Genomic DNA, 52,391 nt, shown 5'->3' with positions numbered 1-52,391 from the left:
CAAGCCGCTTCAGCGTCTGCGCCGGAAGTGGGGCGCATTATAGGGGAGTTTCAGAGCAGGTCAACAGGTTATTTCAAAAAACTTCAATAAAGGGGGATGGGGGCCAGCCGATACCCCGCCTCGGTCGCGATGATCCGGTACTGCTTGATCTCCCCAGGAGTCAGCAGGATGGATTGGGCGACGCTGCTGGCCATGGGCGCCGCGCAACCCCCCGGGCCGGAAGAGGTAAGGCTGACGGCGATCTCGCCAGGCGGCAGATTGAAGGAAGCACTCTGACCGGCCATAAGGGTGCCGGCGAGGCGCCCCTGAATCACCAGACCTATGTCGCATCCCGAACCTGAGTAGGCATCGCCCCGGGTGATCATGAGGATGCCTGGCTGTCCCGTCCCACCCTGGGGGACCTGAGCCGAGGCGAAAGAGCAGCAGAGCAAGGCCGTCAGCATACCGATAAGCAACTTCATGACTATCTCCTGCGGGGTCGCCCAGCACCTTAGCACTGCGCGGCCCCCTGTGCGCTGTTTCGCAGCAGCGCCGCTGCGGGCGCCCCTTCAGGGCACGAAAACTGAGCAAGTGGTCAGGTTTGGTGCCCTGCCAAACAGCTGAAATTTCCCGGAATCCTTATACAAGGCGTTGAAAAATAACTATTTTCTCCCGCCCGCCGGAGCTTGGCGTCGATTTTGCTGAGCACGGCGAACGCTGCACATAACGAGAAAGCACTTCCAGGAGCCTACATGCGCAAGACCCTAACCACCGCGCTGCTGACCGCCAGCCTGTTCACAGCCGGTGCCGCCCAAGCCGCTGACAGCCCACTGCTGTGGCACGGTGAAAGCCTCACCTATCTATATGGCAAGGATTTCCGGGTCGATCCCCGCATCCAGCAGACCGTCACCTTCGAGCATGCCAGCAGCTGGACCTGGGGCGATCTCTTCCTCTTCGTCGACAGCATCTGGTTCAACGGTGCGACGAACGCCAGCGACGGTCATCAGGGCTTCTATGGCGAGATCAGTCCGCGACTGTCCTTCGGCAAGCTGTCCGGGCGGGACCTTTCTTTTGGTCCGGTCACCGATGTCCTGCTCGCCACCACCCTGGAATACGACCAGAACGATGGCGAGGGCGCCGGCCGTGACCAGCGCAACTATCTGGTCGGTCCAGGTTTCGACCTCAAGGTGCCGGGCTTCGACTACTTCCAGCTGAATCTCTATTACCGCAAGCCGGATGGCGGCAGTGCCCCCTCGGGTGCCTGGCAGCTCACGCCGGTCTGGGCCTACACCCTGCCCCTGGGCAATTCGGATCTGCTCATCGATGGCTACATGGACTGGGTGATGAACAACAAGGGCAGCTATCACGCCAATCTGCACTTCAATCCCCAAGTCAAGTACGACCTGGGCAAGGCCATGGGCTACGAGGCCAAGCACCTCTATGTAGGGACCGAGTACGACTATTGGTCGGACAAGTACGGCATCAAGGACAGCGAGGGCTTCCGTACCGACCAGAGCGTTTTCAGCTTCCTGGTGAAGTATCAGTTCTAGCCTGGCCAGACCCACTTCTGGCGCTGCAGCCGCCTTACCGGCCCGCAGCGCCACTGCGAGGTAATCACCATGCCCACTCCCGTCCACGATGATCTGCTCTATGGCCTGGACGATCGCCCGGCCCCGCTCGCGGCCTTTTGCGCCGCCCTGCAGCACGTCCTGGCGAGCTTCGTAGGGATCGTCACCCCACCGCTGATCATTGCCGGCGCCCTGGGGCTGCACGAGCACCTGCCCTATCTGATCAGCATGGGGCTGATGGTGTCGGGCGTCGGTACCTTTCTGCAGGCGCGGGGTGCCGGTGGACTGGGCGCGGGCATGATCTGCCTGCAGGGCACCAGCTTCTCCTTTCTATCCGCGGTCTTGGCAGCCGGGATGCTGGTCAAGCAGCGCGGCGGGACGCCGGAGGACATCCTGGCGATGATCTTTGGCGTCTGCTTCTTTGGCGCCTTCGTCCAGATCGGCCTGAGTCGCTGCCTGGGTCTGTTGCGCCGGGTGATCACGCCACTGGTGACCGGCATCGTCATCACCCTGATCGGCATCAGCCTGATCAGGGTGGGCGTCACCGATCTCGGCGGGGGCGCCAAGGCCGCCAATTTCGGCGCACCGATCAACCTGGCTCTCGGTGGTCTGGTGCTGGTGGTCATCATCGGCCTGAATCTGTCGCGGCGTCCGTGGTTGCGGCTGTCGGCGGTGATGATCGGCCTGCTGGTGGGCTCCCTCGCCGCCTGGACCTGTGGCCTGCTGAAACCTCAGCCGCTGCCGGACCTGCCCCTGGTCAGCGTCCCCCTCCCCTTCCATTTCGGCTTCGCCTTCGACTGGTCGGCTTTCCTACCGGTCGCGCTCATCTATCTGATCAGCACCCTGGAGACCACCGGCGACCTGACCGCCAACTGCCTGATTTCGCGGCAACCCGTCGAAGGACCCGGCTATCTGCGGCGGTTGCGGGGCGGGGTCCTGGGTGATGGGGTCGCCTGCCTGCTCGCCGCCACCTTCAATACCTTTCCCAGCACCACCTTTGCGCAGAACAACGGGGTGATCCAGCTGACCGGCGTGGCCAGCCGCCATGTCGGCTACTGGATAGGCGCCATCCTCCTGGTGCTGGGTCTGTTCCCCGTGCTGGGCGCCGTCCTGCAGCAGATTCCCAAGCCGGTGCTGGGCGGTGCGACCCTGGTGCTGTTCGGCAGTGTCGCCGCGGCCGGGATACGGCTGCTGGCGCACTGCACCCTGGATCGCCGCAGCCTGCTGATCATCGCCACCTCCCTTGGCGTGGGTCTCGGTATCGCCAGCCAGCCGACGCTGCTGGATCAGCTGCCGCCACTGGTGAAGAATCTCTTCGACACCGCGATCACCAGCGGCGGCATCACCGCCATCCTGCTCAACCTGTTGCTGCCCGAGGAGCGCCGCGCAGCGGTGACGGAATGCAGCTCGCCAGCGCCACACCGGTAAAACAGCCCTTGTGTCCAGGGCCGGGGGTACGCTATTGATGCCTGCCGCGCCTCAGGATCCTCCAGTTGTCATGACCCTTCTCGTACCCGCCCATCACGCCGGCCAGGACAAGCCGGCCGGACGCATCCGGCAGAAGAATGAGGAGTTGATCCTGAGCGCGGCGGAGGAAGAATTCGCCCGCCATGGCTTCAAGGGCACCAGCATGAACACCATCGCGCAACGCGTTGGCTTGCCCAAGGCCAATCTTCATTACTACTTCAACAACAAGCTCGGCCTCTATATGGCCGTGCTGGGCAACATCCTCGAACTCTGGGACAGCACCTTCAATCACCTGACCGTCGAAGACGATCCGGCGGCAGCCTTGAGCCGCTACATCCGCGCCAAGCTGGAATTCTCGCGTCGGCAACCGCTGGCCTCCCGGATCTTCGCCATGGAGATCATCGGCGGCGGTCATTGCCTGTACGAGTATTTCGATCAGGACTACCAGACCTGGTTTCGCAGCCGGGCAGCGGTGTTCGATGCCTGGATCGCGGCTGGCAAGATGGATCCGGTGGATCCGGTCCACCTGATCTTCCTGTTGTGGAGCAGTACCCAGCACTATGCCGACTTCGCCAGCCAGATCTGCCAGGTAACCGGGCGCACCCGCCTGACCCGGCAGGATTTCGACGAGGCGGCGCGGACCCTGACCCATGTCATCCTCAAGGGACTGGGTCTCCAGGCACCATGACCTTTACCCTGATCCAGGATGCCGCCTGCGAGGAAGAGGTGCGCAAGAGTCGTTTCCTCGCCCTCGCCGCGCCCGTCACCACGGTGGAAGCGGCCATGGCCTTCATCGACCGTGTGAGCGTGCCGACCGCGACCCACAACTGCTGGGCCTGGAAGCTGGGCAATCAATACCGCTTCAATGACGACGGAGAACCCGGTGGGACGGCGGGCCGGCCCATCCTCGCCGCCATCGAGGGGCAGGATTGCGATCAGGTGGTGGTGGTGGTCATCCGCTGGTACGGCGGCATCAAGCTGGGTACCGGCGGCCTGGTGCGCGCCTATGGCGGTTGCGCCGCCCGTTGCCTGCAACAGGCGGACAAGCAGCCGCTGGTGGTGCGGCAGGACTATGGCTTCGCCTGTACCTATGCGGAGTGGCCGCTGATCAAGGCGCGCCTGGCAGCCCTGGCGGTGCTCGTGCTCGCCGAGGACTATCAGGCGCTGAAGATCGCCTTGCGGATTGCGGTCGAGCCCCAGCGACGCGACGAGGTAGCGACGCTGCTGAGCAACCTGAGCAGTGGTCGTATCGTGATGCGTGCGCTCTAGCGGCACGACCTTTGCTATCTCCTGGTGCACGCCCTTCCGATTCGCACCGCTCTGGCGCATCCCCGCGCTAATTCCCCGTTGCGCTCTGCTTGGCGGCAAGACTGAACCTGCCGAGAGCTGCAGCACGCCCTAAAAGCGCGCATCAAGCAGCCGCCAGGCATGTTTTTGGTGCAACCCTTAGCGACGACTGCCCTGATGAACGAATTGCCTTCCGCTGTGGCGACCCTGGTCCACAGTGCCAATACCCTGTTCCTGCTGCTGGGTGCCGTGATGGTGCTGGCCATGCACGCCGGTTTCGCCTTTCTCGAAGCCGGTACCGTGCGGCACAAGAATCAGGTGAACGCGCTGTCCAAGATCCTCGCCGACTTCGCCATTTCCACCCTGGTGTATTTCTTCGTCGGCTACTGGATCGCCTATGGCGTGACGTTCTTCGCGCCTGCCCAGGTGCTGACCGCCGACAGCGGCTATGGGCTGGTGAAGTTCTTTTTCCTCGCCACCTTCGCCGCAGCCATCCCGGCGATCATCTCCGGCGGCATCGCCGAACGGGCGCGTTTCGTCCCGCAACTATGCGCCACCGCGCTGATCGTGGCCTTCGTCTACCCGTTCTTCGAAGGCCTGATGTGGAACAACAACCTGGGGCTGCAGGACAGGTTCGAAGCGCTGTTCGGCGCGCGCTTCCATGATTTCGCCGGCTCCGTGGTGGTGCACGCCGTGGGTGGCTGGCTGGCGCTGGCGGCCGTGCTGCTGTTGGGGCCGCGTCAGGGCCGCTATCGCGAAGGCCGGCTGGTGGCCTTTCCGCCGTCGAACATCCCCTTTCTGGCGCTGGGCTCCTGGATCCTGATCGTCGGCTGGTTCGGTTTCAACGTGATGAGCGCCCAGAGCCTGGCAGGCGTCAGTGGCCTGGTCGCGCTGAATTCGCTGATGGCCATGGTCGGCGGGACGGCGGCTGCCCTGCTGCTCGGGCGCAACGACCCCGGCTTCCTGCACAACGGGCCCCTGGCCGGCCTGGTCGCCGTCTGTGCCGGCTCCGACCTGATGCATCCCATCGCCGCCCTGGCCACCGGGCTGGTGGCGGGCGCCCTGTTCGTCTGGACCTTCACCGCGGTGCAGACGCGCTGGAAGCTGGACGATGTGCTGGGCGTCTGGCCGTTGCACGGCCTCTGCGGCGCCTGGGGCGGCATCGCCTGTGGCCTGTTCGGCCAGACCGCACTTGGCGGCCTGGGTGGGGTGAGCGTGCTGGCGCAACTGGCGGGCACGGGACTGGGTATCGCCGTCGCCCTGCTCGGCGGCCTGGCGGTGTACGGGCTGCTCAAGGCCGTGCTGGGGCTGCGTCTGAGTCAGGAAGAGGAATACCAGGGCGCCGACCTGTCGATCCATCGCATCGCCGCCAACAGCCACGACGGCTAGCGGCCGAGGTTACCCACAGGGACCGTGTACAGTGATGTGGATAACCCGTGCATGAAGTCACGAGAACGCCACAGAGACCGGGCTGGCGGCGACTGGTGAAGAAATGAACACGGCCTCGATGTCGTGGCGGCGAACGGCGACGGCGGGACTCGGGTAGCCCACCGGCGACCGGAATCGGTAGAGTGGGCGACCCTTGTTCCAGGAGCGCCCCATGCCCGCCCTTTCGACCCTGCTGCCCTGGCTCCGCGAGGTGGACCGCACCACCCTGAAGGCGGATCTTGGCGCGGGTCTGCTGGGCGCGGTCCTGGCGCTGCCCCAGGGCGTGGCCTTCGCCACCTTGGCCGGACTGCCTCCGCAATACGGCGTCTATGGCGCCGTGGTGCCCTGCATCGTCGCCGCCCTGGCGGGCTCCAGTCGCCATGTGGTGACCGGGCCGACCAACGCCAACTCCCTGGCCCTGCTGGCGGCGCTGTCTCCGCTGGCGCTGGCGGGCTCCGGCCCCTATATCGATCTGGCGCTGGCGGTGACCCTACTGGTCGGCCTGCTGCAACTGACGGTGGGCGCCCTGCGCCTGGGCGCGGTGGCCAACTTCATCTCGCCCTCGGTGCTGCTCGGCTTCATGAGTGGCGCCGCGGTGCTGATCGGTCTCTATTCGCTCAAGGATTTGCTCGGCTTGTCGCCGCCATTGGGCACCTCGGCCTTTGGCGTGCTCGGCTATGTCGTCGCCCATCCCCTGGCGATCCACTGGCCCTCGCTGGTGATCGGCGTGGTGACCCTGGTCGCCACCCTGCTGCTGAGGCGGCTGCGCCCGCGCTGGCCAACCATGCTGCTGGGTCTGCTGGCCGGTTGCCTGAGCGCCTGGATCCTGGAGCGCAGCGTGGCGGGCGCGGCCCAGGGGATCGCCACGGTCGGACGGATCCCCTCGGCGCTGCCGCCCTTCCATCTGCCCAACGTCACCCTGCAGGACCTGGGCAATCTCTCCGGCATCGCCGTGGCCCTGACCCTGGTGGCCCTGGGGCAGTCGCTGTCGATCGCCAAGGCGGTGGCCCAGCGCTCCGGACAGCGGCTGGACGTCAATCGCGAATTCCGTGGCCAGGGCCTGGCCAATCTGGTCGGCGGCTGCTTTTCGGCCTATGTCTCCTGCGGCTCGCTGAATCGCTCCATGCCCAATTTCGAAGCCGGGGCCCGCACCCCGCTGGCGGCGGTGTTCGCCGCCCTGCTGGTGGTGGCCCTGGTGGCCTTTGGCGGTGCCCTGATCGCGGCCATTCCGCTGGCCGCCATCGCCGCTACCCTGCTGCTGGTGGCACGCGGGCTGCTGGACCTGGGGCGCTGGCGCGAGGTGCTGAGGGTCAGCCGCACCGAGGCCCTGGTGGCCGGGGTGACCTTGCTGGCGACCCTGACCATTCCCCTGGACCGCGCCGTGCTGCTGGGCACTCTGGTCTCCCTGGTGGCCTACCTCTATCGCACCTCGCACCCGGCCATCCGCCCGCTGGTGCCGGATCCCCGTACCCCCGAGCGCCGTTTCACCCCGCTGGACGAACTGGGCCAGCCGGCGCAGGAGTGTCCGCAACTCAAGCTGGTGCGGGTGGAAGGCTCGGTGTTCTTTGGCGCCGTGCCCCATGTCGGCGATCAGTTGGACGGCTTTCGCAGCGCCCAGCCCGGTCAGAAGCACGCCCTGTTCATGACCAAGAGCATGAATTTCATCGACCTGGCGGGTAACGACCTCTGGCGGCGCGAATGGCGCGAGCGACGCGCCCAGGGTGGCGATCTCTATTTCCATCGCCCCCGCACGCCGGTGCTGCAGTTGTTCGCCAAGACCGGCTTTCTCAAGGAGCTGGGCGACGGCCATATCTTTTCGTCCAAGGATCAGGCCCTGCGCAGCATCTATCCGCGCCTGGATCCGGAGGTTTGCCGCAGCTGCACCGCCCGGACCTTCGTCGAGTGCGCGGCACGCGCGGCGGAACAGGCGCCGGGCGCGGACGCCACTCGGGCGGACTGCTAAGCTGGCGGTTTCCTTCTGCCGCTGGAGTTCTCCATGACCGCTGCCCTGCGTCTCGCTCGCCGTCTCGCCCTGACCTCTCTGCTGTTGCCGGGGCTGGCCCTGGCCCATGGTCACCTGAAGAGCGCCGAGCCTGCCCCCGACAGCACCAGCCCGGCACCGAAGCAGCTGAGTCTGAGCTTTTCCGAAGGGGTCGAGGCGTCTCTGAGCCAGGTGCAGCTGCAGCGGCTGGAGGGTCAGGCCAGTACGGCGATCACCACCGGCAAGGTGATTTCCGGTGGTGACGAACGCACCCTGGAGGTGCCGCTGGAGGCACCGCTGGAAGCGGGTCGCTACCAGGTCAAATGGCGGGTGCTGGCCAAGGACGGACACAAGACCCAGGGCGATTATCGCTTCACCGTCCAGTAAGGATGGACGGCGGACTGGCGACGCCCGATGCCTGGCGCCCCCTCGCCCGCGCCCTCTTTCTGCTGCCGCTGCTGCTGACCTGGGGCTATCTGGCGCTGGCGCTCTGGCTGGGTCGCCCAGCCTTGAGCGGCTGGCTGCTGGAACGGGCGCGCCCTGCGGCCCGCCTGCTGGGGGCCCTGCTGCTGCTCGGGGTGCTGAGTCTGTTGCCGCTGCAGGCCGCGCTGGTCGGCGATGGCTGGACGGATGCCTTCAACCTGCCGCTGTGGCAGCTCTATCTGGCCACCGAGGCTGGCCAGGGCTGGCGCTGGCAGTTGCCGCTGGGCCTGCTGCTGGCCCTGTGGCTGCTGGCGGGACCCGGGATGCGTGGCGTTCGCTGGCTGTGGGGCTTGAGTGGCCTGCTGCTGGCCAGTCTGGCCCTGGGTGGCCATGCCGCCGCGACCGCGGGCGCGCTCGGCGGGGTGCACCGGTTGAACCAGGCCCTGCATCTGCTCACCACGGGACTCTGGCTGGGCAGTCTGCCCGGGGTGTTGCTGTGCCTGGGGCGGCCTCCAGCCCGGCTCAGGGGGGAGGTCCAGCGGCTGCTGCGCGGTTACTCGCTACCCGGGCAGATCTGCGTGGCGCTGGCCCTGCTCAGCGGCGCGTTCAACAGCCTGTTGATCCTCGGTCCGGCCGGCCTGTTGCGGTTGACGCCCTACTCCGGCCTGCTGCTGGCCAAGGTGCTGGTGGTGGCGACCATGGTCGTCCTGGCCCTGGCCAATCGTTATCTGCTGGTGCCGCGATTGGGACAGGGACCCCAGGCCTGGCAGCTGCTGCGCCGGGCCACGGCCGTGGAGATCGCCCTCGGGGTGGTCGCCGTCACGCTGGTGGCGGCCTTCTCGGGTCTGGATCCCTTCAGCTGACAGCCGGGGCGAACGCTGTCGCCCCGGCCACGCCTCAGAAATAGACGTTCATGCCCAGGTAGATTTCCTTGCTGCTGTCGAGCTGGCTCGAACCCAGCTTGCTGCCGTCCTGATCGATGTCCGGCTTGGCATTGCTGCGCAGGTAGCGATAGCCGGCTTCCAGGGAGGTGCGGTCGTTGACCTGCTGCAGGATGCCGGCCTGGACCCCGGCCACATAACCGAGGTCGCTGTCATGGCCGAAGCTGGAACCATCCTGGGTGACCCGGGCGACGCCCAGGGTGCCGCCGCCAAACAATTTGGTGCTGTCGCCCAGGGGATAGAAGGCATCGTAGCTGCCGGTCAGGTCCTGCTGCTTGAGTCTCAGGCCATCACTGCTGCCGCTGGCCTGGTCGAGGGTGGCGTAGTAGCGACCGGCGTCGTTCTGCTGACCGAGGCGCAGCCCCCAGGTGTTGCTGCCATCGATGGCACCATCGGTATCGGGGCTGTTCAGGTTGCGGTCGAGGGCGTGGCTGTTGCTGAAGTTGTCGTAGCTCTTGCCATAGGTGAGGCCGGCGAAATTCTGGGGATCGGCGGCAAAGACCTGATGACTGGCCAGGGCCAGCAGGCCGAAGAGGACGACACGGGATTTCAGGGCGTTCATGGTGAAAGGCTCCTCACGCGATGCGAATACAGCCCGACCGGCTGCGCGGCCATCTTCGGCGGCGGCGGATTAGCGCAGGATTAAGGGGACTGAATCGGAGCTGAACGCTGAGGCAGGACACGAGCGGAGCAGCGGACCGCCCGTTGCAGGCGGCCCGGCTGGGAGGGATCAACGCTGACGGTGGTACTCGGTCACGCGCTGCACTTCTTCCTTGGAGCCCAGGAACACCGCCACCCGCTGGTGCAGGCCGTCCGGCTGGACGTCGAGGATGCGCTGGTGACCGTTGGTGGCGGCGCCACCGGCCTGCTCGACCAGCATGGACATGGGATTGGCCTCGTACATCAGGCGCAGCTTGCCGGGCTTTTCCGGCTCGCGGGCGTCGCGCGGGTACATGAAGATACCGCCGCGGGTAAGGATGCGATGGACGTCGGCCACCATGGAGGCGATCCAGCGCATGTTGTAGTTCTTGCCCAGGGGACCTTCTTTGCCAGCCAGCAGCTCGTCCACGTAACGCTTGACCGGGGCTTCCCAGTGGCGCTGGTTGGACATGTTGATGGCGAATTCGGCAGTGGTCTCGGGGATGGTGATGTCTTCGTGGGTCAGCACGAAGCTGCCCAGTTCGCGATCCAGGGTGAAGCCCTTGACGCCGTCGCCCAGGGTCAGCACCAGCATGGTCTGGGGACCGTAGATGGCGTAGCCAGCGGCCACCTGCTCGGTACCCTTCTGCATGAAGGCTTCTTCGGTCACGTCACCGGTGGTGCTGCTGACGAAGTCCTTGCGCAGGATGGAGAAAATGGTGCCGACGGAGACGTTGACGTCGATGTTGGACGAGCCGTCCAGGGGGTCGAACATCAGCAGGTAGGCGCCCTTGGGATAGTGACCCGGGATCTGGTGTACCTGGTCCATTTCCTCGGAGGCCATGCCGGCCAGGGTGCCGCCCCATTCGTTGGCTTCCAGCAGGATCTCGTTGGACAGGACGTCCAGCTTCTTCTGCACCTCACCCTGGACGTTCTCGGTGCCCATGCTGCCAAGCACGCCACCCAGCGCCCCCTTGGACACCTCGTAGCTGATGCGCTTGCACGCCCGTGCCACGACTTCGATGAGGAAGCGCAGGTCGGCCGGGGTCTTGTGGCTGCGGGTCTGCTCGATGAGGTAACGACTGAGGGATATCCGGGACATCGCGGTGCTCCTTGTAATGATGGGCGCGAGTGTAGCGCCAAAGCTCAAGCTCCGTCTCAAGCAGAGCGGACCGTCAGGCCAGGTCTGCCAGCCAGTGCCGATTACGGACGCTGTCGCCGGGGCGACGAGGCGCCGGGCACCGGCGGCCGGCAGGGAACGCGCGTCTAGGGCGCGTTCGGGGTCTCCACGGCCAGCAGTACGCCTCGGCCAACACGGAGATTTTCGGCGCTGGGATAGACTGCCGAGTCGGGTTCCAGTTCAGGCTGACGGCTGTCCAGCTGTATCACCCAGTGATGTCCGTCACGTGACGGCGGCAGGCGCAGGTCGATTTCCTCCCGCCGCGGCTGGAAGGCCAGCCAGATCCGTGCGGCCTGGGGCTGATCCGCTCCGTCGAGGGGCTCCAGGGTGAGGGCGAGCGGCAGGCTGCCCCCGGCCTGCCAGCGGCCGTCGTCCATCGGCGCACCGTCGGCATCGAGCCATTCGATCCTGACCCAGCCACGGGGATCGGGGCGCCCGAGCAGCCGTTGCGCCTGCAGGGCCGGTAACTCCTGGCGCAGCGCCATGAGCCGACCGACGAAGGCGCTCTGCCGTTGCCCGGCCGGGCTGGCGGCCTGCTGCCAGTCCAGCCAGGACAGTTCATTGTCCTGCACATAGGCATTGTTGTTGCCCTGCTGGGTGCGACCGAATTCGTCACCGGCGGTGAGCATGGGTTCGCCCCCGGCCAGGATCAGGGTCGCCAGCAGGGCGCGCTGGTCGGCGGCGCGGGCTTCCAGGACGGCGGGGTCGTCGCTCGGTCCTTCGACGCCATTGTTCCAGCTCTTGTTGTCGGTGGTGCCGTCGCGATTGCCTTCGCCATTGGCCTCGTTGTGCTTTTCGGCGTAGCTGACCAGGTCGGCCAGGGTGAAGCCGTCGTGGGCGGTGACGAAGTTGACGCTGGTGCGCAAGGAGCGATCACCCGCCCCGAAGAGATCGGCGCTGCCGGCCAGACGGGTCGCCAGGGCGCCTCTCAGGCCGTCGTCGCCGAGCCAGAAGCGACGCACGTCGTCGCGGAAGGTGTCGTTCCATTCCTGCCAGGGCGCGCGGAAGGCGCCGACCTGATGGCCGCCGGGGCCGATGTCCCAGGGTTCCGCCACCAGTCGCACCTGACGCAGTAGCGGATCCTGGGCCAGGGCCTGCAGCAGCGGCGCGTCGCGATCGAAGCCGCTTTCCAGGCGACCCAGCGCAGGCGCCAGGTCAAAGCGAAAGCCGTCGACACCGGCGGCGGTGACCCAGTGGCGCAGGCTGTCCAGGGTCAGGCGCAACGCCGGCGGGCTGTAGAGCGCCAGGCAGTTGCCGCAGCCCATGTCGTTGATATAGCGCGCCGGATCGTCCGGCTGCAGACGGTAGTAGCCGGCGTTGTCCAGGCCACGCAGATTGAAGGTGGGGCCGAGTTCGTCGCCTTCGCCGGTGTGGTTGAAGACCACGTCGAGCAGCACCTCGAAGCCGGCCGCCTGCAGGGTGGCCACCGTCTCGCGCAATTCGGCGAGGGCCTCGCGCCCGGCCAGGCGCGGATCGACCGCCGCCATGACCACCGGGTTGTAGCCCCAGTAGTTGGCCAGCCCCAGGGCGGGCAGATGGCGATCGTCGGCCCAGGCGGCGATGGGCAGCAGCTCCAGGGTAGTGACGCCGAGGCGCTGCCAGTGCTCGATCAGCGCCGGATGGCGCAGCGCCGCCAGGGTGCCGCGCTGGCGGGCGGGCACCTGCGGATGCAGCTGGGTCTGGCCGCGTACGTGCAATTCGTAGATCAGTCCCGCGTCGCGGCGCTTGGGCGCTGGCGTCAGGCTATCGACCGGCGGCAGGACGATGGCCTTGGGGACATGGGCACCGCTGTCGCGCGCGTCCGGACGATTGGGATCTTCGGGATGGAAACCATAGGTGCTGGGATGCAGCTGGAAGGGCCGGTCCACCGCCAGGGCCCAGGGGTCCACCAGCAGTTTGTTGGCGTTGAATCTGAGGCCGTCCTGGGGACGGTAGGCACCCTGGGCGCGCAAACCGTATCTCAGACCCGCTTTGGCACCGGCCAGGAAACCATGCCAGACGCCGCCTTCGTGTTCGCGAAAGGCCAGACGCTGGGTCTCGGCTTCCCCCTTGGCATCGTAGAGGCAGAGTTCGACGGCTTCAGCCGCCGGCGACCAGACGGCGAAGTTGATGCCGCCCTCGACGAGAGTGGCACCGTAATGGGCAGGATTGCCCGCTTCGAGGCGGGTAGAGGTGCGGGGCATGGGGACTCCGGTGACGGGCTTGCGGGGCGGATGCTGCAAGGATGTAGACGGTGTGGAAGCCGCGGGTTCTCAATCGGGGGATAGCTGATCGTGGCCAGGGCCGGCCGCCGTAGGCTGGGCTGGGTTGAGCGTAGCGAAGCCCAGCAAATCCTGCCTGGGCACCTGCTCTATGGTGGTCCTTATCGCGGCCATGGGCCGCTCCTACAGGAGGGTGCCTTGCCCGTAGGAGCGGCCGCAGCGGCGGACCGCCATGGCCGCGAAGCGTGCTCGACTACAGCGCCTTCCAGATTTCCGTGGCGTATTCGCGGATGGTGCGGTCGGAGGAGAACCAGCCCATGCTGGAGGTGTTGATCACCGCCGATTGCCACCACTTGTCCGGCTGCTGCCAGCGGGTCTCGACCTGGCGCTGGGCCTCCCAGTAGGCGTCGAAGTCGGCGCAGACGAGGAAGCGGTCGTGCCAGGTCAGGACGTCGAGCAGGCTGTTGTAGCGGGCCGGATCCTCGGGCGAGAACTGACCGGCGCGCAGACCCGCCAGCACCTGGGCCAGGCGTGGCGAATTCTCGATGATGTCCGAGGAGATGCCGCCGCTGCGCTGGCGCTCTTCCACCTCGGCCGCCTTGAGGCCAAAGATGAACATGTGCTCTTCCCCGATCAGTTCGCACATCTCCACGTTGGCGCCGTCCAGAGTGCCGATGGTGAGGGCGCCGTTGAGGCCGAACTTCATGTTGCTGGTGCCCGAGGCTTCCATGCCGGCGGTGGAGATCTGCTCGGAAAGATCCGCCGCAGGGATGATCACCTCGGCCAGGCTGACGTTGTAGTTGGGCAGGAAGACCACCTTGAGCAGATCACGGGTAAGGGGGTCGTTGTTGACCACCTTGGCCACGTCGTTGGCCAGCTTGATGATCAGCTTGGCCTGGTGATAGCTGGCGGCGGCCTTGCCGGCGAAGATCTTGACCCGCGGCGTCCAGTCGCCGTTGGGGTTGTCGCGGATGGCCTGGTAGAGGGCGATGGTCTGCAACAGATTCATCAGCTGCCGCTTGTACTCGTGGATGCGCTTGATCTGGACATCGAACAGCGCATTGGGATCGAGGTCGATCTCCATCCGCTGCTTCACCAGGCTGGTGAAGGTGTCCTTGTTGCGCTGGCGCTGCAGAGCGAAGCGCTCGCGGAAGTTGCTGTCGTTGGCATAGGGCTTGAGCTGCGGCAGGGTCTTTTCCGGATCGTGCAGCACGCCCTGGCCGAGGGTATCCACCAGCAGGTCGGTGAGCGCCGGGTTGGCCTGGTGCAACCAGCGGCGGAAGGTGATGCCGTTGGTCTTGTTGTTGATGCGATCCGGATAGAGGCGGTGCAGGGAGCGGAAGACCGTCTTGCGCATCAGGTCGGTGTGCAACCCCGAGACGCCATTGATGCTGTGCGAGCCGAGGAAGGCCAGGTTGCCCATGCGCACGCGGCGCCCCTGGCTTTCGTCGATCAGGGACACATAGGAAATCATGCCGCCATCGGTCTCGCCGCGGGCGCGCAGGGAGTCGAGGAACTGGGCGTTGATCAGGTAGATGATCTGCATGTGCCGCGGCAGCAGGCGTTCCATCAGCTGTACCGGCCAGGTCTCCAGGGCCTCGGGCAAGAGGGTGTGGTTGGTGTAGCTGAGGGTGCCGACGGTGGTGCTCCAGGCGGCGTCCCAGGGAATGCCGTGGACGTCCACCAGCAGCCGCATCAGCTCGGCCACGGCGATGGCCGGGTGGGTGTCGTTGAGCTGGATGGACACGTGCTCGGGCAGGCTGAGCAGGTCGCTGTGCTGCTTGAGATGACGACGGGTCAGGTCGGCCAGGGAGGCGGCGACGAAGAAGTATTCCTGGCGCAGGCGCAATTCCTGGCCGGCTTCGCTGCTGTCGGCCGGATAGAGTACCCGCGAGATGCTCTCGGCGCGGGCCTCGTTGGCCACGGCGCCGACGTGATCGCCGGCGTTGAAGGTTTCCAGGTGGAGGATCTCCAGCGGTCGCGCACGCCAGAGTCTCAGGGTGTTGGCGCCCTCCCCGCCCCAGCCGATCACCGGGGTGTCATAGGCCACCGCGCGGATGCGCTCGCCGGGCGTCCACACCTGGCGCCGCGGATCGCCTTCGCCGTAGGGGGCGACATGCCCGCCGAAGCCGATCTCGTACACCACCTCGGCGCGTTCGAATTCCCAGGGATTGCCGAAATCCAGCCAGTTTTCCGGCTGCTCCAGCTGGAAGCCGTCGGCGATCACCTGGCGGAACAGCCCGTGCTCGTAACGGATGCCATAGCCGTGGCTGGCAATGCCCAGGGTGGCCATGCTTTCCATGAAGCAGGCGGCCAGCCGGCCGAGGCCGCCGTTGCCCAGGGCGGCGTCCGGCTCCAGCCCGCGGATGCGTTCCAGGTCGACGCCGAGGTCGGCCAGGGCGCGACGGGTCTCTTCGAGGATGCCGAGGTTGGACAGGCTGTCGATCAGCAGGCGACCGATGAGGAATTCCAGGGAAAGGTAATAGACCCGTTTCTGGCCGGTGCGATAGGCGTCGCGGGTGCGACTCATCCAGCGATCGACGATGTAGTCCCGGGCGGCCAGGGCGGTGGCCTGGAACCAGTCGTGGTCGAGGGCGTTGTCGGGGTCCTTGCCGACGGCGTAGGTGAGCTTGGAGAGGATGTTGGTACGGAGCGCGGAAACTTCGTTGGGCGAGATGAAGCGGGGTCTCGTCATCAGGATTGACCTCTGCAAGCGCTTAGGAATCAGATCGCGAAGTGGCCGCGGATAATGCGGCGCGTGCCGTTCGCCTTACTTTTAGGCGAAACGACGGGGACGTCCAAGCTTTTTTCGCCACATCAGACGGTTAGCCGTTACCCCTACCCTCTCTAGCCCGAGGTTTTCACCATGCGCAAGACCCTGCTCATCACCGGCGCGAGTCGTGGCATCGGCCGCGCCACGGCCCTTGGCGCCGCCCGCCGCGGCTGGAACGTCGCCTTCAACTATCGCCATGACGAGGCCGCGGCCCGGGCCACTCTGGCCGAGATCGAGGCGCTGGGCGTGGAAGGCCTGGCGCTGCGCGGCGACGTGGCCGACGAAGCCCAGGTGCTGGCGCTGTTCGAGCGCACGGTGGAGCGCTTCGGCGGCCTGGACGCCTTCGTCAACAATGCCGGGATCGTCGATCAGTCGCAGCCACTGGTGGACATGAGCGCCGAGCGATTGCGACGGATGTTCGAGGTCAACGTCTATGGCGCCTTTCTCTGTGCCCGCGAGGCGGCTCGCCACCTGTCGCGGGAGCGCGGCGGCCGCGGTGGCGCCATCGTCAATGTCTCTTCCATCGCGGCGCGTCTGGGCTCGCCCAACGAATACGTCGACTATGCCGCCAGCAAGGCGGCGCTGGACACCCTGACCTTGGGCCTCGCCAAGGAACTCGGCCCGCACGGGGTGCGGGTCAATGCGGTGAGACCCGGCGTGACCCTTACCGACATCCACGCCAGCGGCGGCCAGCCGGGCCGCGCCGAGCGCCTGGGCGTGACCACTCCGCTGGGGCGTGCAGGCGAGGCCGAGGAGATCGCCGCCGGCATCCTCTGGCTGCTGTCGGACGAAGCCTCCTACACCACCGGCGCCCTGCTGGATATCGGCGGCGGGCGCTAGGGCCTAGGCTCTGTACGAAAAGTCGCCGAGCGACGGTCAGGCGAGGCGAAAAACGCTGAGGAAGCGGAGTTTACGAGTGGTAAATGAGCATTCCGAAGCGTTTTTCAACGAAGCATCACCGAGCGCAGGCATTTTTCGTACAGGGCCTAGTCGCGGCGGGGCGTCAGGGCGTTGAGCACCTGCTGCGACAGCGCATGGTAGAGCGGCACCGGCATCAGCCAGCCGGAGACGGCGGCGGCCAGCAGACAGGCCGCCAGCACCGGCAGCGCCATGTCCGGGCTGTGGGCCAGCTCCAGGGTGATGACGGTGGCGGTCAGCGGGGTGCGGGTGACCCCGGCGAGGTAGGCAGCCAGCCCCAGCAAGGCGCATTGCGGCAGACTGATACCCGGCAGCCAGTCGACCAGCCAGGGGCCCAGGGCCGCCCCCACCGCCAGCGAGGGCGAGAACAGGCCGCCCGGCACCCCGGCCAGGTAGGAGACGACGTTGGCGAGGAATTTCCACAGCAGGAAGTCGCCGCCGGTCACGGGTTCGCCAGCCAGGATGGCATGGGTCTCGGCGTAACCGGTACCGAACACGTGCTGGCCGGAGAACAGCCCCAACGCCGCCAGCACCAGGCCACAGCCGGCGGCGAAAGCCACCGGGCGGCGCCCGCGCAGGGCATTCAGGCGCCCCAGCCAGCCCCGCTCGGTGGGCAGCACCAGGCGGCCGTAGCACCCGCCGAGCAGTCCGCCGATAACGCCGATGACAGCGACGCCGATCCAGCCCAGGCCCCAGGTCAGGTGCAGGTCCAGGGCGCCGAGATAGCTGTAGGGGCCGACGATGCCCAGGGTGACGATGCCGCCGAGCAGCACGGCGGTCAGCACCAGGCCGCTGAAGCGCTGCTCGAAGGTATGGGTGAGTTCCTCGATGGCGAAGACCACCCCGCCCAGGGGCGTGTTGAAGGCCGCGGCGATGCCGGCAGCGCCCCCGGCGAGGATGAGTCCGGACAGGGTGCGGCGACCATGCAGGCCGAGCCGCTTGCCGAAGCCGTAGAGCAAGGCGGCGCCGACATGCACGGTGGGTCCTTCCCGCCCTACCGAGCCACCCACCAGCAGGGCACCGGCCGTGAGCAGCAGCTTGGCCAGGGCGATGGGGGGCGCCAGCAGCCGGGCGCGCAGGTCCGCCTCGGGTCGTTCGAGGGTGACGATGACCTGGGGGATACCGCTGCCGCGGGCATCGCGCAGCGCGCCCTGGGTCAGCCAGACCAGTCCGGCGAAGCCCAGGGGCGTCACCAGCCAGGGCCAGAGGGCGCTGTGCTGCAGCAGCTGCTGAAAGAGGCCGAAGGAGGCGTCGGCCAGCCAGGCGAAGCCCAGACCCGCCAGGCCCACCAGCACCGCGCCGACCCAGAAGGCGATGCGCTGGCGCCACTCGCGCAGCCGACGGCGCCGGCGATGGCGCAGCAGATGCAGCCGACGCCGGGCGGCGACTTCGGGATCGGTATCGGGATAGACGGGATCGGACATGGAGAAGAGGCCACCAGGAGGCGAGAGCCTCCCAGTGTAACCTCTTGTTACAGCGGTATCGCCAGGGTCAGGATCAGGCCGCGGGGACCAGCTCGGTGGCGGCTTCGTTGCGCTTGAGCACCGCGTAGATGACCCCGGTCACCAGACTGCCGGCGGCGATGGCCGCCAGGTACAGCCAGGCGTGGCTGATGGCGTTGGGGATCAGCAGCACGAAGAGGCCGCCGTGGGGCGCCATCAGCTTGCAGTTGAACAGCATCACCAGGGCACCGGTGAGGGCACCGCCGATCACGCTGGCCGGGATCACCCGCAGCGGATCCTTGGCGGCGAAGGGAATCGCGCCTTCGGAGATGAAGCACAGCCCCAGCACCGACGCCGCCTTGCCCGCCTCGCGCTCGCTCTGGGCGAACTTGCGCCGAGCCAGCAGGGTGGCGATGCCCATGCCGATGGGCGGCACCATGCCGGCGGCCATGGTGGCGGCCATCGGCCCGTAGGTCTTGGACGCCAGCAGGCCGACGGTGAAGGCATAGGCGGCCTTGTTGATCGGGCCGCCGAAGTCGATGCACATCATGGCGCCGAGGATCAGGCCGAGCAGCACGGCGTTGCTGGTGCCCAGATTGTTGAGGAAGTCGGTGAGTCGACTCAGGGCGCCGGCCACCGGGGTGCCGACCAGGTAGATCATCACCAGGCCGACGATGAGGCTGGCGAACAGCGGGATGATCAGAATCGGCTTGAGCGCCTCGACGCTGGCCGGCAGCTTGACGTGCTGGGCGATGGCCTTGGCCACGTAACCGGCCAGGAAGCCGGCGATGATGCCGCCGATGAAGCCGCTGCCCAGACTGGCCGCCAGCCAGCCGCCGATCATGCCGGGGGCGAGACCCGGGCGGTCGGCGATGGAGTAGGCGATATAGCCGGCCAGCACCGGGACCATCAGCTTGAAGGCCGATTCACCACCGATCTGCATCAGCGCCGCGGCCAGGGTGCCCTGCTCCTTGAAGGCCTCGATGCCGAAGACGAAGGACAGGGCGATCAGCAGACCGCCCGCCACCACCATCGGCAGCATGTAGGACACCCCGGTGAGCAGGTGCTTGTAGACGCCCGCGCCTTCCTTCTTGGCTGGCTTGGCGCCCTCGCCCGCCGCTGGCGCGGCGCTGCCGGCCAGGGTCTCGCCCTCGGCCAGGGCCTTCTTGATCGTCGCCTCGGGTTGCTTGAGGGCGACCCCGGTGCCACAGCGATAGACGCGCTTGCCGGCAAAACGCTCAACATTGACCTCGATGTCGGTGGCCAGCAGCACCACGTCGGCGTCGCGGATGGCCTCGGCCGGCAGCGGATTGCGTGCCCCTACCGAGCCCTGGGTCTCCAGGTGCAGGCGATAGCCGAGCTTCTTGGCCGCATTCTGCAACGCCTCCGCCGCCATGAAGGTGTGGGCGACCCCGGTCGGGCAGGCGGTGATGGCCACCAGCCGAGGGGTTTCGCTGGCACTGGCAGGAGCGCTGGGGGCAGCGCCACCCGCCGCCGGGGCCTGTTCCAGCACCTTGGCTTCGCTGGCCGCGCGCTGCAGGAAGGCGTCGACATCGCGCAGGGCTTCGGCCGGGGCGGCGCGGTAGACGCGCTTGCCGACGAAGCGCGACAGGTCGACCGCGCCGGTGTGGACGACCACGACCAGTTCGGCGCGCGCCACCTGGTCGTCGGTCAGCAGGATGGCCTCGGGGCCGTCGTGGATCTCGACGCTGGTGGTCCAGCCGCGGCGCTGGGCGGCGGCGTCCAGCAGGCGCGCACTGAGCACGCTGGTGACCATGCCGGTCGGGCAGGTCGTGACGATGGCGATGTTCATGGGTTTACCCCTGATTCTTGTTCTAGCGGAAAGTCGGGAAGGACACGCACCTGCACCTGGTCTTCGAAGACGGCGAGTTGCGCGGGATCATTGATGCCGAAGCCGATCTGGGTCACGGCCAGGGCCGCGATGGCGGTGGCTGTGGTCAGGGTGCGCTCCGGCGCCTGGCCGGTGAGCAAGCCGTGCAGCATGCCGGCCAGCAGGGAATCCCCCGCGCCGACGGTGCTGGCCACGGTGACCTTGGGCGGCTGCGCCTCCAGGGTCTGGGCGCCATACCAGCGCACCCCATCGGCGCCCTGGGAGATCACCAGGTGCTCGATGCCCAGGGCCCGCAGCTGTTCGACCAGCAGCGCCTGCTCGGTCGCGCTCTCGGCCGGAGCGCCGCAGGCTTCGGCCAGTTCTTCGGTATTGGGCTTGATCAGCCAGGGACCGGCGGCCAGGGCGGCGCGCAGGGCGGCGCCACTGGTGTCCAGCGCCACCGGCAGGCCCAGCGACTTGAGGCGGCCGACCAGCGCGGCCAGCCACTCGGGGCTTACCCCTCGCGGCAGGCTGCCGGCCACCACCACGGCGTCATGGCCGGGCGCGAGGCGATCCAGGGTCTCGAGCAATTCCTGCTGGGCGGCGGCGGACACCTCCGGGCCAGGCCCGTTGATGTCGGTGATGCGACCCGCGGCCTCGGCCAGCTTGAGGTTGCTGCGGGTCTCGCCGGCGACCCGGACGAAGGCGTCGGTAAAGCCGCGGCGGGCGAACAGGGCTTCGAAGGCGGCCGCGTTGTCGGCCCCGAGAAAGCCGCTCACCGTCAGTTCATGGCCGAGATCGGCCAGCACCTGGGCGACGTTGATGCCCTTGCCGGCGGCATGGACGATCACCGCCTCGCTGCGATTCACCGCGCCGGGCTTGAGTTCCGGCAACTGGACGGTGAGGTCCAGCGCCGGGTTGAGGGTCAGGGTGAGGATGCGGCTCATCGCAGGGCCTCCACGCTCTGCCGCACCTCGGCAGCGGTACCCAGCTCCAGGGCGCGCGCGGCGCAGGATTGCACCTGGCGCAACTCCAGCTCGCGGACCCGGGCCTTGACCAGGGGCACGCTGCGCGCCGAAACCGACAGCTCGTCCACGCCCAGGCCGACCAGCACCGGCACCGCCAGGGGATCGGCGGCCAGCTCGCCGCAGACGCCGACCCACTTGCCGTGGGCATGGGCGGCGCGCACCGTCATGTCGATCAGGCGCAGCACGCTGGGGTGCAGGCCGTCGGCCTCGCCCGACAGCAGCGGATGCCCGCGGTCGATGGCCAGGGTGTATTGCGTCAGGTCATTGGTACCGACGCTGAAGAAGTCCACTTCCGACGCCAGCACCGGGGCCAGCAGCGCGGCCGAGGGGACCTCGATCATGATGCCGACCTGCAGATCGGTGGTGGGGATCTCCTGGCGCAGGCGCGCGAGGATGTCACGGGCCTGACGCCACTCCTCGACCCGGCCGATCATGGGGAACATGATCCGCAGCGGCCGCCCATCGGCGGCCTTGAGCAGGGCGCGCAGCTGGGTTTCCAGCAGCTCCGGACGGCGCAGGGTCAGGCGGATGCCACGGATGCCGAGGAAGGGATTCTCTTCCGGTGGCAGTGGCAGATAGGGCAGCGGCTTGTCGCCGCCGACGTCCAGGGTCCGCACCACCAGCGGCTTGCCGGCCAGGCCATCGAGGGCACGGCGGTATTCCTGCTCCTGGGCGGCTTCGTCGGGCGCGCTGTCATGGCTCATGAACACCAGTTCGGTGCGCAGCAGGCCGACGGCTTCGGCGCCCTGCTCCACCGCGGCGGCGGCCTGGGCGGTATCACCCAGGTTCACGGCGATCTCGACATGGTGGCCATCGCGGGTGGTGGCGCTTTCGAAACGCCGGGCCTCGGCGGCGCGGCGGCGCTCGGCCTGGACCTCGCGCTCGCGCTGCACGGCCTCGATGCGGCTGGCGTCCGGGGCGATTTCCAGGGTGCCCTTGTCGCCATCCAGCAGCAGCACGCTGCGCGCCGCCAGGTCCAGCACCCGGCGACCGGCGCCGACGATGGCCGGGATGCCCAGGGCGCGGGCGACGATGGCGCTGTGGGAGCTGGCGCCACCACGGGCGGTCAGGATGCCGCAGACGCGCTCGCGGTCCAGCCGCGCCACATCTCCCGGGCCGACCTCGTCCATCACCAGCACATAGGGTTCTTCGGGTTCGCGGGCGGATTCGACGCCGCACAGCTGGGCCAGTACCCGACGACCGACGTCGCGCAGGTCGGCGGCGCGCTCGGCGAGCAGCCGGTCGTGCAGGGCCTCCTGCTGGCTGGCCGCCTCCTCGATCTGGGCGGCCCAGGCCGCGGCGGCACTGGCGTTGGCCTTGAGCCGGGCGGCGATGCCCTGCTGCAGATCCGGGTCTTCCAGCATCTCCAGGTGGGTCAGGAAGATCTCGCGCAGGGCGCTGGCCTCGCTGCGCGCGATGAGCGCCTCGATATCGGCGCGTACCGCGGCCAGGGCCGCGTCCAGGCGCTGGCGCTCGGCGGCGGCGCCTTCACCGGTGGCGGGATAGTCGAAGTGCTGGGGCGCCACCACATGGGCCGGGCCCACGGCCAGGCCGGGGGCGGCGGCCACGGCCTGGGCGCGATCGCCCGGCGCCAGCGGCAGTTGCTCGGACGGGTCCACCAGGCTGATGGCGGTGACCCGCGCGGCACCGGCCGGAGCCGGGGCGCTGGCGGTGACCGGCTCCACCTCTTCGCCGAGACCGGCCTGTACGGCGCCGATCAGATCGTTCAAGGCCGCCTCGGCCGGGGTGCCGGGCTCGACCAGGAATTCCAGGGTCTGGCCGCGCCGGGCGCCCAGCGCCAGCAGCCGCGACAGACTCTTGGCCGAGACCGGGGCGCCGTGGTCGACGCGCACGCGGATCTCGCCGTCATAGGCCTTGGCCAGCCGCGCCAGCTCCTTGGCCGGACGCGCGTGCAAGCCATGGGCGTTGGCCAGCACCACCTGGGCACTGGGCCAGTCCGGGGCGACTTCGCCGCCCAGGGCCTCGAGCACGGCGCGGCGGGAGGTGGCCTGGGCCAGCTCCTGGCCACGGCCGGCGACGAGCAGATCGCAGAGGCGTTCGAGCAGGGCACGATGGCCCTCGCCCAGGCTGGCCAGGCAGAACAGGCCACGTACCGGCTGCTCCTGCACCTGCAGGGTCTGCAGTGGGGTGACGAAGGCCAGGCCGGGACGTTTCACCGCGGTCTCGCTGTTCAGCCACCAGAGGCCGTCGCCCAGGGGCAGCGGCTGGCTGGCCTGCAGGGCACCGGCGAAACCGGCCCCCACGCATTCCATGTGCTTGAGCATACGCGCACCCTGCCAGGCCAGGTCTTCCAGGTCCTCGGCATCGATGGCCAGCTGCACCAGTTCTTCGTCCAGCGCCAGGGCCTGGGGCGCCCCCTGCAGCAGGTCGAGGATCTGCTGGGGTTCGCGGGCGTCGCGCAGCGCCTGTTGCAGATCGCTCTCGCCCAGGGCGCGGGTCAGCAGCTGCAGGATGCGCAGGTGTTCGTCGGATTTGGCGGCGATGGCGATGGCCAGGTAGGTCAGCTGACCGTCGCCCCAGTCCACGCCATGCGGGAATTGCATCATCCGCACGCCGGTGACGAACACCTGGTCGCGGGTCTGGGGCGTACCATGGGGAATGGCGATACCCTGGCCGAGGTAGGTGGAGCCCTGGGCCTCGCGGGCCTTGAGCCCGTCGAGATAACCCGGGGCGACCAGGCCATCGGTCACCAGGGACTCGGCGAGCATGGCCAGGGCGGTCGCCTTGTCCGGCGCCTGCTGGGCCATGCGGATATGCTGGGCATTGAGTTCGAACATGGAAGGATACCTCCGGCGCCGCGCGCCTGATCCTGGCGCCGTGCCTTTCTTGTAATAGATGCTTGCCGGCTCGCTCAGCCCTGCAACCGCGTCGGGAGAGGCGTGACAGGGCCCTTGGCAGATTCGTGCCAGCCCTCGGACAACAGAAAGCTGAAACGTTTCACCCAATGGGACTGGAACGTTACTCGATAATCGCCGATCCTTGAAGCACAACACACAATAAAGACCGTCTCGCCAGCGCCGTACAGCGCCAGGCCATTCAGGTCCCACGAGGAACAGGCGTGAAACTCAGCGACATCGCCCAATTGGCCGGCGTATCCCTCACCACCGCCAGCTACGTCATCAACGGCAAGGCAGCGCAAAGGCGCATCAGCGCGGCCACCGTGGCGCGGGTCATGGCCGTGGTCGAAGCCCACGGCTACCAGCCCGACCAGCGCGCCGCCGGCCTGCGCCGCGGGGCCACCCACACCCTGGGCTTCCTGCTGCCGGATCTGGAAAACCCCAGCTACGCACGCCTGGCCAAGCAGCTGGAACGCCGGGCACGGGCGCGTGGCTATCAGTTGCTGATCGCCTGCACCGACGACAATCCCGACAGCGAACGCCAGCTCATCGCGCTGTTTCGCGCCCGCCGCTGCGACGGCCTGTTCACCGCCAGCAGCCTGGCCGAGGACGACGCCCCCTACCGCCAGCTGCAGGAACACAACATCCCGATCATCGCCATCGATCGCCAGCTCGATCCGGCCCAATTCTGCTCGGTGGTCAGCGACGACCACACCGCCGGCCGGCAACTGGCCGCCACGCTGCTGACGCCGGACACCCACAGCATCGCCCTGATCGGCGCCCGCCCCGACCTCGCCATCAGCCGCGCCCGCGCCGCCGGCTTCGCCGCCGCCCTCGCCGATCACCCGGCGCGCCACTGGGAGCGGCATGCGCCCCACTACAGCCGGGAAGGCGGTCGCGCCCAGGCACTGGCCATGATCGAGGAACTCGGCCACTGGCCCGAGGCGCTGCTGACCACCTCCTACGTCCTGTTGCAGGGCGTGCTGGACGTGCTGCGCGATCATCCGCTGGCCGAGGGCGATACCCTGCGCCTGGCCACCTTTGGCGATACCCAGTTGCTGGACTATCTGCCGTTCAAGGTCAACGCCATCTCCCAGCAGCACGAGGTCATCACCGAGCGCGCCCTGGAACTGATGCTGGACGCCCTGGAAAACGACCACTATCTGCCCGGTGTCCAAGCCATCCCGAGGGTCCTCAAACGCCGCCTGTCATGAGCCTGCTGATCGACACCCACAATCACCTGGACTATCCGGACTTCGACGCCGCGCGACCGGCGCTGCTGGCCGAGTGCGCGCGCCTCGGAGTGGTCCGCCAGGTGCTGATCGGCGTCGAACGCAGCCAGTGGCCGCAACTCTGGCGGGTCGCCACGGCCAATGCCGGCCTCCATGCGGCGCCCGGCCTGCATCCCCTGTACCTGCAGCGTCATCAGGAAGCCGATATCGAAGCGCTCCGGGCCTTCTGCCTGGAGCGCCGGAGCGATCCCTGCCTCTGCGCCCTGGGCGAGATCGGTCTGGACTATTTCGTCGAGGCGCCGGACAAGGCGCGCCAGGCCTGGTTCTTCGAACAGCAGGTGCGCCTGGCCATGGAGCTGGAGTTGCCGGTGCTGCTGCACGTGCGCCGCGCCCATGCCGATGTGGTCAGGATCCTGAAGCGTCTCAAGCCACCCCGGGCCGGCATCGCCCATGCCTTTTCCGGCAGCTTCGAGGAAGCCCGCGAATACCTGCGCCTGGGTTTCAAGATCGGCCTGGGCGGCGCACCCACCTGGCCGCAGGCGAAGAGACTGCAGCGGGTACTGCCACAGTTGCCCCTGGAGGGCATCGTGCTGGAGACCGATGCGCCCGACATGCCGCCCGCCATGCATCCGGACGTGCGCAACAGCCCCACCCATCTGCCGGCCATCTGCGCCGCCCTGGCGCCGCTCTGGCAGGTCTCGCCCGAGACCCTGGCCACCGTCACCACCCGCAATGCCTGCGCGGTGTTCGGCTGGGACGCCGCCGGCCTCGCCTAGTTTTCCTCGACCGCCAATTCGCCTTGCAGCCGCGCCCAGTCGAAGGCCGGACCGGGATCGGTCTTGCGCCCCGGGGCGATGTCGCTGTGGCCCTGGATACGTTCCGCGGTGATCGCCGGATAGGCGCGCTGCAGCGCCCGCGTCAGCCGCCCCAGGGCACGGTACTGGGCGTCGGTGTAGGCCAGGTCGTCCGTGCCTTCCAGTTCGATGCCCAGGGAGAAGTCGTTGCAGTTCTCGCGTCCCTCGAAGGACGAGACGCCGGCATGCCAGGCGCGCTGGGCGCAGGAGACGAACTGGGTCACCGTCCCGTCGCGCTCGATGAGAAAGTGCGCCGCCACCTTCAGCTCGGCGATCTCCGCAAAGAAGGGATGGGCCGAATGATCCAGGCAATTCTGGAAGAAGGCCTGGACGCAGCCGGTGCCGAATTGCCCGGGCGGCAAGCTGATGTTGTGGATCACCAGCAGGGACACTTCCGTCCCTGCCGGGCGTTCGTTGTGGTTGGGCGAAGGACACAGCCGCGCCTCGCGATACCAGCCATCGACGAACACCCCGTCCATCAGCGGGCCTTGGCCTTGAGCGCGTCGCGCAGCGCGCTGGCGTCGCTGAATTCCCGCTGACCGACGAAACGGCCATGGTCGAGGGTCACCCAGAGCACCTTGTCGGCCGCGCCGGGAAAGCGCGGCACGATGCGCGATTCGCGGTCGAGCAGGACCCGGTAGCCGTACTTGCGCATGGCCGGCACGGCGAACATCCGGGTGATGGCCGCCGGCATGCTGCTGATGTCGGCGATGTAGGCCACCCGGGTGCCGTCGATATAGCCTGCCGGCTGATCGCGCATGGCTTCCTTGACCAGCCCCGAGCCGCTCATGCTGCGCGCCAGCAGCAGGACCTGCAGCTGGTCGTCGAAGGTATAGGGCTGGTCACGCTGATCGAGCAGGGTGAAGGGCGCCACCCGCTCACCCGGTTCGAGCGCCAGAGCGGTCAGGGGCAGCAGCAGACACGACAGCAACAACGCCAGAACTCCAGCGCGCATGGCATCCTCTCTTGAACGGTCTATCGAGGCCGCTATCCTGCCCTACCGCTCGGATTGGCACCACCATCGCGTCGAGGAGCCCCATGATCCCTCTCAAAGAACTGCTGGCCCAGGTTCCCCAGTCCGGCGAGGTGCGCTGGATCGGCGTGCGACCCAGCGCGCGCGCACCCATGGTCGAGATCGACGCGGTGGAGGCCCGGCGTGACGCCGGCCTGACCGGCGATCACGCCCGGCCCACCCCGCGCAACCAGCGCCAGGTCACCCTGATCCAGTGGGAACACCTGCCGGTGGTGGCCGCGCTGATCGGCAAGGCGGTCGCACCCGCCGACCTGCGCCGCAATCTGGCCATCGCCGGGATCAATCTGTTCAGCCTGAAGAACCGGCGCTTTCGCATCGGCCAGGCGGTGCTGGAGACCACCGGCTGGTGCCAGCCCTGTGCGCGCCTGGAAGAACGTCTCGGGCCAGGGACCTTCCAGGCCATGCGCGGCCACGGCGGCCTCACGGCCCGGGTCCTGGAAAGCGGCATCATCCGCCTGGGCGATCGGCTGGAGGTCCTGGATTGACCCCAGTTTCCCTAGGGTCGAATGGCCGGGCCAGCCCGGTTAAACTAGCGCTACCTCTCGTCGCCGCAGACGTCCCTGCCAGAGCAGATGCAGGCCGCTTCCCTTGAATTTGACGACTTTTCGCCCATCTTCCTTGCTAGATGTCTCGATTCGCGCGCTTCGACGACCCCAGATTTTCACCAGCCCGGGACTGCGCCCGCACGCGGCGACGCGCCCGGTCCGGCTCACGCTTTCCTTCTCTATGAGTGCTCTCCATGACCCATCGCATCGTTATCGTCGGCGGCGGCGCCGGCGGCCTGGAACTGGCTACCCGCCTGGGCCGTAGCCTGGGCAAGCGCGACCAGGCGCAGATCGTGCTGATCGACGCCAATGCCACCCACCTGTGGAAACCGCTGCTGCACGAGGTGGCCGCCGGCTCGCTCAACTCCACCGAAGACGAACTGAGCTATGTCGCCCAGGCCAAGTGGAATCACTTCGAATTCCAGCTCGGACGCATGACCGGCCTGGATCGCGAGCGCCGCAAGGTGCAACTGGCCGCCATCGAGGACGACGGCGCCGTCCTGGTCCCGGAACGGGAGATCGGCTATGACTCCCTGGTACTGGCCATCGGCAGCACCACCAACGATTTCGGCACGCCGGGCGCCGCGGAAAACTGCATCTTCCTCGACACCCGGGCCCAGGCCGAGCGCTTCCACCGCAAGCTGCTGACCCACTACCTGCGTGCCCATGTCAGCGAGCAGCCGGGTGAATTCATCGAAGTGGCCATCGTCGGTGCCGGCGCCACCGGCGTGGAATTGGCGGCCGAATTGCGCAACGCCGCCGAAGAGCTGCAGGCCTACGGCATGGATCGCATCCGCCCCGAAGACCTGCGCATCACCCTGGTCGAAGCCGGTCCGCGCATCCTCCCAGCCCTGCCCGAGCGGATCGCCGGCCAGGCGCATCGCACCCTGGAAAAACTCGGCGTGCGGGTGCTGACCGGTTCGGCGGTCAAGGAAGTCCGCGCCGACGGCCTGCAGACCGCGGGTGAATTCGTCCCGGCCAGCCTCAAGGTCTGGGCCGCCGGCATCCGCGCACCGGCCTTTCTCAAGGACCTGGCGGGTCTCGAGACCAACCGCATCAACCAGCTGGTGGTCAACTCGACGCTGCAGACCACCCGCGACCCGAATGTCTTCGCCCTGGGCGACTGCGCGGCCTGCCCGCTGACCCCCGGCGATACCCGTACCGTGCCGCCGCGTGCCCAGTCCGCCCACCAGCAGGCCTCGCTGCTGGTGAAGACCTTCAAGGCACGCCTGGAAGGCAAGCCGCTACCCGACTACGTCTACAAGGACTACGGCTCGCTGATCTCGCTGTCGCGCTTCAGCGCGGTCGGTAATCTCATGGGCGGCGCCCTGGGCAGTCTGACCCTGGAAGGCTGGCTGGCGCGGACCTTCTATGTCTCGCTCTACCGGATGCACCAGGTGGCCCTCTATGGCCCGCTGCGCGCCCTGGCGCTGTTTGCCGGCGATCACCTGAGACGCAAGACCGAGCCGCGCCTCAAACTGCACTAGGCCCCTGGACCAGGCATGAAAAAAGCCGTCCCGAGGGACGGCTTTTTTGTGTCGCAGCGACCTCAGGAAGGCGACTGGCCCCGCAGGTTGCCGATCACCGAGGTCATGGCCCGGTCGAACAGCAAAGCATCGTCCAGCAGCCGTACCCGGTCTTCCTGGTAATCCAGCGCCAGCTCCTCACGGGTGCGATCCAGCACCTTCATGCCGGTCCGATTGACGAACACCAGGCGGCCCATGGGCCGGATGACCGCGGCCAGCTTGCAGCGCAGCTTCTGCTCGACGTCCTGGATCTCCAGCCAGGCGCCTACCGAAAGGGCATCCACCCACTCCAGGGAGTCGCTGGTCAGCCCGGTGATCCGTTCGCCTGCGCGTGGCAGCTCGAAGGGTTCCTCGGCGGGAGGCGAGGCAGGTGCCACGCTCGCGTTGTCCGCTGCCGCATCCGCCAGCTCGGGACGGGTCTGCTGAAAGGTCTGGACGTGCAGGGATTCCAGTTCGGTGAAGAATTCGGAGGTGGAGAAGGGATCGAAGGCCGCGCTGGCCAGGCCTTCCCGCAACGCCTTGAGCAAGCCGGGCACCATCTCCAGCAGACGCTGGCGGGACGCCACGTCGTGGTGCGGCTGGATGCTCCAGATCAGATCGTCCATGGTCTTGAGGGCTGCGCGCCATTCGCTGGAGTCGTAGCCCTGCTTCAGGCAGGTCAGCAGCAGCACCTGGCTCCAGGCCTCGCGCAGGACACGCTGTACTGCGGCCGGCAGAGAGTGTTCCTGCAGACGCTGACTCAGGACGTGCTCGACCTGCAAGCGGGCGATCTCGGCGCGCGCCCGGCCTTCCTCGGCATCGCGGGTGCGCTGCTCGAGCAATTCGCTGCGCCGCTGTTCGTCGCTGACATAGGCCATGAAGTCGGCCAGCAGCTCGGCGAAGATCTCTGGATCGTCGACGAAGTCGGACAGCAGGCGCTGCACGATCTGCTCGATCTTCTGATACAGGCCGTCGCGCTGCAGATCGCTCTGCTCGCCCCAGCCCAGGGAGGCGGCGGCGATCTCGTTGAGCAGCCGCCGGGCCGGATGGCTGCCACGGCTGAAAAAGGTCTTGTCGAGGACCGCGACCTTGAGCATGGGAATCTGCAGGCGAGCGATCAGCGCCTTGAGCGAATCCGGCAGGGTAAGGTCGTCGAGAATGAATTCGAACAGCATCGCCACCAGGTTGATGACGTCTTCGTCGACCTGCCCCACCACGCGCTTTCGACCCGAGCGCTCGCTGATGCGGCCCAGGGCCACCCCCAGTTGCGCCTTGAGGTCATAGCCCTCCAGGGACTGGCCGGAAATCTGCTGCTGCAGGTGCGACAGCAGCCGCATGAGGTCGTAGCTGGTGATGGCCTGGCCATCACCGGTCGCGGCACCCTCATCGACCGCCATGCCGCCACCCAGGGTGGCGCTGCCCGGCGTGCGCAGCTGGGCCAGGAGGCCCTGCAGGGTACCAAAGAGCTCCTGACCGTCGTCTTCGCTGTTGACGTGGGCCGGGGTGCGCCCGCTGTAGCCCTTGGCCGAGCGGCTCGGCACCTGCTGGGGGATGGCCTTGAGTTGGGGCAGTACGCCGGCGTCGACCAGCTGCCGATTGGATTCCGCGTACAGCTGACCCAGACCATTGAGCACGAAACGCTCGAACAGCTTGTAGATGATCAGCTTGACCTTGATGTCGGTGTCGAGATCGCGACAGGCTTCGACGAAGGCCTCGCACAGCCGGCGCGGGCCCAGCGGATGGGTCGAGTCGTCCAGCTTGCTCGACAGCTGGGTATTGAATCTGATGGTCAGGTGGCTGATGGCCATGGCGTTGTTGCTGAGCGCCTTGGCCACCATGGTGTCCACGGCGACGCTCTCTTCCAGCGCATCGTTCTGCACCAGGCTGAGGTCTTCATAGGAGACGCTGTCCAGGCGCATCTCCGGCTTGCTGCCGACCAGGTTGTTCAGCGCGGCGAAGCGCTCGAAATACTGCTGGAGAAAGCTGCGCTCGATACTCTTGCGGCGCAGACGCAGGTCGCGCATCGCTTCGAAATAGAGGCTCTGTTCCTGGTTGCTGCCGGCGCGATCGGCCATTTCAAACAGCGCATCGTCGGCGTTGTCGAACAGCTGCTGCAAGGAGGCATTGAGTCGCTGAGCGGCGCGATCCCTGACCGGTAAAAGCACTGCAGGCAATCGGGAAGAGGACTCCCCGAGCGCCTTGAAATGAACTACGTTTACGTCGTTCTGCACCACCGCCTCCCACAACCGTTCTTGCGTTCGGCTGAATCGCGTTCCACTACAGGAGCATTGAACAACGTTGGCCGCCCTGGCCGCGAGGTGAAACGTTGTCGATGTGCCATTATTTGCTCTGCTAAGGCATCGACCAATCGGCATCTGCACAGTACATGACAGGGTTCACAAGGCACCTGTCTGTCAGCGCCTGCCCTTAGAATAACTCAACGTTGTCTATCTCAGATCGTCAACCTCCCCTAAAGTTGCCCGCGCGTCCGCCGCTATCCCTACCGGAGTCCGTTCATGTCCAGCGCCACCTCTGCCGATCTCGCCCAGGTCATCACCGAAAACGTCGCCGCCGCACTGCGCGAGGACGTCGGCAGTGGTGATCTCACGGCGGGTCTGATCCCCGCTCACCAGCAGGCCCGGGCACGGATCATCACTCGCGAGGCCGCGGTGGTGGCGGGCACGGCCTGGGTCGACGAGGTGTTCCGGGTGCTGGATCCCGCGGTCGAGGTCCGCTGGCAGGTGGCCGATGGCGAGCGGGTCGCGCCCGACCAGGTGCTGTTCGAACTCCAGGGTCCTGCGCGCGCCCTGCTCACCGGCGAGCGCAGCGCCCTGAATTTCCTGCAGTTGCTGTCCGGCACCGCCACCCGCTGCCGCCACTATGCCGATCTGGTGCAGGACACCGCCGTCCGCTTGCTGGACACCCGCAAGACCCTGCCCGGCCTGCGCCGCGCCCAGAAATACGCGGTCACCTGCGGCGGCTGCTACAACCACCGCATCGGCCTGTTCGATGCCTTCCTGATCAAGGAAAACCACATCGCCGCCTGTGGCGGTATCGCCCAGGCCGTGGCCACCGCCCGGCAACTGGCGCCGGGGCGTCCGGTGGAGGTCGAGGTGGAAAATCTGCAGGAGCTGGAACAGGCCCTGAGCGCCGGCGCGGACATCGTCATGCTGGACGAGCTGAGCCTGGCCGACATGCGCACGGCGGTGGCCCTGACCGCCGGCCAGGCCAAGCTGGAAGCCTCGGGTGGCGTCAATCAGGACACCCTGCTCGGCATCGCCCAGACCGGTGTCGACTACATCTCCATCGGCACCCTGACCAAGGACGTCAAGGCCATCGACCTGTCCATGCGCGTCCTGGATCGAGTGGGATAGGCAAAGAACGTCGCGGCGGCTAGACTCCGCAGCCGCGCCCTTTGCGCAACGGCTTCGAGCGGTCCTGACGACCGCTCGCCTCTCGCGACACTCGAACAAGATCGAACCCGTGACCAAAGATCAACTTCGCGCTGAACTGGAACGCCAGGCCCAGCGCTATCAGGATGTCTACGGTGGCGAAATCGTCACCTACGCCGCTCAACCCAAGCCCGACCGCAAGCCCTGGAAGAAACGGCCGACCGTGCAGGACGAGGTGTTCGCCTCCGAGGTACGCAAGATCGCCGATCTCAAGGCCAAGACCAGCGCCGAGGCCACCGCTCAGGACGCCTGAGTCGAGTCCGGGTCCCCGCTGTCCGGGGCGTCTTCTGCGACGTCCTCGTGCTCTTGCCGTGCCTGCAGTTGCTGCCAGAGCGCGGCGGCGGCACTGAAGTCGGCGCCGCCCTCTTCAGTCATGGCCTGCAGGTCATAGCGCGCCAGGCAGCCCTCGCCCAGGCGCGGTGGCGGCGCCGCGGCACCGGGCGCCGCCGCTGGCCGTTCGTGGTCAGTCGAAGATGACGGTCTTGTTGCCATGAACCATGACCCGCTCTTGCAGGTGGTATCTCAGGCCGCGCGACAGCACCATCTTCTCGACGTCCTTGCCCAGGCGCACCATGTCTTCGACGTTGTCCCGGTGGCTGACGCGTTCCACGTCCTGCTCGATGATCGGCCCGGCATCCAGCTCTTCGGTCACGTAGTGGCAGGTGGCGCCGATCAGCTTGACGCCGCGCTGCGCCGCCTGGTGATAGGGCTTGGCCCCGACAAAGGACGGCAGGAAGCTGTGGTGGATGTTGATCACCTGGTGGGCATAGCGCGCGCAGAGATCCGGCGGCAGGATCTGCATGTAGCGCGCCAGGACCACGGTATCGGCCTGGTGCAGATCGATCAGCCGCGACACCTCGTCGAAGGCCGGCTGCTTGTTGGCGGGATCGACCGGCACATGGAAGAAGGGAATGCCGTGCCATTCGACCATGCTGCGCAGGGTGTCGTGGTTGGAGATGACGCAGGGGATCTCGCAATCCAGCTCGCCGCTGTGCCAGCGGTGCAACAGGTCGGCCAGGCAGTGGGATTCGCGACTGGCCATGAGCACCACGCGCTTGCGCTGGGCCGAATCGGTGATCCGCCATTGCATGGAGAATTCCCGTGCGATGGGTGCGAAGGCCTGACTGAAGCCGGCCAGATCGAAGGGCAGTGAATCGGCGCGGATCTCATGGCGCATGAAGAACCAGCCACTCTCCGTATCCGAATGGTGACTCGCTTCGGTAATCCAGCCGTTATAGGTCGCCAGGAAGTTGCTGACCTTGGCCACGATACCTACCCCGTCCGGACAGGCGATCACCAGACGAAACGTTTGCATAGCACAACCTCGAACGAAAAGGGGCTGCATTCTAGGCGCAGTCGCCGGCAGCGTCGAGCGGCGCAGGGCGCCATAGCGCGCGACTGTAGGGCCAGGGTAAAGACTTTGCAAAGGACAAGTAAGAACCGATAAGTTCCGCCAATGCCCTGTCGAAAGTTACGCGTATTCGACAACTTCGCTGTTGCGACGAAACGGGCAGCAACTATCGACCTGTCAGGCGGACAGTTTACTTATCCCGATAGCCAATCTATGATCGATGCAGACTTTCATCTCTGCATCACTCAGAACAAAGGCCGTTTATGTCGCTCATCAATGAATACCGCCAGACCGAAGAAGCCATCAAGGAACTGCAGGAGCGCCTGAAGTCGCTGCAAGAGGACGACAAACTGCAGCGCGAACTGGAATTCGAAAAGAAACTCCGCGCGTTGATGGGTGAGTATCAGAAGTCCCTGCGCGACATCATCGGCATTCTCGATACCGAAGCCAAGCCTGCCCGCCAGGCGCGCACTCCCAAGGCCAGCAGTGGCAGTACGCCCAAGCGCGCGCGCAAAGTTAAGCAATACAAGAATCCGCACAATGGTGAAGTGATCGAAACCAAGGGTGGCAATCACAAGACGCTGAAAGAGTGGAAAGCAAAATGGGGTTCGGACGACGTCGAATCCTGGGCAACGCTGCTGGATTGATCAAAAGAACGCCGGCCAGCCGGCGTTTTTTTTTGCCCGCCTGGCAGACGTTTACCGCAGCCTGCCAGGCGCGGACCCAGGTTAGGCCTGGTGACCGCTCGCCGTTATCGATACCCCGCACCACAGCGCCCGAAGCGCTTTCATCTCCGGCGCGGTACTTCCCTTTCACTTGTCCCTTGCTTCAACCGCGGTCGGATAGCGTCCGTCCGAATTTGCTGCTTGCCACTCTTTTTTGGTTAACAAACGTCTCGGATCGGTATCCGGCTTTTGCGACTTCAGGCAACCGCCCGATCCAATCGCTGCATCACCGCTCGAACATGAGCGGACCAGGCCTCGAGAATCGGCACCTGATCAACCGGGACTTCTCGCCGCAATTGTTCGGTCAGGGTGAGGAACTGCGTGCAGGTCATATGACCTTGTTGCTCTTCACCCAGCAGACGCTGCCGACAGAATTGTCGCCAACGAGCCTCTTCTTCCGCCGTCAGCAACTCGGGAAAGTTGCGCGCTCGATAGCGAAAGAACAGCTCTGGATGTCGCTCATCCCGAAAGGGCCAGGCGCGGCTGCCAAGTTGCTCTGCCGGACATTGATGAACTTGGTCGCAGAGTTGCCGCTCTTCGGCGGCAATGAAGCCGTCGTACAGTCTTGCTTCGGCCTCCTGTTCCTGGGCGGCCAATCCGGATGCCTCGGCATAGAGGGCCTGCACCTTGGGTTGCCAGGTCGCACGCTGGTCGAGCAGTTGGCGGACGCGGCGCCAGACGGCCGCCAGATCGAATTGCAGCCGTTCCATGTCCGCCGGACGCAAGACGCTGAAGGGCGCCAGAATCGGACACTTGTTGATCTGTACCAGCTTGAGCGGCACCGGCAGGTCACCCTCGGCCAGCGCATCCCGCCGGGTATAGAGGCGTTCGCGCAGGGTCTCGACGTCCAGGTCCAGCAGCGGCTCCGGCGCCAGGCCGAGGTCGCAGACGATCAACGCATTGCGATTGACCGGATGCCAGGCCAGCGGCAGGACAGGGGCGAGAAAGTGCCGCTCGGCGCTGAAGCGTCCCGAGACATGCAGCAGGGGTTCGAGCAGACGAATGCGCGCCAGCGCCGCCTTCTTCTGGCGCTGCGTCCAGATATAGTCATAGAGCCTTGGCTGCCGCTGCCTGACCAGGCGCGCCAGGGCCAGGGTCGCGCGGACATCCGCCAGGGCGTCATGGGCCTGGGCGTGTTCGATGCCATTGGCGACGGTCAGGCGATCCAGGCGCAGGGAAACGCGCTGCTCGTCCTGCGGCCAGTCCAGGCTTTCCGGGCGAAAGGCATAGAGCGCCCGGACCAGGCCAAGCACATCCCAACGACTGTTGCCCTGCTGCCACTCGCGGGCATAGGGGTCGTGAAAGTTGCGGTACAGGCTGTGCCGTATCATTTCGTCGTCGAATCTGAGGTTGTTGTAGCCGACGCTGCAGGTGTTGGGACGCCGCAACTCCTCATGCAGACGCTGGACGAAGTCCCGCTCGCGCAGCCCCAGGCGCTGCAGGGTGGCGGGCAGGATACCGGTGACCAGGCAGGCTGCCGGGTGGGGCAGGACGTCCTCGCTCAGCTGGCAATGCAGATTGAGCGGCGCTTCGATTTCGTTGAGGTCCAGATCGGTACGCACCCCGGCCACCTGCAGCGGACGATCCCGCCGTGGATCGATGCCCGTGGTCTCGAAGTCGTACCAGAAGATACTTTGCGTCACACCGCCCTCCCCTAGAATCGGCGCAGTCTAGCATCGTCGCGCGCCTTGCTCCCGGGCGCTCGCACCCGCTAGGCTCTGGCGTCCGTCTTCCGCGTATCCTCCCTTCCCATGCGTTCAGTCGATCGGCTCTCCGTTCGCTCCAGGTGCCGAGGTATCGGCGTACGCCTGGGCGCCGCCGTCTGGGCGCTGACCCTGTCGCTGGCCTGCCTCGCGCAGCAGGAGCCGCTGTCCTGCCCTCTGCCGCCACAGACCGACAGTGGCCCGGCCAGCCTGCGCCTGACCCATCAGGGACTCGACAGCCGGACCGCGCGCCAGCTCGCCACCCAACTCGCCGCGACTACCCGCAGCACCGATCCCCAGGCGCTGGCGGCGGCTTACCTGCAGCACTTCGGCAGCCGGGTGCAACGCGGCCAGCCCGAGCAGCTCGCCGAATTACCGCCCCAGGACGTCAGGTTCTGGCTGGCCGGCAACCCGCCCCTGGCGGAGGCTCAGGCCCAGGCGCTGCTGGACTGGGTCGAGGCGGGCGGCCGGCTGGTGGCCGTCGCCGATGACAGCACCCTGGCGCTCAGTGCGACCCTGGGCGTGCGTCCCATGGCGACCCGCGAACTGGGCGGCGCCGCCCCGCCGATCATGGCGCTGCCCCTGTGGCCCAACCTGACCCAGCTCTATCTCGCCGAGGACGATGCTCCCGCCTACCTCGGCTTCGACGACAGTCGCCATCTGTTCGATGTCGGCGATCAGGCGGTGGCCTGGGCCAGCAGCGCCAGCGCCACCCATATGCTGATGCTGCCCTGGGGCGATGGCAGCGTGACCCTGCTGTCGGACAGCGACCTCTGGAGCAACGCCCATCTCGCCCAGTACGACAATGCCTGGCTGCTGTGGTACCTCACCCAGGGCGCGCCGGTGACCCTGATCGCCCCGGCGCCACCGCTCCCCCTGTGGCTGGACGCCTTGCAACGCTATGGCCTGGCCCTTGGGCTGCTGACGCTGGCGGCAGGAATCTGGCTGAGACGTCGTCGGCAGAATCCGGCGCCACGGCGTGATGCCCAACGCTGGCCCGAATTGATCGCCACCCTGCAGCGCGATATCCAGCGCGAGGTGCACCGCCGCCGCCCCGAACTCGCCGACCAGGGCGTGGCCGAGCGCTGGCAATATCTTGCGCGTCTGAGCGGCTTGAGCACCCGCGCGGTGGGCGAGGCGATGCGCCCAAGCCCGGCGCGCCTCTCCGCTCGCGACTTCACCCGCCGCATCGTCCAGCTGCGCCTGTTGCACCTGGCCGTGCGTCCCCCGCTCCCGAGGACTTCCGATGACCGACAGTTCCCCTCCTGACGCCACTCCGGTGGACGCTGGCGATACCGGCGTCAAGGCCCGCGCCCTGACCCGCCTGCAGGCCCTGCGGCAGGCCCTGCTCAAGGTGCTGCCACAGCAGGACGCCGCCGTGGACGGACTGCTCGCCAGCCTGCTGGCCGGCGGTCACCTGTTGCTGGAAGGTCCCACCGGCTCCGGCAAGACGCTGCTGACCCGCGCCCTGGCGGCCAGCCTTGATGCCGGGTTCGCCCGGCTGCACTGCCATCCGGCCCTGACCCCCGCCGAGGTGGCCGGCGAAATCGTCACGGACCTCGGCAGCGACAGTGCCCGTCTGCGCCGGGGTCCGCTGTTCAATTCCCTAGTCCTGCTCGAAGACCTGCATCGGGCGCCGCCGGTGGTCCTCCAGTTGCTGGACGACGCCCTCCAGGGCCGCCAGCTGAGTCTGGGCGGTCGCCAGGTGCCCCTGCCGGCGCCCTTCATGGTGATCGCCACCCGCCCCCCGGGCAGCGAGCTGCCACTGGCGCTGCGGGATCGCTTCCTGGTGCAACTGCGTCTGGAGTGGCCGGCAGAAGGCCAGGAACTGGCCGCCCTGCGCCTGGCCGTGCAGCAGGGCCAGGGCGACCCCCTGGAAGCGGCGGCGCTGCGCCCCCTGCTGCAGGCGCGGGATCTGCCGGCGCTGCAGCGACTGGTGGCCGGCCTGCCGGTTGCGGAGCCGGTCCTGGAGCATGCCGTGCGCCTGATCCGTCTCACCCGGGAATGGCCGGCCTTCGAACAGGGCGCCGGACCGCGCGCCGGCCGGGCCCTGCTGCGCCTGGCCCAGGCACAGGCCTTTCTGCGGGGTGGCGACAGCGTGACGCCCGAGGATGTGCGCACCCTGCTGCCCGCCGTGCTGCGGCCGCGGCTGCGGCTGACGCCAGAACGCGAATTCGAGGGTGACAGCCTGGACGGCCAGATCATCAAGCTGCTGGGACAGTGTCCGGCACCGCGCCCATGATCCAGCGCTGCCTGCCCCTGGCGCTGGTCGCCCTGGCGCTGCTCAGCCTGATCCTGGGCGGACTGGCGCCCCTGCGCTGGCAGGGCCTGCCGGCGGCGGGTGCCCTGCTGCTGCTGGGACTGAGCGTTATGGGGCGGCTGAACGCCCGCCGGCGCCGGCGAGCGAGTGGTGAGCATCCGCCGCTCGCCGCGCCGGCCTCCAGGGCATGCCTGCGCGCGGATACCCCCCTGCACCTGCTGATCGCCAGCCCGACCGAGCAGGGACGAGGACAGGCCGAGCGGTCAGGCGACCACCAGCAGATGCTGGGTTTCGGGCAGGCCCTGGCGGCCAGCGGCAATGAGCTGTGGCTCTATGGTCTCGATCCCGAGCTGCGCCTGCTGGCGGCAGGCACGGCTGCTTGCCGCCTGACGCCAGCCGAACTGCCGGTGCGGCTGCCAGGTGCGACGAGTGATCTCAGGGCAGCGCTGGCACGGCTCTGCCGTCAGGCGCGCCCGGGCAGTGTGCTGGTGGTGGCGGCACCGCTGGATGAAGAGCTGGCGGTCTGGCTCGGCCGTCTGGACCTGGTCCGACGCGGCCTGCAGCTCTGGCTGGTCGACACCGCACGGCGGCAGGTGGCGGAACCCGACGACATCCGCAGCTGGCGCGATGCGCGCCGCTATGCCGACGCCTGGCAGGCCCGGATCCAGGGCGAGCGGCTGGCCGCGCGGCTGGAGCGAAGGCCCGTCCGCTGGCTGGCGGCCGGCGCCACGGCGGATCTGCAGACCCGCCTGCTGCAGCTATGGAATGCCGGTGACCCGGATCAGGCCGCCGACTGAGAGAGGCGGCCGAAGGTGAAGTAGTGCTGCAGCACGTCGATCAATTCGGCGAATTCGGCCGGCGGCTCGGCGACGCTGAAGCCCGAATCGTAGTTGCCCGGGGTCACGTCTTCGTGACTCCACTGGCAGCGGGCGTCGAAGTCGACGAAATGCAGCTGACCGTCCTGCCCCGGAATCTTCAGCCGAAGTTCGAAGCGCGCGTTCACCAGCATGGGCAGCTGGCTGATCATCAGCAGCCCCTCGCGGGAAATGTTGCCGATGTAGCCCATGGGCTTGTCGGTAAAGCGGTTGAACACCTTCAGATAGTAGGGCAGCTGGTGGCGCTCGATACGACGATTCTGAGTCATGGTGCGATTCATCCTGCACACGGTAAAGCCACTTTACCGACAACGTCCTGGAAAGCTCAGCGCTGCGGTAGTTTTCGCACCGGTTGGGGCGTCGCAACGGCCGTTCCGCCATCTAGCCCCAATTGGCGCAGGGTGTCCAGTCGGGCCTGGGCCCGATAGGCGTATTCGCTGGCCGGAAACCGGACCTGGATGAAACGATAGGTCTGGACCGCGTCGGCGTACAGTTGCTGCTGCTCCAGACACTGGCCGCGCAGCATGGAAAATTCCGGTTGCAGCCAGGGCCGTGCCCGACCCTTGCGTTCAGCCTGGGAGATCTGCAGCAAGGCATTGTTGCAGTCGCCTTCGCTATAGGATTTATAGGCGGCATCCAGATAGGAATTCATCGAGACGCTGGTACAGCCGGTGAGGCCGAGCAGCAGGAACAGGCAGAGATAAGGGCGCATGGAAAGTCCTCCTGCTCGCTAGATCGGCGCCGGGGCCCGCTTCTTGAGGGCAAACGACCATTGGTGTGACCAAGCTGCGAAAAGCCGTCATGTGCTGGCCACGCGACAGCGCTACAATGAGCTGCGCTCCGTGTTCTACGTCGACTCGGCGCTAAGGCGCCGACTCATGGTTGCAATCCGCTAAAGGAAAGACTGCATGATTTATCGCCGTACCAAGATCGTCGCCACCCTGGGCCCGGCCAGCAATTCTCCGGAAGTCCTCGAGCAGCTCATCATCGCCGGCATCGACGTCGCCCGCCTGAACTTCTCGCATGGAACGCCCGACGAGCACCGGGCTCGTGGTCAGCTGGTACGGGATCTTGCCGCCAAGCACGGTCGCCATGTCGCCCTGCTCGGCGACCTCCAGGGTCCGAAGATCCGCATCGCCAAGTTCGTCAACAAGCGCATCGAACTCAAGGTCGGCGATCCCTTCCGCCTGTCCATCGCCCATCCGCGCACCGAAGGCACCGAAGAAGTGGTCGGCATTGACTACCCGGGCCTGGTCACCGACTGCCGCGTGGGTGACGAGCTGCTGCTGGACGATGGCCGCGTGGTCCTGCGCGTGGAAGGCATGACCGCCACCGAACTGCACTGCACCACCCTGATCGGCGGCCCGCTGTCCGACCACAAGGGCATCAACCGTCGCGGCGGTGGCCTCACCGCTCCGGCGCTGACCGACAAGGACCGCGAAGACATCAAGCTGGCCGCCTCCATGGAGGTCGACTATCTGGCCGTGTCCTTCCCGCGCGATGCCGAAGACATGCACGAAGCCCGTCGCCTGATGGAAGCCGCCGGTGGCAAGTCCTGGCTGGTGGCCAAGATCGAGCGCGCCGAAGCCGTGGCCGACGACGAAGCCCTGGACGGCCTGATCCATGCCAGCGACGCCGTGATGGTGGCCCGGGGCGACCTGGGCGTGGAAATCGGTGACGCCGAGCTGGTGGGCATCCAGAAGCGCATCATTTCCCACGCCCGGCGCCTCAACAAGGCGGTGATCACCGCGACCCAGATGATGGAGTCGATGATCAGCAGCCCCATGCCGACCCGCGCGGAAGTCTCCGACGTGGCCAACGCCGTGCTGGACAACACCGACGCCGTGATGCTCTCCGCCGAGAGCGCCGCCGGCCAGTATCCGGTGGAAGCGGTCAAGGCCATGGCGCGCGTCTGCGTCGGTGCCGAGAAGCAGCCCACCAGCAAGCTGTCCAGCCACCGCCTGGGCCATACCTTCACCCGTTGGGACGAGAGCATCGCCCTGGCCTCCATCTACGTGGCCAACCACTTCCCCGGCGTGAAGGCCATCATCAGCCTGACCGACACCGGTTACACCCCGCTGATCATGTCGCGCCTGCGTTCCTCGGTGCCGATCTTCTCCTTCGCGTCCAGCCGCGCCACCCAGGCCCGCACCGCGCTGTTCCGCAACGTGCACACCATCCCCTTCGACCCGACCACCATGCCGGCGAACAAGGTGAGCCAGGCCGCGGTGGACGAGCTGCTCAAGCGCGGCATCGTCGAGCACGGCGACTGGGTCATCCTGACCAAGGGCGACAGCTACACCAAGCGTGATGGCACCAACACCATGAAGATGTACCGCGTGGGCGACCTGCTGGTCTGACCCCCGCCGCCGGTCTCCGACCGGTGCTGAAGACAAAGCCCCGCACAGGTCCCTGTGCGGGGCTTTTTTCTGGGCGGATCGGGGCCAGGCAGCCCTAGCGACCGCCGGCGGCCAAGTAGGCCAGGTGCAGGGCCGCAGCGCCCAGGACACCCAGGCTGCAACTGATGAGGATGCCGCGCTGCAGCGCGCGCAAGCGCCCTTCTCGCCGTGCTTCCAGGCGACTGGCATCGATCAGGGCTACGCTGGTCAACGGCTGTTCACGCATCGTCTCGCTCCCTACCCATTTAACTGCACTGTATTCTCATTCCCACATAGGTCAAGGGAGTCCGGCGGGCGCCTGGCGGACTGTGGCAGAATAGCCGGTTTGGTACGAACAGCCTGGGTGAACGATGGCGTTACGTTTCGAACGGCTCAAGTGGCAGGACTGGAAAGGCGCCTTCACGGAGCGCAACTACGAGCGCGGCCGGCGGCTGGCGCTCGACGGCCTGGTGCAGCTGCGCTCGGCCGCCAAGGGTCAGCTCTATGCCGAGTGCCACAGCCCGGCCGGACCGGCCTATCGGCAGGCGATCAGCCTGCGCGCGGGCGAGACCGCCTGGCGGGTCGACGCCCGCTGCACCTGCCCGGTCGGCCGCAACTGCAAGCATGCCGCCGCCGCCCTCATCGAACTCGAGCGGCTGCAACGCAGCGAGGCCGCCCTGCCGGCCACGCCGGTCGCCCATCCGGAGCTGCCTCGCCCGGTCCTGACCCTTGGCAGCCATACCCAGATCGATTACGACCGCCACATCGGCAAGATGAGACCCACGGTACGCCATCGCGCCGCCCTGGCCTTCGCCTATGGCTCGCGGCGCCTGTTCGGCGCGCCGCCGCGCACCCCGGAAGCCGACTATCCCGCGCGCCAGCTACCGGCCGAACAACGCTGGCGGCAGACGCTGCTCGACCACGGTCTGCGCCTGGCGACCCGGCGCAGCGCCGCGCTGCCCGACGACAGTGGCGAGATGTTCGAGCTGCCGGACGACCCCGCCTGGCTCAGATTCGTGCAGCAGGTCATCCCCGGTCTGCGCGAAGCCGGCTGGCAGATCGAGGCCCATCCCGAATTCACCTTCGACCTGACACCGGTGGAAGGCTGGTACGGTCACCTCGAAGAGGTGCAGGACGCGACCGCCGCGAGCGGCCAGTTCGACGTCGAACTGGGCATCCGCCTGGGCCAGCGCCGCGTCAGCCTGATCCCGCTGCTGATCGACGCCATACGGCGCGAGCCCTCCCAGTACGAACCGGCGATGCTGGCCAAGCGCGCCGACGACGAACCCGTGCTCTTGCGTATCGAGCCGCCACGCCTGGCCGGCCAGCAGGGCCGGGTGCAACGGGTCGCCGTGCCTCTGGGGCGGCTCAAGCCGATCCTGCAGATCCTCGGTGAACTCTATGCCACCGATCGCCTCACCCAGGATCGTGCGCTGCGCCTGCCGCGCCTGGACGCCGCGCGCCTGGCCGAGCTGGACGAACGCCTGCCGCTGGAGTGGGAAGGCGGCGAGCGCCTACGCAACTTTGCCGAACGCCTGCGCAGCTATGCCGCCGAGCCGGTGGTCCTGCCGGACACCCTGCACGCCGAATTGCGGCCCTATCAGCGCGACGGCGTGGCCTGGCTGCAGGCGCTGCGGGAACTGGACGTGGGCGGCATCCTGGCCGACGACATGGGCCTGGGCAAGACGCTGCAGACCCTGGCGCACATCCTCGTCGAGCAGGCGGCCGGTCGCCTGACCGCGCCGGCGCTGATCGTCATGCCCACCAGCCTGATCCCCAACTGGCAGGACGAGATCGCCCGCTTCGCCCCCGGCCTGCGCGTGCTGACCCTGCAGGGCAGCGCCCGCAGCAGTCGCTTCGAGCGGATTCCGGAGCACGATGTGGTGCTCACCACCTATGCCCTGCTACCCCGTGACGCCGAGCGCCTGGCCGGCTACGACTTCCACCTGCAGGTGCTCGACGAAGCCCAGTCGATCAAGAATGCCGCCACCAAGGCCGCCCAGGCGGCGCGCCACCTGCGCGCCCGCCATCGCCTCTGCCTGACCGGCACGCCGCTGGAAAATCACCTGGGCGAACTCTGGTCGCAATTCCACTTCCTGATGCCCGGCTGGCTGGGCGACGAGAAAGGCTTCAAGCAGGCCTATCGCATCCCCGTGGAGCGCGAAGGCGATGTGCAGCGCCTGGCGGCGCTCAAGGCACGGGTCCGCCCCTTCATGCTGCGCCGCACCAAGCAGCGGGTCGCCAGCGAATTGCCGCCCAAGACCGAGATCGTCCAGCTGGTCGAACTCAGCGCGGCGCAGCGCGAACGCTACGAAGACCTGCGCCTATTGCTGGACGAGCGCGTCCGCGCCGAGATCGCCCGTCAGGGCATCGGTCGCAGCCAGCTGCTGATCCTTGATGCCCTGCTGCGCCTGCGCCAGGTCTGCTGCGACCTGCGCCTGGTGCCCAATGAAGACGCCAGCGTGGCCAAGCCCTCGGCGAAACTGGCGGCGCTGAACGAGCGCCTCGACGCCCTGCTCCCCGGTGGCAGCCGGGTCCTGGTGTTCTCCCAGTTCACCAGCATGCTCGACCTCATCGCCGCCGATCTCGACCAGCGCGGCATCCCGTACGTCACCCTGACCGGCGAAACCCGGGATCGGCGCACCCCGGTGCAGCGCTTCCAGAACGGCGAAGTGCCGGTATTCCTGCTCAGCCTCAAGGCCGGCGGCAGCGGTCTCAACCTGACGGCGGCCGACACTGTGATCCACTTCGATCCCTGGTGGAATCCGGCCGCCGAGCAGCAGGCCAGCGACCGCGCCTACCGCATCGGCCAGGATCGTCCGGTGTTCGTCTACAAGCTGATCGCCCGCGGCACCCTGGAAGAACGCATCCAGCAGCTGCAGCAGGAAAAGGCGCGCCTGAGCGCCGGCATTCTCAGCGAGAACAGCGGCGACTGGCGCCTGACCGAAAGCGACCTGGCCCAGTTGCTGGCGCCGCTGGACCGCTAGGCACCCGCCAGCGGGTCATCCCGGCAGCGCCTGGCCTGGCCAGTTGCACTGCCGGGAACGCAGCGGATAGCGGTGCCGCGGGCTACTTGTCGCCCGCGCCCTCGCCCACCACATCACCCGCCGCATCCAGCGCCCTGCTGGAAGGAAACCTGTTCGAGGCGACGCGGACCGCCAGCACCGCAAGCGACAGCAGGAAGATCCCGCCGCAGAGATACAGCAGCCCGACATCCGGCGGCCGATGATGAGAGACGTCACCGATCAGGTAGCGGGTCAGGGCGGTGATGGCGATATAGAGCAGGAAGCGGATCGGCAGGTGGTTGGTCTTGAAGTAGATGCCGACCATGGCACCCAGCTCCAGGTAGATGAAGAGCAGCAGGATGTCATCGATGCTCGCCTGGCCCTTGTCGAGCATGCCGATGAAAGCCATCACCGAGGCCCAGGCCGTGGCCGCGCCTATGGCGAACAGGCCGAAATAGTGGAAGCCTTCCACCAGCAGGTTGCCGAGGGAGTTCGCCCCGTCGTGCATGCGTTTGCGACCGTTGTCTGCCCATTTCATGGCGTGCTGCTCCCTCCGCAAGAGTGAAGACCTCCACTCGAAGATAGATCCATGCCGGAATCCCGTTCTCGAGGTTGCCCTGGCGTCAGTCGCTCTTATAGCGAGAAGCCGGACCGTCGGCCAGTGCGCAACTGTCGCAGACTGGACGGCCCGGCGCTGGCAGGCTAAAACCTGAGGAAAAGCCCGCGAGGGCTCTGGAGTCTACCGTGGACGCGCGTCTTTCCTGCCTCGCCTGCCTGGACCGGCCCGATCCCCGGCTGCTGGAAGCCGCCCTGTGGATCGCGGCCGAACACCACGAACAGATCGATCCCCCGGCCCTGTTGCACTCGCTGGACGACCTGGCACTGCGCCTGGTCGCCAGCCTGGATGGCGATGCCAGTCACGCCGAGCGGGCCCAGGCCTTGTTGCGGCAGCTGTGCGATGCCGGTTTTCGCGCGGCCGAGTGGCCCCTGAACCCTACGGCTGCCCTGCTCGACGAGGTCCTGGCGCGGCGACGCGGCCAGCCGCTGTCGATCGCCCTGGTGGCTCTGGAACTGGCCCGGCGCCTGGAGATCGACCTGCAAGGCATCGGCTTTCCCGGACATTTCCTCTTGCGCGTGCCGGGCGCGGATCATCTGCTCGAACCCTTCGGCGGTCGTCGCCTGTACATGAACGACTGCCGCCAACTACTGGTGGATCAGTTCGGGCCCAACGCGCAACTGCAGGCCAGCTATCTGGCGCCCCTCGGTCCGCGGCAGATGATGCAGCGACTCTCGCGCAATCTGCGGGAATTGCATCGCCAGGGCGACCAGCCGCTGGCCGCGCTCAAGGATGCCCAGCGGGTCATCGAGCTGGGCACGGTCGGAGTCATCGATCACCTGGCGCGCGCCGATCTGTACCGCCAGCTCGACTGCCCCCAGGCCGAGCGCTACGACCTGCAGCACGCCCTGCTGATCAGCGAAGACGATGCCGAACGCGAGCAGGTGCGGCGGCGGCTGGCGCAACTGGGCGCGCCGTCCGCCACCCTGCACTAGCCGTGCAGCAGCCAGAGCACCAGCTGGGCGCCGAGCAGATTGCTTAGGCCGGCCAGCACCATGACCAGGCCGGCCACGGTGCCCTCCTCCAGGCCGACCTCGTAGGCCTTGCTGGTCCCTACGCCGTGGGCGCCCATGCCGAACAGGGCACCGCGGGCCAGGGCCGACTTGAGCGGCAGCAACTTGATCAGCAGGCTGCCGAGGATGGCGCCCCCCAGGCCGGTGATCATCACGAAGGCCGCGGTCAGCTCGGGGACGCCTCCCACGGTGGCGGACATCGGCATGGCAAAGGGGGTGCTGATGGAGCGCGGCAGCATGGACAGCAGCACCCGGTCATCGAGCAGCAGCAGCCGGGCCAGCAACCAGGAACTGCCAATGGCCACGCCACTGCCGACGCAGAGGCCGGCCAGCAACGCCTGCCAGTAGCGCGCCAGCAGGCGTCTCTGCTGCCAGATCGGCACGGCGAAGGCCACCGTCGCCGGCCCCAGCAGGGTGATCAGCCAGTGGCTGTAGTGGGCGTACTCGGCATAGCTCACCTGCTGCCAGAGGGTGGCGGCATAGAGCAGCACCGTGACGAAGATGATCGGACTGACCACATACCAGCGCAGCCGGGCATAGAGCAGCCGACTCACCCCATAGCCCGCCACCGTCAGCAGCAGCCAGAAGAGTCCGGGCAGATCAAGCATCGCGACGCCCTCGCCGGCGAAACATCCAGTCCACGGTCAAGGCGGTCGCGACCATGGTCAGCACGGTGCTGAGCAGGATGGCCAGCAGGATGCGCACACCCTCCTGCCGCAGCAACGGGCCGTAGTCGAGCAGACTCAGCAGCGCGGGAATGAAGAACAGCAGCATTTCTCCCAGCAGCAGGCGCACGCCGCCCTGCAACCACTCGGGCTCGACGATGCGCGCGGCCAGCAGCACCAGCAGCATGGCCAGCCCCACCACCCCGCCTGGTACCGGCAAGGCGAAATAGGTGGCCAGCCAGGTACCCACACCCCACAGCGCGCCCAATCCGCACAGCTCCAGAGCCAGGCGCAGATATCTATTCACCCAGGGCTCCTTCTCAAATCCTCGACAGGCGCCAAGGATACCGAGGCTGAGGGGGCGAGGACAGCGAACCGGGCCCGGCGGCGCGCTCCGCGCGGGTAAAGCAGCGTTGCTGCCGGGGCAAGATCAGCCCAGGGCGGCGATGACCTCGGCGACCCAGCGCTCGGCGTCTTCGTCCGGCGTGACCGTTTCACTGGCATCGATGCGCAGCATGGGCAGCACTTCGCGCAGCCCCAGTTCGGCGAACAATTCCTGCATCAGCTCGCCGCCGCCGCAATAGGTGTCGCCATAGCTGGAATCACCCAGGGCCAGCACGGCGCCGGGTCGTCCGGACCAGGGCGGCAGCCGATCGCGCAGCTGGAAATACAGGGATTCCAGGTTGGCCGGCAATTCGCCCATGCCGGTGGTGGAGGTGATAGCCAGCAGGGCCTCGGGCGCGAAGGCCTCCAGGCTGGCGAGATCGGCATTGGGCTGGTGCCAGACCTCATGGCCTGCCGCGCTCAGGCGCGCCTTCACCTGACGGGCGATATCTTCGGCAGTGCCATAGACCGAGCCATTCAACAGTGCGACTTTCATACGGACCTCTTGCGTGGAATCCCGCCCAGTATGCCTGGCGCGGCCCGCCTTGGCGCTCCGTCAGCAAGACGACTCCGCTGGCAACCCCGGCTGCAGCCAAGGGTCTCAAGGCTTGTTATGCTAGCGCCGCCTGCTACCCCAGGCGTCTTCGCCACCTGTCCGCCTACCCGGCGGCGTGACGGCATCCGGCCTATCCGGCCCGATCGCCCGGAGTTAGAGCATGAATCAGCCTGTTACCCTCATGGTCGCGCGGCGCGTCGCGGCTGGCCAATACGACGCCTTTCTGGTCTGGCTGCGCGAAGGCGAAGCCCTGGCCACCGGGCATCCCGGCTATCTCGGTTCGGGGGTTCTGACCCCGCCTCCAGGCGACAACCTGGTGCAGATCGTCTTTCGCTTCGCCTGCCCCCAGACCCTCGACGCCTGGGAACACTCTGACACGCGGCGCCTCTGGCTGGAGCGTGGCCAGGGCCTGTTCGAAGCGCCCCTGGCACGGCGCGCCCAAGGCATGGACGACTGGTTCGGCCCCGGCCTGCAGCCGCCACCGCGCTGGAAGCAGAGCATCGCGGTCTGGCTGGCGTTCTTTCCCATTTCGCTGCTGTTCAATGCCGCCTTCGGCGATTACCTGGCCCATCTGCCGTTGCTGCCACGCATCCTGCTGAGCACCCTGATCCTTACCCCGGTGATGGTCTGCGTCTTCATCCCGCTGATCACCCGGGTGCTGAAGGGCTGGCTGCACAACGCCTCGCGGGCCAACGACTGGCGAGGCAGCGCCCGCTAGGCCCGCACGGATCGGCCTGCATCCTGACGCGTCGAATGCGTACAATAGCGGCGGCCAGCCCTCTGGCCGCCTCGTTCATCAGGATCGGGTACCCTCATGTCCGCAACCCTTCCCCTTCTGGTCACCGGCGCCAATCGCCGTGTCGGTCTCGCCTTGACCCGCCGGCTGCTGGCGGAGGGCCAACCCGTCATCGCCGTCTATCGCGACGATCCCGGTCCCTTGCGTGAGCTGGAGATCGAGGCCTATCAGGTCGATCTGGCGGAAGAGGCGCAGCGCGACATCCTGCTGCAGCAGCTGCATGAACGCCATCCGGCGCTACGCGGCATCGTGCACAACGCCTCGGTCTGGGCCGAAGACGGCCTGGATAATCTGCGGCTGCTCTATCGCCTGCACCTGGAAGCGCCCTACCACCTCAACCTGGGCCTGCAGGACCTGCTGCTGGCCGCGCCCCGGGCCGACATCATCCATATCGGCGACGACAGCGCCACCCGCGGCAGCCGCAACCACATCGGTTACGCCGCCACCAAGGCCGCCCTGCACAACCTGACCCTGTCCTTTGCCGAGGCCCTGGCGCCCACCGTCCGGGTCAACACCATCGCGCCGGGCCTGCTGATCTTCAAGGAGGGCGCCGACGAGGCCTATCGCCAGGCGACCCTGGACAAGGCGCTGCTGGATTTCGAACCCGGCGCCGATCCCATCGTCGATACCGTGCTCTATCTGCTGTCGACCCAGTACGCCACCGGCAGCACCTTTACCGTCAACGGCGGGCGCCACCTGCGCCACGGCCGCCGCTAGCAAGAGGAATCAGCCATGACCGAACAAGACCGCCTGGAACTGGAGGCCGCCGCCTTCCGCACCCTGGTCGAGCACCTGCGCAAGCGCACCGACGTGCAGAACATCGACCTGATGAACCTGTCCGGCTTCTGCCGCAACTGCCTGTCCAAGTGGTACAAGGCCGCGGCCGACGACAAGGGCCTGGCGCTGAGCCTGGACGATGCCCGCGAGGCCGTCTACGGCATGCCCTATGCCGACTGGAAAGCCCAGTACCAGACCGAGGCCTCGCCGGCCCAGGCCGCGGCCTTCCAGGAGCAGCAGAACAAATGAGCGATCTCGCCAGCTTCCGCGCCCGCCTGGCCCAGGGCGACCATGCCTTCGCCGACACCCTGGCCTTTGTCGCCGAGCACTACCACTACCAGCCCACAGCCTTTCGCAATGGCGCGGTGGACAATGCGGCGGGCCAGAACGAAGGCTCCTGCAAGACCCTGGGCCTGGCCAAGCTCGAAGGTCTGAGCGATCAGGAAGCCCTGCTGGCCTTTGGCGAGCATTATCGCAGCGTGCTGCAGACCCCCGAGGGCAGCGACCACGCCAACATCCGTGCCCTTATCGCCCACGGCCTGGCCGGGGTGAGCTTCCAGGGCGAGCCCCTGGCGCGTCGCTAGGCCTTTTCAGCGGCCATAAAAAAAGCCCTGCGGATGCAGGGCTTTTTCTTGGACCGGGCTCAGACGGCAGCCGCAGGTCTCATGTAGGAAATCGGTGCCAGACCGGAATCTTCGAAGGTCACCACTTCCCAGGCATCACGATCGGCCAGCAGCGCACGCAGCAGGCGATTGTTCATGGCATGACCGGACTTGTAGCCGCGGAATTCGCCGATGAGGCTCTTGCCGAGCAGGTACAGGTCGCCGATGGCGTCGAGGATCTTGTGCTTGACGAATTCGTCTTCGTAACGAAGACCGTCTTCGTTGATCACACCCTTCTCGTCCACCACGATGGCGTTGTCGACGCTGCCGCCCAGGGCCAGGTTGTGCGAACGCAGGAATTCCAGGTCGCGCATGAAGCCGAAGGTACGGGCACGGCTGACTTCCTTGAGGAAGGAGGTGCTCGAGAAGTCCACCGAGGCCTTCTGGGTACGGTTGTTGACCACCGGGTGATCGAAATCTATTTCGAAGGTCACCTTGAAGCCGTCGAAGGGCACGAAGGTGGCGCGCTTGTCACCGTCGACGACGGTCACTTCACGCTTGATACGGATGAACTGCTTGGCCGCTTCCTGTTCCTGCAGACCGGCGGACTGGATCAGGAACACGAAGGGACCGGCACTGCCGTCCATGATCGGCACTTCGACCGCGGACAGCTCGACGTAGGCATTGTCGATACCCAGACCGGCCATGGCCGACAGCAGGTGTTCAACGGTACCGACCTTGACGCCGGTGTCGCTGAACAGGTTGGTCGACATGGTGGTTTCACCCACGTTCTCGGCCCAGGCCGGGATTTCCACGACCGGATCGAGATCGGTGCGACGGAACACGATCCCCGTGTCGACCGGCGCCGGCTTCAGGGTCAGGTAAACCTTTTCCCCGGAATGCAGGCCAACGCCAGTGGCGCGAATGGTGTTCTTGAGGGTGCGTTGTCTAATCATGCCAGGGCCGCTCGGTCGCAGGGTGCGAATGGTGTTCAACGAAGTCGCGATGATAGCAGAAGCGAAAATCGATGCCCACTAATCACACCCTGGCTTGTGATATACCCGATCAATCAGCCTGACGACGCAGGAAGGCCGGGATGTCTAGGTAATCCAGGTCGTCGTTGGGATTGACCTTGGTCGCCGCTGCCGAGCCGCCATGATTCTGGCTGCCACGACCGGAGCGCATCGAGGTCGGGTACTTGAGGTCGTCGTAGTTGACCGGAGCGGTTTCCTGACGGGCCGCGGCCAGGGTCTGGGCAGTGTTGTCCACCACCTTGACCGGCTTCTCGATGCGCGCACCCAGGCCGGTGGCGACCACGGTGACGTGCAGCTCGTCGCGCATTTCCGGATCGATCACGGCGCCGACCTTGACGGTGGCGTGCTCGGACGCGAAGTCCTCGATGATCTCGCCGACGGCGGCGTATTCACCCAGGGACAGATCCAGGCCGGCGGTGATGTTGACCAGGATGCCGCGGGCGCCGTGCAGGTTGACGTCTTCCAGCAGCGGGTTGCGGATGGCGGCTTCGGTGGCTTCGCGCGCACGGTTCGGACCGCTGGCGTGGCCGGTACCCATCATGGCCATGCCCATCTCGCCCATCACGGTCTTGACGTCAGCGAAGTCGACGTTCATCAGGCCGGGACGCTGCATGATGTCGGAGATACCGCGGACGGCGCCGGCGAGGACGTCGTCAGCCTTGGCGAAGGCGGCCAGCAGGCTGGCGTCCTTGCCCAGAATGGTCAGCAGCTTCTCGTTGGGGATGGTGATCAGCGAGTCGACGCATTCGGACAGGGAGCGAATGCCTTCGTCGGCGACCTGCATGCGCTTGCGGCCTTCGAAGGGGAACGGACGGGTGACCACGGCAACGGTCAGGATACCCATTTCCTTGGCCACTTCAGCGATGATCGGCGCCGCACCGGTACCGGTGCCACCGCCCATGCCGGTGGTGATGAAGACCATGTCGGCGCCTTCGAGGACTTCGGCGATGCGCTCACGATCTTCCATGGCCGCCTGGCGGCCGATTTCCGGGTTGGTGCCGGCACCAAGACCCTTGGTGACGCCCGGGCCGAGTTGCAGCACGGTACGGGATGTGACGTTCTTCAGGGCCTGGGCGTCGGTATTTG

The 52,391-nt window shown here is 67.0% G+C and carries 50 protein-coding genes (1 of these 50 cut by a window edge); 26 read left to right on the top strand and 24 right to left on the bottom strand.

What is annotated here, in order from left to right:
* Positions 1 to 83: 83 nt before the first annotated feature.
* Positions 84 to 461, bottom strand: a complete 378-nt coding sequence (locus QKY98_RS22835; protein ID WP_007162001.1) for a hypothetical protein — start codon at positions 459 to 461, stop codon at positions 84 to 86.
* A gap of 270 nt (positions 462 to 731) precedes the next feature.
* Here QKY98_RS22835 and QKY98_RS22830 point away from each other — a divergent pair, with 270 nt between their 5' ends.
* The 8 genes from QKY98_RS22830 (at position 732) to copD (ending at position 8,996) form a co-directional block, all read left to right on the top strand.
* Positions 732 to 1,529 (top strand): DUF5020 family protein, encoded by a 798-nt coding sequence (locus QKY98_RS22830; protein WP_027600758.1) that lies wholly within the window; start codon positions 732 to 734, stop codon positions 1,527 to 1,529.
* A gap of 69 nt (positions 1,530 to 1,598) precedes the next feature.
* Positions 1,599 to 2,975 carry a uracil-xanthine permease family protein gene (locus tag QKY98_RS22825; RefSeq protein ID WP_044342480.1) on the top strand — a complete coding sequence of 459 codons (1,377 nt, stop codon included), beginning with the start codon at positions 1,599 to 1,601 and terminating at the stop codon, positions 2,973 to 2,975.
* 70 nt (positions 2,976 to 3,045) lie between these two features.
* Positions 3,046 to 3,702: a TetR/AcrR family transcriptional regulator gene (locus tag QKY98_RS22820; RefSeq protein WP_027600306.1), complete on the top strand. Its 657-nt coding sequence runs from the start codon at positions 3,046 to 3,048 to the stop codon at positions 3,700 to 3,702.
* Positions 3,699 to 4,283, top strand: coding sequence for an IMPACT family protein (locus QKY98_RS22815; protein ID WP_284671641.1), 585 nt, complete (start codon positions 3,699 to 3,701; stop codon positions 4,281 to 4,283). The genes QKY98_RS22820 and QKY98_RS22815 overlap by 4 nt, the downstream gene beginning before the upstream one ends.
* 195 nt (positions 4,284 to 4,478) lie before the next feature.
* Complete coding sequence (locus QKY98_RS22810; RefSeq protein WP_284671640.1) at positions 4,479 to 5,690, top strand: ammonium transporter; 1,212 nt, start codon at positions 4,479 to 4,481, stop codon at positions 5,688 to 5,690.
* 211 nt (positions 5,691 to 5,901) lie between these two features.
* Positions 5,902 to 7,692, top strand: coding sequence for a SulP family inorganic anion transporter (locus QKY98_RS22805; RefSeq protein WP_007162007.1), 1,791 nt, complete (start codon positions 5,902 to 5,904; stop codon positions 7,690 to 7,692).
* Between the two features lie 33 nt (positions 7,693 to 7,725).
* Positions 7,726 to 8,097, top strand: a complete 372-nt coding sequence (gene copC / locus QKY98_RS22800) for a copper homeostasis periplasmic binding protein CopC (protein WP_007162008.1) — start codon at positions 7,726 to 7,728, stop codon at positions 8,095 to 8,097.
* Positions 8,098 to 8,099: 2 nt separating this feature from the next.
* Positions 8,100 to 8,996: a copper homeostasis membrane protein CopD gene (copD, locus tag QKY98_RS22795; protein WP_284671639.1), complete on the top strand. Its 897-nt coding sequence runs from the start codon at positions 8,100 to 8,102 to the stop codon at positions 8,994 to 8,996.
* Positions 8,997 to 9,030: 34 nt separating this feature from the next.
* Here the strand turns inward: copD and QKY98_RS22790 are convergent, their stop codons facing one another.
* The 4 genes from QKY98_RS22790 to QKY98_RS22775 all read right to left on the bottom strand — a co-directional run bounded on the left by QKY98_RS22790 (position 9,031) and on the right by QKY98_RS22775 (position 15,789).
* Entirely contained in the window at positions 9,031 to 9,636 is a 606-nt protein-coding gene (locus tag QKY98_RS22790) for an outer membrane protein (RefSeq protein ID WP_044342477.1), read from the bottom strand.
* A gap of 168 nt (positions 9,637 to 9,804) precedes the next feature.
* Entirely contained in the window at positions 9,805 to 10,815 is a 1,011-nt protein-coding gene (locus QKY98_RS22785) for a class 1 fructose-bisphosphatase (RefSeq protein ID WP_007162011.1), read from the bottom strand.
* Between the two features lie 164 nt (positions 10,816 to 10,979).
* Positions 10,980 to 13,076 carry a glycogen debranching protein GlgX gene (glgX, locus tag QKY98_RS22780; protein ID WP_284671638.1) on the bottom strand — a complete coding sequence of 699 codons (2,097 nt, stop codon included), beginning with the start codon at positions 13,074 to 13,076 and terminating at the stop codon, positions 10,980 to 10,982.
* A 271-nt stretch (positions 13,077 to 13,347) separates the two neighbouring features.
* Entirely contained in the window at positions 13,348 to 15,789 is a 2,442-nt protein-coding gene (locus QKY98_RS22775; protein WP_144947692.1) for a glycogen/starch/alpha-glucan phosphorylase, read from the bottom strand.
* A gap of 171 nt (positions 15,790 to 15,960) precedes the next feature.
* On the opposite strand from QKY98_RS22775, the gene QKY98_RS22770 reads away from it, so the two are divergent.
* Positions 15,961 to 16,707 (top strand): SDR family oxidoreductase, encoded by a 747-nt coding sequence (locus QKY98_RS22770; protein WP_007162014.1) that lies wholly within the window; start codon positions 15,961 to 15,963, stop codon positions 16,705 to 16,707.
* Positions 16,708 to 16,853: 146 nt separating this feature from the next.
* Here the strand turns inward: QKY98_RS22770 and QKY98_RS22765 are convergent, their stop codons facing one another.
* The 4 genes from QKY98_RS22765 to ptsP form a co-directional block, all read right to left on the bottom strand.
* Positions 16,854 to 18,209 carry a chloride channel protein gene (locus QKY98_RS22765; protein ID WP_027600298.1) on the bottom strand — a complete coding sequence of 452 codons (1,356 nt, stop codon included), beginning with the start codon at positions 18,207 to 18,209 and terminating at the stop codon, positions 16,854 to 16,856.
* Positions 18,210 to 18,282: 73 nt separating this feature from the next.
* Positions 18,283 to 20,040: a PTS fructose-like transporter subunit IIB gene (locus QKY98_RS22760; RefSeq protein ID WP_284671637.1), complete on the bottom strand. Its 1,758-nt coding sequence runs from the start codon at positions 20,038 to 20,040 to the stop codon at positions 18,283 to 18,285.
* Positions 20,037 to 21,005, bottom strand: coding sequence for a 1-phosphofructokinase (pfkB, locus tag QKY98_RS22755; protein ID WP_284671636.1), 969 nt, complete (start codon positions 21,003 to 21,005; stop codon positions 20,037 to 20,039). Before pfkB ends, QKY98_RS22760 begins: the two co-directional genes overlap by 4 nt.
* Positions 21,002 to 23,884 carry a phosphoenolpyruvate--protein phosphotransferase gene (gene ptsP, locus QKY98_RS22750; RefSeq protein ID WP_284671635.1) on the bottom strand — a complete coding sequence of 961 codons (2,883 nt, stop codon included), beginning with the start codon at positions 23,882 to 23,884 and terminating at the stop codon, positions 21,002 to 21,004. Before ptsP ends, pfkB begins: the two co-directional genes overlap by 4 nt.
* Before the next feature lie 281 nt (positions 23,885 to 24,165).
* Here ptsP and cra point away from each other — a divergent pair, with 281 nt between their 5' ends.
* Positions 24,166 to 25,158: a catabolite repressor/activator gene (gene cra, locus QKY98_RS22745; protein ID WP_007162019.1), complete on the top strand. Its 993-nt coding sequence runs from the start codon at positions 24,166 to 24,168 to the stop codon at positions 25,156 to 25,158.
* Positions 25,155 to 25,952, top strand: coding sequence for a TatD family hydrolase (locus QKY98_RS22740; protein ID WP_284671634.1), 798 nt, complete (start codon positions 25,155 to 25,157; stop codon positions 25,950 to 25,952). The genes cra and QKY98_RS22740 overlap by 4 nt, the downstream gene beginning before the upstream one ends.
* Here QKY98_RS22740 and ampD read toward each other — a convergent pair.
* Positions 25,949 to 26,509, bottom strand: coding sequence for a 1,6-anhydro-N-acetylmuramyl-L-alanine amidase AmpD (gene ampD / locus QKY98_RS22735; protein WP_144947706.1), 561 nt, complete (start codon positions 26,507 to 26,509; stop codon positions 25,949 to 25,951). The two genes, QKY98_RS22740 and ampD, sit on opposite strands and share 4 nt — an antisense overlap.
* The gene (locus tag QKY98_RS22730) at positions 26,509 to 26,985 is read right to left on the bottom strand and encodes a hypothetical protein (RefSeq protein ID WP_027600770.1); all 477 of its coding nucleotides are present in this window, start codon (positions 26,983 to 26,985) and stop codon (positions 26,509 to 26,511) included. Before QKY98_RS22730 ends, ampD begins: the two co-directional genes overlap by 1 nt.
* A gap of 83 nt (positions 26,986 to 27,068) precedes the next feature.
* On the opposite strand from QKY98_RS22730, the gene QKY98_RS22725 reads away from it, so the two are divergent.
* On the top strand, positions 27,069 to 27,548 hold the full coding sequence (locus tag QKY98_RS22725; protein ID WP_027600291.1) for an MOSC domain-containing protein: 480 nt from the start codon (positions 27,069 to 27,071) through the stop codon (positions 27,546 to 27,548).
* Between the two features lie 254 nt (positions 27,549 to 27,802).
* Positions 27,803 to 29,095, top strand: a complete 1,293-nt coding sequence (locus QKY98_RS22720) for an NAD(P)/FAD-dependent oxidoreductase (RefSeq protein WP_027600290.1) — start codon at positions 27,803 to 27,805, stop codon at positions 29,093 to 29,095.
* Positions 29,096 to 29,157: 62 nt separating this feature from the next.
* On the opposite strand, the gene QKY98_RS22715 is transcribed toward QKY98_RS22720, so the two are convergent.
* Positions 29,158 to 31,344 carry a DUF1631 domain-containing protein gene (locus QKY98_RS22715; protein ID WP_077171659.1) on the bottom strand — a complete coding sequence of 729 codons (2,187 nt, stop codon included), beginning with the start codon at positions 31,342 to 31,344 and terminating at the stop codon, positions 29,158 to 29,160.
* A 285-nt stretch (positions 31,345 to 31,629) separates the two neighbouring features.
* Here QKY98_RS22715 and nadC point away from each other — a divergent pair, with 285 nt between their 5' ends.
* Positions 31,630 to 32,487 (top strand): carboxylating nicotinate-nucleotide diphosphorylase, encoded by an 858-nt coding sequence (gene nadC, locus QKY98_RS22710; RefSeq protein WP_044342468.1) that lies wholly within the window; start codon positions 31,630 to 31,632, stop codon positions 32,485 to 32,487.
* Between the two features lie 109 nt (positions 32,488 to 32,596).
* The gene (locus QKY98_RS22705; RefSeq protein WP_027600287.1) at positions 32,597 to 32,818 is read left to right on the top strand and encodes a hypothetical protein; all 222 of its coding nucleotides are present in this window, start codon (positions 32,597 to 32,599) and stop codon (positions 32,816 to 32,818) included.
* Here the strand turns inward: QKY98_RS22705 and QKY98_RS22700 are convergent.
* Together QKY98_RS22700 and purU are read right to left on the bottom strand one after the other, a co-directional pair.
* Positions 32,806 to 33,057 carry a hypothetical protein gene (locus tag QKY98_RS22700; RefSeq protein ID WP_284671633.1) on the bottom strand — a complete coding sequence of 84 codons (252 nt, stop codon included), beginning with the start codon at positions 33,055 to 33,057 and terminating at the stop codon, positions 32,806 to 32,808. The two genes, QKY98_RS22705 and QKY98_RS22700, sit on opposite strands and share 13 nt — an antisense overlap.
* Complete coding sequence (purU, locus tag QKY98_RS22695; RefSeq protein WP_007162029.1) at positions 33,029 to 33,880, bottom strand: formyltetrahydrofolate deformylase; 852 nt, start codon at positions 33,878 to 33,880, stop codon at positions 33,029 to 33,031. Before purU ends, QKY98_RS22700 begins: the two co-directional genes overlap by 29 nt.
* Before the next feature lie 299 nt (positions 33,881 to 34,179).
* Between purU and mvaT the strand changes: the two genes are divergently transcribed.
* Positions 34,180 to 34,563, top strand: a complete 384-nt coding sequence (gene mvaT / locus QKY98_RS22690; protein ID WP_042137226.1) for a histone-like nucleoid-structuring protein MvaT — start codon at positions 34,180 to 34,182, stop codon at positions 34,561 to 34,563.
* Between the two features lie 275 nt (positions 34,564 to 34,838).
* On the opposite strand, the gene sbcB is transcribed toward mvaT, so the two are convergent.
* Positions 34,839 to 36,284 (bottom strand): exodeoxyribonuclease I, encoded by a 1,446-nt coding sequence (gene sbcB / locus QKY98_RS22685; protein ID WP_284671632.1) that lies wholly within the window; start codon positions 36,282 to 36,284, stop codon positions 34,839 to 34,841.
* 108 nt (positions 36,285 to 36,392) lie between these two features.
* Between sbcB and QKY98_RS22680 the strand changes: the two genes are divergently transcribed.
* From QKY98_RS22680 to QKY98_RS22670, 3 genes are read left to right on the top strand one after another with little or no spacing between them, the layout of a single operon-like run.
* Positions 36,393 to 37,613, top strand: coding sequence for a DUF4350 domain-containing protein (locus QKY98_RS22680; RefSeq protein ID WP_042137221.1), 1,221 nt, complete (start codon positions 36,393 to 36,395; stop codon positions 37,611 to 37,613).
* Positions 37,591 to 38,586 (top strand): AAA family ATPase, encoded by a 996-nt coding sequence (locus tag QKY98_RS22675; RefSeq protein WP_058792222.1) that lies wholly within the window; start codon positions 37,591 to 37,593, stop codon positions 38,584 to 38,586. The genes QKY98_RS22680 and QKY98_RS22675 overlap by 23 nt, the downstream gene beginning before the upstream one ends.
* Positions 38,583 to 39,401: a hypothetical protein gene (locus QKY98_RS22670; RefSeq protein ID WP_144961846.1), complete on the top strand. Its 819-nt coding sequence runs from the start codon at positions 38,583 to 38,585 to the stop codon at positions 39,399 to 39,401. Before QKY98_RS22675 ends, QKY98_RS22670 begins: the two co-directional genes overlap by 4 nt.
* Here the strand turns inward: QKY98_RS22670 and QKY98_RS22665 are convergent.
* Both QKY98_RS22665 and QKY98_RS22660 read right to left on the bottom strand, forming a co-directional pair.
* Complete coding sequence (locus QKY98_RS22665; RefSeq protein WP_007162035.1) at positions 39,386 to 39,748, bottom strand: PilZ domain-containing protein; 363 nt, start codon at positions 39,746 to 39,748, stop codon at positions 39,386 to 39,388. The two genes, QKY98_RS22670 and QKY98_RS22665, sit on opposite strands and share 16 nt — an antisense overlap.
* Positions 39,749 to 39,804: 56 nt before the next feature.
* The gene (locus QKY98_RS22660) at positions 39,805 to 40,191 is read right to left on the bottom strand and encodes a tetratricopeptide repeat protein (RefSeq protein WP_007162036.1); all 387 of its coding nucleotides are present in this window, start codon (positions 40,189 to 40,191) and stop codon (positions 39,805 to 39,807) included.
* A gap of 196 nt (positions 40,192 to 40,387) precedes the next feature.
* On the opposite strand from QKY98_RS22660, the gene pyk reads away from it, so the two are divergent.
* Positions 40,388 to 41,839 carry a pyruvate kinase gene (gene pyk / locus QKY98_RS22655; protein ID WP_007162037.1) on the top strand — a complete coding sequence of 484 codons (1,452 nt, stop codon included), beginning with the start codon at positions 40,388 to 40,390 and terminating at the stop codon, positions 41,837 to 41,839.
* A gap of 94 nt (positions 41,840 to 41,933) precedes the next feature.
* Here pyk and QKY98_RS22650 read toward each other — a convergent pair whose 3' ends face one another.
* Positions 41,934 to 42,104: a hypothetical protein gene (locus tag QKY98_RS22650; protein WP_007162038.1), complete on the bottom strand. Its 171-nt coding sequence runs from the start codon at positions 42,102 to 42,104 to the stop codon at positions 41,934 to 41,936.
* 124 nt (positions 42,105 to 42,228) lie between these two features.
* Here QKY98_RS22650 and QKY98_RS22645 point away from each other — a divergent pair, with 124 nt between their 5' ends.
* Positions 42,229 to 44,844 (top strand): DEAD/DEAH box helicase, encoded by a 2,616-nt coding sequence (locus QKY98_RS22645; protein ID WP_042137215.1) that lies wholly within the window; start codon positions 42,229 to 42,231, stop codon positions 44,842 to 44,844.
* An 82-nt stretch (positions 44,845 to 44,926) separates the two neighbouring features.
* Here the strand turns inward: QKY98_RS22645 and QKY98_RS22640 are convergent, their stop codons facing one another.
* A complete protein-coding gene (locus QKY98_RS22640; RefSeq protein WP_044342462.1) occupies positions 44,927 to 45,400 on the bottom strand; it encodes a phosphate-starvation-inducible protein PsiE in 474 nt (157 codons plus the stop codon).
* Between the two features lie 206 nt (positions 45,401 to 45,606).
* On the opposite strand from QKY98_RS22640, the gene QKY98_RS22635 reads away from it, so the two are divergent.
* Positions 45,607 to 46,413 carry a SirB1 family protein gene (locus tag QKY98_RS22635; protein ID WP_027600280.1) on the top strand — a complete coding sequence of 269 codons (807 nt, stop codon included), beginning with the start codon at positions 45,607 to 45,609 and terminating at the stop codon, positions 46,411 to 46,413.
* Here QKY98_RS22635 and QKY98_RS22630 read toward each other — a convergent pair.
* From QKY98_RS22630 to QKY98_RS22620, 3 genes are all read right to left on the bottom strand, one after another.
* Entirely contained in the window at positions 46,410 to 47,099 is a 690-nt protein-coding gene (locus QKY98_RS22630) for an LrgB family protein (RefSeq protein WP_007162042.1), read from the bottom strand. The two genes, QKY98_RS22635 and QKY98_RS22630, sit on opposite strands and share 4 nt — an antisense overlap.
* Positions 47,092 to 47,463, bottom strand: a complete 372-nt coding sequence (locus QKY98_RS22625) for a CidA/LrgA family protein (protein WP_007162043.1) — start codon at positions 47,461 to 47,463, stop codon at positions 47,092 to 47,094. The genes QKY98_RS22630 and QKY98_RS22625 overlap by 8 nt, the downstream gene beginning before the upstream one ends.
* A gap of 123 nt (positions 47,464 to 47,586) precedes the next feature.
* Positions 47,587 to 48,036 carry a flavodoxin gene (locus QKY98_RS22620; protein ID WP_027600278.1) on the bottom strand — a complete coding sequence of 150 codons (450 nt, stop codon included), beginning with the start codon at positions 48,034 to 48,036 and terminating at the stop codon, positions 47,587 to 47,589.
* A 220-nt stretch (positions 48,037 to 48,256) separates the two neighbouring features.
* On the opposite strand from QKY98_RS22620, the gene QKY98_RS22615 reads away from it, so the two are divergent.
* The 4 genes from QKY98_RS22615 to QKY98_RS22600 all read left to right on the top strand — a co-directional run bounded on the left by QKY98_RS22615 (position 48,257) and on the right by QKY98_RS22600 (position 50,253).
* Positions 48,257 to 48,814, top strand: a complete 558-nt coding sequence (locus tag QKY98_RS22615; protein ID WP_284671631.1) for a putative antibiotic biosynthesis monooxygenase — start codon at positions 48,257 to 48,259, stop codon at positions 48,812 to 48,814.
* A gap of 96 nt (positions 48,815 to 48,910) precedes the next feature.
* The gene (gene folM, locus QKY98_RS22610) at positions 48,911 to 49,609 is read left to right on the top strand and encodes a dihydromonapterin reductase (RefSeq protein WP_058792229.1); all 699 of its coding nucleotides are present in this window, start codon (positions 48,911 to 48,913) and stop codon (positions 49,607 to 49,609) included.
* Positions 49,610 to 49,624: 15 nt separating this feature from the next.
* Entirely contained in the window at positions 49,625 to 49,918 is a 294-nt protein-coding gene (locus QKY98_RS22605; RefSeq protein WP_007162047.1) for a DUF1244 domain-containing protein, read from the top strand.
* On the top strand, positions 49,915 to 50,253 hold the full coding sequence (locus QKY98_RS22600; protein WP_027600275.1) for a HopJ type III effector protein: 339 nt from the start codon (positions 49,915 to 49,917) through the stop codon (positions 50,251 to 50,253). Before QKY98_RS22605 ends, QKY98_RS22600 begins: the two co-directional genes overlap by 4 nt.
* 59 nt (positions 50,254 to 50,312) lie before the next feature.
* Here QKY98_RS22600 and lpxC read toward each other — a convergent pair whose 3' ends face one another.
* Together lpxC and ftsZ are read right to left on the bottom strand one after the other, a co-directional pair.
* The gene (gene lpxC, locus QKY98_RS22595) at positions 50,313 to 51,227 is read right to left on the bottom strand and encodes a UDP-3-O-acyl-N-acetylglucosamine deacetylase (RefSeq protein ID WP_007162049.1); all 915 of its coding nucleotides are present in this window, start codon (positions 51,225 to 51,227) and stop codon (positions 50,313 to 50,315) included.
* 109 nt (positions 51,228 to 51,336) lie between these two features.
* Positions 51,337 to 52,391, bottom strand: the 3' portion of a protein-coding gene (ftsZ, locus tag QKY98_RS22590; RefSeq protein ID WP_007162050.1) for a cell division protein FtsZ. It continues 127 nt past the right edge of the window; 1,055 of the gene's 1,182 nt are visible here — the last part of the coding sequence; its start codon lies off the right edge, out of view; the stop codon is at positions 51,337 to 51,339.

Origin of the sequence: Pseudomonas sp. HR1 (assembly GCF_030175875.1) — a bacterium.
In the GTDB taxonomy this organism is placed as follows: Bacteria; Pseudomonadota; Gammaproteobacteria; order Pseudomonadales; family Pseudomonadaceae; genus Chryseomonas; species Chryseomonas oryzihabitans.
This window is presented reverse-complemented; position numbering and strand designations above follow the sequence as displayed.

Coding starts and splice junctions, on each gene's coding strand:
- QKY98_RS22835 (WP_007162001.1), bottom strand. CDS start 461: ATGAAGTTGCTTATCGGTATGCTGACGGCCTTGCTCTGCTGCTCTTTC.
- QKY98_RS22830 (WP_027600758.1), top strand. CDS start 732: ATGCGCAAGACCCTAACCACCGCGCTGCTGACCGCCAGCCTGTTCACA.
- QKY98_RS22825 (WP_044342480.1), top strand. CDS start 1,599: ATGCCCACTCCCGTCCACGATGATCTGCTCTATGGCCTGGACGATCGC.
- QKY98_RS22820 (WP_027600306.1), top strand. CDS start 3,046: ATGACCCTTCTCGTACCCGCCCATCACGCCGGCCAGGACAAGCCGGCC.
- QKY98_RS22815 (WP_284671641.1), top strand. CDS start 3,699: ATGACCTTTACCCTGATCCAGGATGCCGCCTGCGAGGAAGAGGTGCGC.
- QKY98_RS22810 (WP_284671640.1), top strand. CDS start 4,479: ATGAACGAATTGCCTTCCGCTGTGGCGACCCTGGTCCACAGTGCCAAT.
- QKY98_RS22805 (WP_007162007.1), top strand. CDS start 5,902: ATGCCCGCCCTTTCGACCCTGCTGCCCTGGCTCCGCGAGGTGGACCGC.
- copC (WP_007162008.1), top strand. CDS start 7,726: ATGACCGCTGCCCTGCGTCTCGCTCGCCGTCTCGCCCTGACCTCTCTG.
- copD (WP_284671639.1), top strand. CDS start 8,100: ATGGACGGCGGACTGGCGACGCCCGATGCCTGGCGCCCCCTCGCCCGC.
- QKY98_RS22790 (WP_044342477.1), bottom strand. CDS start 9,636: ATGAACGCCCTGAAATCCCGTGTCGTCCTCTTCGGCCTGCTGGCCCTG.
- QKY98_RS22785 (WP_007162011.1), bottom strand. CDS start 10,815: ATGTCCCGGATATCCCTCAGTCGTTACCTCATCGAGCAGACCCGCAGC.
- glgX (WP_284671638.1), bottom strand. CDS start 13,076: ATGCCCCGCACCTCTACCCGCCTCGAAGCGGGCAATCCTGCCCATTAC.
- QKY98_RS22775 (WP_144947692.1), bottom strand. CDS start 15,789: ATGACGAGACCCCGCTTCATCTCGCCCAACGAAGTTTCCGCGCTCCGT.
- QKY98_RS22770 (WP_007162014.1), top strand. CDS start 15,961: ATGCGCAAGACCCTGCTCATCACCGGCGCGAGTCGTGGCATCGGCCGC.
- QKY98_RS22765 (WP_027600298.1), bottom strand. CDS start 18,209: ATGTCCGATCCCGTCTATCCCGATACCGATCCCGAAGTCGCCGCCCGG.
- QKY98_RS22760 (WP_284671637.1), bottom strand. CDS start 20,040: ATGAACATCGCCATCGTCACGACCTGCCCGACCGGCATGGTCACCAGC.
- pfkB (WP_284671636.1), bottom strand. CDS start 21,005: ATGAGCCGCATCCTCACCCTGACCCTCAACCCGGCGCTGGACCTCACC.
- ptsP (WP_284671635.1), bottom strand. CDS start 23,884: ATGTTCGAACTCAATGCCCAGCATATCCGCATGGCCCAGCAGGCGCCG.
- QKY98_RS22740 (WP_284671634.1), top strand. CDS start 25,155: ATGAGCCTGCTGATCGACACCCACAATCACCTGGACTATCCGGACTTC.
- ampD (WP_144947706.1), bottom strand. CDS start 26,509: ATGGACGGGGTGTTCGTCGATGGCTGGTATCGCGAGGCGCGGCTGTGT.
- QKY98_RS22730 (WP_027600770.1), bottom strand. CDS start 26,985: ATGCGCGCTGGAGTTCTGGCGTTGTTGCTGTCGTGTCTGCTGCTGCCC.
- QKY98_RS22725 (WP_027600291.1), top strand. CDS start 27,069: ATGATCCCTCTCAAAGAACTGCTGGCCCAGGTTCCCCAGTCCGGCGAG.
- QKY98_RS22720 (WP_027600290.1), top strand. CDS start 27,803: ATGACCCATCGCATCGTTATCGTCGGCGGCGGCGCCGGCGGCCTGGAA.
- nadC (WP_044342468.1), top strand. CDS start 31,630: ATGTCCAGCGCCACCTCTGCCGATCTCGCCCAGGTCATCACCGAAAAC.
- QKY98_RS22700 (WP_284671633.1), bottom strand. CDS start 33,057: ATGGCAACAAGACCGTCATCTTCGACTGACCACGAACGGCCAGCGGCG.
- purU (WP_007162029.1), bottom strand. CDS start 33,880: ATGCAAACGTTTCGTCTGGTGATCGCCTGTCCGGACGGGGTAGGTATC.
- mvaT (WP_042137226.1), top strand. CDS start 34,180: ATGTCGCTCATCAATGAATACCGCCAGACCGAAGAAGCCATCAAGGAA.
- QKY98_RS22680 (WP_042137221.1), top strand. CDS start 36,393: ATGCGTTCAGTCGATCGGCTCTCCGTTCGCTCCAGGTGCCGAGGTATC.
- QKY98_RS22675 (WP_058792222.1), top strand. CDS start 37,591: ATGACCGACAGTTCCCCTCCTGACGCCACTCCGGTGGACGCTGGCGAT.
- QKY98_RS22670 (WP_144961846.1), top strand. CDS start 38,583: ATGATCCAGCGCTGCCTGCCCCTGGCGCTGGTCGCCCTGGCGCTGCTC.
- QKY98_RS22665 (WP_007162035.1), bottom strand. CDS start 39,748: ATGACTCAGAATCGTCGTATCGAGCGCCACCAGCTGCCCTACTATCTG.
- QKY98_RS22660 (WP_007162036.1), bottom strand. CDS start 40,191: ATGCGCCCTTATCTCTGCCTGTTCCTGCTGCTCGGCCTCACCGGCTGT.
- pyk (WP_007162037.1), top strand. CDS start 40,388: ATGATTTATCGCCGTACCAAGATCGTCGCCACCCTGGGCCCGGCCAGC.
- QKY98_RS22650 (WP_007162038.1), bottom strand. CDS start 42,104: ATGCGTGAACAGCCGTTGACCAGCGTAGCCCTGATCGATGCCAGTCGC.
- QKY98_RS22645 (WP_042137215.1), top strand. CDS start 42,229: ATGGCGTTACGTTTCGAACGGCTCAAGTGGCAGGACTGGAAAGGCGCC.
- QKY98_RS22640 (WP_044342462.1), bottom strand. CDS start 45,400: ATGAAATGGGCAGACAACGGTCGCAAACGCATGCACGACGGGGCGAAC.
- QKY98_RS22630 (WP_007162042.1), bottom strand. CDS start 47,099: ATGCTTGATCTGCCCGGACTCTTCTGGCTGCTGCTGACGGTGGCGGGC.
- QKY98_RS22620 (WP_027600278.1), bottom strand. CDS start 48,036: ATGAAAGTCGCACTGTTGAATGGCTCGGTCTATGGCACTGCCGAAGAT.
- QKY98_RS22615 (WP_284671631.1), top strand. CDS start 48,257: ATGAATCAGCCTGTTACCCTCATGGTCGCGCGGCGCGTCGCGGCTGGC.
- folM (WP_058792229.1), top strand. CDS start 48,911: ATGTCCGCAACCCTTCCCCTTCTGGTCACCGGCGCCAATCGCCGTGTC.
- QKY98_RS22605 (WP_007162047.1), top strand. CDS start 49,625: ATGACCGAACAAGACCGCCTGGAACTGGAGGCCGCCGCCTTCCGCACC.
- QKY98_RS22600 (WP_027600275.1), top strand. CDS start 49,915: ATGAGCGATCTCGCCAGCTTCCGCGCCCGCCTGGCCCAGGGCGACCAT.
- lpxC (WP_007162049.1), bottom strand. CDS start 51,227: ATGATTAGACAACGCACCCTCAAGAACACCATTCGCGCCACTGGCGTT.